Here is a 57,671-nt window from a genome sequence, read left to right as displayed (position 1 = left end):
GTAGTCGCCGAGGAGGTCATGGGTATGAAAGGACACACAAGCCGGTACTACGCACTCAATGAGCCAGAGGTTCGTGATGGCATCGTGCACGGGGCTTGCGAACGTTTCGGGTACCGGCCTGATCAGGTTGAAATGCGTCTATACGTCGGTAAATTCGCTGGCGGTGGCCATGAGGAGCAGATCCGGGATTGGGCGCAGGATGAGCGCCAGTGGGTCGGCGGTCGCCCGATCAGGGTGGTCGGCGCGGACGAGGTGGTGGCTGAGGTGCGTAAGGTCGCCCAGAGCAAGCAGTATCGGGATAATGCAGTATTGGCGACGTTGAAGGTGTTGCAGGCAGCGGGCGCTTTAGCGGAATGAGAAAGCTGCGACCGCACGAAATCCGCGAACGCCTTCGGTGATTGTATAAACGCCAGAACCTCCTTGGAATGACCCCGTTATTAGGTCCACTCGTTACGCGAGTCGGGGGTTCGTTCTCCTTTGTGCCGGCATTGCCGGGCGTAGCCTGCAGGTGGCAGATAGCCCAGGGCTGAGTGCCTGCGGATTTCATTGTATTGCTGCTTCCAATCACCGATGATCACTTGCGCGTGCAGCAGCGAGTAGAAACTGTTGATATTCAGGCATTCATCTCGGATCCGGCTATTGAAGGACTCCACGTACCCGTTGCGCCACGGGGCACCTGGTGGGATGTAGTAGATCCCGGCTGCCTGCCCCCGTGAACAAGTCCGTCGGGACCTCCAGGACGCGAGGCTGCTGGCCCAGATGTGGGCGATGTTCAGCCGCCTGGACGGCACTGCGATCTTCGACCAGTTTAATGTGCTGGTCGATGAGGCCCGCAGCTCCCGGGGGACTGAACACGCCCATGCGGTGCTGCATACGGTCCGGGGCGCTCTGCTGCGGCAGACCGGTCCCCAGGAGATTGCCTATGAGGACCTTTCCTGGGCAGTGCAGAATCAGGGCTACCTCGATGACGGCGACGCCACCCATGCCCGGGTCCAATTAGCTCTGATCTGTTTCGACGCCGGTCTCTGGGATGAGGCAGCCCAGCTAGCCGAAGCCGCCGCCTCCGAGGTGCTGGCTGAATCCGAAGGGCCACTGTCCATGGTGGCCTATGGTCTGGCCGCACTGATTCCGGCAGCACGCGGCCAGCTCGGAGCCTGGAGCCGAGTCCTCGACGTCGTCGCCAATTCCTCAATCCGACACGGTCAGATGGGACAGCATGGCCGCACCGCAGCCCTGATCTGGGGAGCATTCGCCCGCGTGGACTTCGAGGATGCTGCAGCCCTGCTGCTGAAACCCCGCAGGGAACCGGCATTCTGGCGAGATGCCCTGACCTCAGCGGTACTGACCGCCCGGGCTGAGTACTACTGCGGCCGGGCAGCAGCTGGCAGAGCTCAGCTGGCCGAACTGGAGGGTATTCCCGGCGGGCCACCCAGCCTGCGCAGCTTCGCCGGGGACTATATCCACGGTCTAATCAAATCTGGGTTGGGGGATCCCGAGGGAATCGGCCTGCTCTACTCCGCCCTGGAGACCATCGGGGCTGAGCGGGCGCAGCTGCGGATCCGAGCCCCTGGCCCAACAGGCTCAGGGTGCCCACCGAACTACCCTCTTGGATCAGTGATGAGGCTCAGGCGAAACTGGCTGCCCTGACCAGTCGGGAGCGGGATATCGCGCTGATGGCAGGGGAGGGGCTGTCCAATAACGACATCGCCGAACGGCTTGTCCTCTCCGTGCGGACTGTGGAGTCCCATATGAGCAATATTCTGGCCAAACTGAGGCTCTCCTCGCGCCGGGAGCTGTTCCGGATCCTGCTGCCCTCCACCCTCAATTAGGCCAGGAGCTGGCGCAGTCCCTCAATGGCGGCGTCGGGATCCTCAGCGCCGAAGACCGCAGAACCTGCCACAAAAGTATCCGCCCCGGCCTCGGCGGCCCGCAGAATGGTCTCCCGGTTGATTCCACCGTCGACCTGGACGGCGACCTCACCGCCGAGGTCATCCACCGCTCGCCGAGCTGCAGTGATCTTAGGCAGCATCTCGTCCATGAAGGCCTGACCGCCGAAACCCGGCTCCACGGTCATCACCAGCAGCATGTCCAACTCGCTGAGCAGATCCAGATGCGGCTCCAAAGCCGTCTTGGGTTTGATGGCCATCGCGGCCTTGGCCCCATGGGACTTCAGATCCCGAATCAACTGGCGGGGCCGTTGGGAGGCCTCCACATGGAAGGTCACTGACTCCGCTCCGAGTTCTGCGTAACCAGGAGCCCAGGTATCGGCCTCATCGATCATCAGATGAATATCCAGCGGCAGCGAGGTTGCCTCCCGGATGGCTTTGACCACCGGCAGGCCCATGGTCAGATTTGGCACGAAATGGTTATCCATCACATCCACATGTACTGCGTCACTGGAGGGGATGCGGCCCAGCTCGGCGGCGAGATTGGCGAAATCTGCGCTGAGAATACTCGGGTTGATTGCGGTCATGGTGATGTCCTTCTAGACAGGCGCTTTTCTCAACAGGGCAAAGAACATGGCGTCGGTGCCGTGGATATGCGGCCACAGCTGAACAGTCTTCGCGGCCACCTCACCAGTGGGATTCTGCTGCGGCTGGACCAGCTCCGCCCCGGACGGCAGGGCAACTTCGGCCATGAACTCATGAGCATCCAACAGCTCCAGATCCGCGTGCCTGGACAGGGCATCCTCCACCTGCACCAGGGTCTCCGCCATATGCGGTGAACAGGTCACATAGGCCAGCAGCCCATCAGGGGCCAATACTCCCGCGGCGGCATCGATGAGCTCAGCCTGCAGCACCGTCAGCTCAGCCAGGTCACTGGGTGTGCGTCGCCAGCGGGACTCAGGACGGCGCCGCAGCGCTCCCAGACCCGTGCACGGAGCATCGACGATGATTCGGTCAAAGTCAGTGTCCAGCTCGCCGATGGTCCGACCGTCACCGGTGCGCAGGCTCCAGGCCTGCTGCGGCACCGGGCTCAAGGCCTTCTGCACCAGCTCAGCCCGATGCGGGGTCGGCTCATTGGCCTGCAGATGCACCTCGTACTCAGCGGCCAGGGCAGCCAGCAGCGCAGCCTTACCACCCGGTCCGGCACAGAGATCCAACCAGCGTTCACCGGGACCCACCGTAGGGGAGGTCAGCGCCTGGGCGATCCACTGCGAACCGATGTCCTGAACACGCAGCACACCCTCAGCGACCCCGGGCAGCCGTCCGATATCACCACCGCGGAAGACCGCAGCACCTTCGAGATACTCCGAAAGCTGGGCCCCAGCCTCCACTGCGGAGGTGAGCACCTCATATCCGGTGGGCTCCAGCTCGCCGGGCAGACCCACCAGATGAACCTCCGGGGCAGCATTATCGGCAGCCAGCAGCTCGGCCAGCTCCTCACCTCGACCCTGGGCCTTCAGGGCCTGGCGCAGGGCGCGCACCACCCAGGTGGGGTGGGCATGGCGCAGCGCCAGGGCCTCAACCTCGCCCAGATCTGCGGTCAGCTCATCGACCCACTGTTGATAAGACTTCTCACCGACTTTGCGCAGCACCGCGTTGACTAGTCCCGATGGGCCGGTGCCGATCTGATCGCGTACCAGGCCCACTGTCTCGTTGACTGCGGCATGGGTATCGACTCGCATCTGCAGCAGCTGATGAGCACCCAGTCGCAGGGCATTGAGCACCGGGGGATCCAACTCGGTGAGCTTGCGGTCCACGTTCTGCCCCAGAATCGTGTCATAGGTGCCCTGGGCCCGCAGAGCGCCATAGGTCAGCTCCGTGGCGAAGGCGGCGTCGCGCTTATCCAGTTTGGCCCGGCGGATCTCAGCCGGCAGCACGAGATTGGCATAGGCGTCATCGAGGGCCACGGCACGCAGCACCCGGAAGGCCACCAGGCGGGCCGGATCCGCCCGGCGGCTGCGCTGCGAGGGTGCCGAGCGGCTGAACTGACGCTGCCCTCCGCGGTTGCGCTGACGGCCCTTGTGATTCCGGCGGTCATCACGGCTCATGCCGAACCTCCCAGCCGGACAGCACCCTGCTGGCCGCGCAGCCAGTCGGTGGCGCTCATCATCCGTTTCCCAGCAGGCTGGACCTCACTGAGCACCACACCGCGTCCGTCACCGGCGGTCATCACCACCGCCTCCTCACCACGATTGCGGTCCGAGGTCAGGGTTTTGACCTCACCGGGTTCCCCACCGGCCTCACGGGGGAAGAGCCGAGCCACGCCCAGTTTCATCCGGTCATGGCCGTTGAAGGTCCAGGCACCGGGTTCGGGAATGGTGGCATTGATCCGACCCACCAGCTCCGAGGCAGGCTTGGCCGGATCGATGAAGGCATCCTCACGGGTCAGCTTCGGAGCCAAGCTCGGTGTGCCCTGCTGGGGGACCGACCGGGAAGTACCGGCCAAGAGATCCGGAATTAGCTCCACCAACATCCGGGCACCCAAGGAGGTCAGATCCTCCAGGACATCCCCGGCTGAGGACATATCCGGGACCTCATAAGTCCGGGCGCCGTGGATGGGGCCGGTATCCATCCCCTTCTCCAACTGGAAGACAGTGGCCGCGGTGGTCTTCTCCCGGTTCAGCAGAGTGTGCTGGACCGGAGCCGCCCCGCGGTATTTCGGCAGTGCGGAGTAGTGCAGATTCACCCAGCCACGGTCCGGGACATCCAATGCCGGCTGGGGCAGCAGGGCACCATAGGCGACGACGACGCCGAGACTCGGGTTCAGCTGCTGGAGCTGAGCGGTGACCTCCGCATCGACTTTGACCGCTTTGATCACCGGCAGTCCCGCCTCGGCGGCGATCTGGGCAACAGGGGAGGGGGTGATCTTTCGCCGCCGGCCCACCGGGGCATCGGGGCGGGTCAGCACACCGACGATCTCCCAGTCGGCCTCCGCGCTCGCCTTCAACAGCTCGGTCAGGCACTCCGCGGCAATAGCCGGTGTTCCGGCAAAGATGATCCGGCTCATGCAGCCACACACCCACTGCGCAGAGCACGGTAAGCCTGTTTCTTATGTTCACCGGTCAGCCGGTCCAGGAAGAGCTTGCCGTCGAGATGGTCCAGCTCATGCTGGAAACAGGCAGCCAGAAGACCCTCAGCCTCCACCCGAATGGGTTCACCATCCGGATCAGAACCGGTCAAAACAACCTGGGGGTAGCGGGCCACCGGAGCGTAGATACCACCGCGAACCGAGAGGCAGCCCTCGCGCAGAACGTCATCGTCCTCTTCGCCCTCGCGGGCAACGAAATCAGGCTCCCCGGAGAGCTCCAGCTGGGGGTTGATCACCGCGCCGCGGCTTCCGGCCACATCCCAGGTGAAGATCCGCAGCGAAACGCCTACCTGAGGGGCTGCCAGCCCGATCCCATTGGCCTGATCCATCGTGGCGAACATATCGTCCACCAGCTTAGTGATCCGCGGCTGGGGAGCATCCCCTCCGAGCGGGACCTCCGAGGCTGGGCTGCGCAGGACCGGGTCACCGATCTGCCGGAGTTCAAGGACAGACATTCGTTATTAGCTTCCCATCTCATTGCTCTGCCGCGGGCAGTACCCGCCTCAACACTTCTGCTTATTCTGTCATCTGTGGCGCCGGACCCGGCGGCGGCCCGATCGGCCGCAGCGCCCGGCCCTGCTCGGTCACCGACCGGGAATGCTCCCAGACCTGGCGCAGTGCCCAGAACTTCCGCCAATGCGCCCGCAGACAGGTGGGGTCGGCCTGAACCGGAACCACCTCCGCCTCCGAGATGGCAACAGCCAGCAGGATCGGCTGTTCACCCTCATCGCCGGTATGCGGCCAGGGCTCCCAGGTGCCGGATGCGGCATCGGCCAGTCGCTCCTCGGCGCGCATACCCGCCACCAGCTGCATCACCACTGAATCCTGCAGCGGTTTGGCGCGGCCATCCCGGCCCACACCCTTTGTCTTGAAATCCAGCAGACAGACCCGGCCGCCGATCTCGGCCACCAGATCCAGGGTCCCGGCATAACCGACAGTGTGGTTCCACACTGTGATCTCCGCCGCGAGCGGTTTGACCCCATAGAGATCCCACCACTGGTCGAAACGGTCGGCAAATGCCGTCTCACCGTGCTCATGCAGCAGGTTCCGGGCCGAATCCGGATCCCCGCTGCCGTCCAGAGCGGCCAATGCGACCTGCTCGGCATAACTGTGCACCCGGTCCCCACGGGCAGCGGCAGCATCCCGGAACCGCTCAGCCGCCGATGACGCCTGCCGGGCCAAGGTCCGCAGCTCACCGGGGGAGCCCACCGCGCCGCCGAGACGCGAATCGCTGATCAGTTCAGTGGCAGCCATATGTCCCGCCCAGCCGGTCATGTCCTTGGCCTCCTGGGAGATCACTGTGGTGATCGAAGGGGCCTCCGGGGCCGAAGACAGCGACCGCGAATACATCCGGCCGAACTCCGTGGCATGGGCAAGTTGGGGGTCAGTCATAGGGCTAGAGCCTATGAACCAACCCCCGATTGGACCATCCTGGGATTTCTGGGTTAGAGTGTCATGTCGTCGAAACGCCCCGCGGGGTGATCGAAGATAGTGCGGATGTAGCTCAGCTGGCTAGAGCATCACCTTGCCATGGTGAGGGTCGCGAGTTCGAATCTCGTCATCCGCTCGTAGGGGACACAATTGGACCCACAACAGCCCGGTGGGGTGGCCGAGTGGCGAGGCAGCGGCCTGCAAAGCCGTATACGCGGGTTCGATTCCCGTCCCCACCTCGCAACGGCCACCAGGCCGGCTGCAAATGCGTGATTGGCGCAGCGGTAGCGCGCTTCCCTGACACGGAAGAGGTCACTGGTTCGATCCCAGTATCACGCACGGAACTGAGGCAGGACTCCTGCCCCAGAGCCACGCGGATGTAGCTCAGCTGGCTAGAGCATCACCTTGCCATGGTGAGGGTCGCGAGTTCGAATCTCGTCATCCGCTCTGAGTTGGTCCCGGCGGCGGGCCCCGTCCCGCCGCCTCTCGCTTCGCTCACTCGCAGCTCTTTTGTTCTCTTTGCTGACACCTCCGTATGGCACACTGATGCTTACTGAATACTTCGTGCTCCGGGGTCGGTGAAAGTCCGAACCGGCGGTGATAGTCCGCGAGCCGCTGACCGTCTTCCTCGGCTCCTTCTTCGGGCTCGACGAAAACCCCTCCCTGTTGGGCCAAGCCGGCCGCCAGATCATGTTCCTGGCCGTCTCCATCTACGGCTGGATCCGCTGGAGCCGCAGCAACCGCGGCAGCCATGCCGGAGAATCCGGAGCGATCACCCCCGAATGGGCCAGCTGGCGGGTGCGCATCGCGCTTATCCTCGCAATGATCCTCGGCACCGCAGCCCTGACACGACCGTTAACCGCCATTGCGGCCGGATACCGGTCATCTGCCGATATATGGCACCATAGATTCACGCGCTCACGGGATCGGTGAAAATCCGAACCGGCGGTTACAGTCCGCGACCCCCTCGCCGTCCGAGGGGTCGAGCTGGTGGAATTCCAGCGCCGACAGTCAGAGTCTGGATGGGAGTAGCGCGAGAAGGAGACCGCTAAATTGGGCACTGCCCAGCCGACCGGCCAGGACGCCGCAATGCATGCGGCCCTCCAGGCCGCTTCAGAAGGACCCCGGGGTGCAAACCCCCTGGTCGGAGCCGTGCTCCTTGATGACCACGGCAGCATCATCGCCACCGGATACCACCGCGGAGCCGGCACCTACCACGCCGAACGTGACTGCATCATCCGAGCCGAGGCCGCCGGGATCACCGATTTCAGCTCCACCACCCTCTACACCACCCTGGAACCCTGCACCCACTATGGGCGCCAGCCTGCCTGCACCGACCTCATCACCTCCGCCGGTATCCCACGGGTCAGAGTCGGCGCTACCGACCCCTCACCCAATGGGGGAGGAGCCCAGGTGCTGCGCGGCAGGGGAGCAGAGGTCGTCGTCGGGGTTCTTGCCGATGAATGCCGTCAGCTGAACCACCGGTGGAACCAAGCCGTCACCCAGCAGCGACCCTTCGTCACTGTCCATCTCGCCCAGAGCATCGATGCGCGAATCGCCGCCGCCGACGGCACCAGCCAATGGATCACCTCCGCAGTCTCCCGGCAGCACACCCACGCCATCCGGGAACGCGTCGACGCCATCCTGGTCGGCACCAACACAGTAGAGATCGACAACCCCCGGCTCACCGCCCGTGACGCCGAAGGCAACCTCACCGACTCCCAGCCCCTGCGCACTGTCATGGGACTGCGCGAAACCCCAGCGGAGGCCAAGCTGCGCCAGGGTCAGCCCGAAGGCCAGGGCTGGCTGCAGCTGCGCACCCGCGACCCACTGGAAGCACTCCAGCAGCTGGCCGGAACCACCCATAACGGCTACCCCGTCAAACACGTGCTAGTCGAAGGCGGACAATCGGTGCTCTCAGCATTCTTCGCCGCCGACCTCGTCGACGAAATCTTCTTCTACACCGCACCACTGATCCTCGGCGCCGGGCGCAGCAGCCTCGGTGACATCGGAGTCACCACCCTGGCCGAAGCCCGCCGCTACACCCTCGACGCCACCGATGGTGGCCCCACCCGCATCATGGACGACGACGTCTGCATCCACCTGCAGCCGGAGCCGAAAGGAGCCCCCGAATGTTCACTGGCATCGTCACCGGCACCGGTACAGTCACCGAGCGCATCCCCGATCCCACCAAAGGCGTGGAACGGCTCAGCTTTGAAGCCCCCGGCCACACCGAAAGTCTGGCCCTAGGCGGATCCATCGCCGTCAACGGGGTCTGTGTCTCCGCAGTCGACATCCAAGCCGAGCTCATCACTGTCGAACTGATCCCCGAAACTCTGAAGCGCAGCACCTTCGGCGAACTCGCCCCCGGCCACCGGGTCAACCTCGAACGCTGCCTGCCCAGCGGAGCCCGGCTCGACGGCCATGTGGTCCAGGGACATGTCGACGGAATCGCCACCCTGACCGAACGCGACCTCAACGATGGGCGCCACCGGTTCGAAATCCCCGGCGACCTCGCCGAGTTCATCGCCGAGAAGGGCTCCATCGCCATCGACGGGGTCAGCCTCACCATCACCGATGTCGGCGACCGCTGGTTCGAGGTGGGTCTCATCCCCGCGACCCTGAACGAAACCACTCTCGGGACCAAAGAGATCGGCAGCAACGTCAATATCGAAGTCGATGTGCTGGCCAAATACGTCCGCCGGATGCTCGGCTTCGACAATGGGGCGCTGAAACCCATCGGGGAGACCGAACTGCCCGTGGTGCCCAAACCCGATACCCCCGCACCCCTGCTGGACTCCATCGAAGTCGCCCTGAACCAGCTGGCCGCTGGCCGGCCGGTGATCGTAGTCGACGACGCCGACCGGGAGAACGAAGGCGACCTCGTCTTCCCGGCAGCAGCAGCTACCCCAGAACTGATGGGCTTCACCATCCGGTACAGCTCAGGGGTGATCTGCACCCCGATGACCGCCGAGCGCGCCCAGCATCTGAACCTGCCGCCGATGGTCACCGATAACCAGGACCCCAAAGGCACCGCATACACCATCAGCTGCGATGCCGTGGATGTGCATTCCACCGGAATCAGCGCAGCCGACCGGGCCATCACCGCCCGGGTGCTGGCCGATGCCGATTCCAGCAGCGCATCACTGACCCGGCCCGGGCATATCTTCCCGCTGATCGCCGACAGCCGGGGTGTGCGCGGCCGCGATGGCCACACTGAGGCCGCCGTGGACCTCTGCCGGCTCTCCGGCCACCCGGAGGTCGGAGTCATCGCAGAACTGGTCCACGACGACGGCTCCATGATGCGGCTGCCCGCCCTGCGTGAGTTCGCAGACACCCATGATCTGGCCCTGATCAGCATCGCTGACCTCATCGAGTACCGCGGCGGAACCGCCAACCCCGAGGCAGTGCGCGAGTCCTATCTCGCCTCCTGGGATACCCCCGAGCAGGAGGCGGCCAAACTGGTCACCGGCGGCCCGGTCATCACCCTGCCCACCGATTTCGGAGCCTTCACGGCCCAGGTCTGGGTGGAGAACACCACCTCCGGCCAGCCCGGTCACGAACACCTGCTGGTCTCCGCACAGGGCACCGCTGCCCAGCAATCACCCCTGGTGCGGCTGCATTCAGAATGCCTCACCGGAGATGTCATGCACTCCCACCGCTGCGACTGCGGAACCCAGCTGGTCAGCGCCCTGGAGACCATCCACGAAGCCGGCGGCCACCTCCTCTACCTGCGCGGCCACGAGGGCCGCGGCATCGGTCTGGCCAATAAGCTGCGCGCCTATAAGCTCCAGGAACAGGGCGCAGACACTGTAGAGGCCAATGAGATGCTCGGCCTGGCCGCCGAACTGCGCGACTACACCGGGGCCGCAGCCATCCTGCATTCGGCCGGGATCACCCGGTTGCGGCTGCTGACCAATAACCCTGCCAAAGTCAGGGCACTGGCGGCCACCGGCCTGGAGGTCGAACAGGTGCCCAGCAATGGGATCGTCCACGAGCACAACGCCCGCTACCTGCGCACCAAACGGGACAAGATGGCCCATATGCTCGACCACCTCGCCCTCAACGAGCAGAACGAAACCACCGCACCCACAGGAGAACAGTCATGAGCGGCACCGGAGCACTGACCATCGACCAGGATGAGCTGGCCACCCTGCAGCAGAGCGCCCGGGACTTCAAGGTCGCCGTCGTCGCCTCCCGATGGCATACCCAGGTGATGGACGGACTCACCGCCGGGGCACACCGCTTCCTGAAAGAGATCGGGATCGACGACGACGCGGTGACCACCCTCAGTGCCCCCGGCAGCTTCGAACTGCCGGTGCTGGCCAAACATGCCGCAGCCGGCCATGATGTGGTGATCGCCCTGGGTGTGGTCATCCGCGGCGGGACCCCACATTTCGACTACGTCTGCTCGGCAGCCACCGAGGGGCTGACCGATGTCTCGGTGAGCACCGGAACCCCAGTGGGCTTCGGCCTGCTCACCTGCGATACTGAGGACCAGGCCCTGGACCGCGCCGGACTGGAGGGATCCTCGGAGGACAAGGGCTATGAGGCCGCTCACGCCGCCGTCGCCGCTGCCGCCGAAATCGCGAAACTCCAGGGGTAGCACCAGCAGCGGAGCTGTAAGCTGGGCACGATGAAAAGTTTTGATGATCTCTACGCCGAACTGGTTCAGAAGGCCGCCGACCGTCCCGAGGGCTCAGGCACAGTTGCCGCCCTGGACGCCGGGGTCCATCAGATCGGCAAGAAGATCGTAGAGGAGGCCGCCGAGGTCTGGATGGCCGCGGAGTACCAGAGCGAGGCCGAAACGGCCGAGGAAATCTCCCAGCTGCTCTACCATCTGCAGGTCATGATGCTCGCCCGCGGGCTGAAGCCAGAAGACATCTACCGCTATCTCTGAACCTCCCCCATAAAGACCTGAGGAAAGACCACCAATGCCAGAATCCACTGCCATGCTGCGGGTGGCGGTCCCCAATAAGGGGGCGCTCTCCGAGGCCGCAATGTCCATGCTCTCCGAGGCCGGCTATCTGCAGCGCCGCGACCGCAAGGAACTCGTCCTGGTCGATGAGGAGAACGGAATCGAGTTCTTCTATCTGCGCCCCCGGGACGTGGCCGTCTACGTCGGCTCCGGAATCCTGCATCTGGGACTCACCGGCCGGGACCTCTTCCAGGACGCCCGGGTCGAAACCGGGGCCAAAGAGGTTATGGGACTGGGCTTCGGCCGCTCCACCTTCCGCCTGGCCGGACCCCGGGGAACCTTCAGCTCCGCTGAGGACCTCGCCGGCAAACGAGTAGCCACCTCCTATGACGCACTGCTGGATCACTGGTTCACCCAGCAGGGCATCCCCGATGTGGAGGTCGTCCACCTCGACGGTGCAGTGGAATCCGCTGTGCGACTGGGGGTCGCCGATGCCATCGCCGATGTGGTCGAAACCGGCAACACCATCAAAGCCGCCGGCATGGAGACCTTCGGGGAGCCGGTGATGAAATCCGAGGCGATCCTGATCTCCGGCAATGGAACAGCTAATGAGGACGACGCCGCCATCGAACGCGCAACCCAGCGGCTGATCCGCCGCCTGCAGGGCGTTCTGGTGGCCCGGCAGTACGTGATGATGGACTACGACATCCGGCGCAGTGACCTCGATGCCGCCACCGAGGTCACCCCCGGACTGGAATCCCCGACCATCTCACCACTGGCCGATCCCAACTGGGTGGCCGTGCGCTCCATGGTCCCGGCGAAGAAGACCAACCAGCTGATGGATGAGCTCTACGAGCTCGGCGCCCGGGCTATCCTGGTCTCCTCCATCCACGCCTGCCGAATCTAGCCGAACACCGAAAGAGGGGTCCTCCAAGTGTCGTTGGCCGTACGTGTCATCCCGTGCCTCGACGTCGATGCCGGCCGCGTGGTCAAAGGCGTGAACTTCCAAGAGCTGCGCGATGCCGGTGACCCAGTGGAACTGGCCGAACGCTATAACCAGGCCGGGGCCGATGAGCTGACCTTCCTGGATGTCACCGCCTCCACCGCCGAACGGGAGACCACCTACGAGGTTGTCACCCGCACCGCCGAGGAGGTCTTCATCCCCCTGACCGTCGGCGGCGGGGTCCGTTCCGAGGAGGATGTGGATCGGCTGCTGAAGGTCGGGGCTGATAAGGCCTCGATCAACACCGCAGCGGTGGCCCGACCGGCGGTGATTAACGAGATCGTCGCCCGTTTCGGCAACCAGGTGCTGGTGCTCTCAGCGGATGTGCGCCGAAGCGAGGAGACCGGCTCCGGGTTCGAGGTCACCACCCACGGCGGACGCCGCGGCACCGGAATCGATGCCCTGGATTGGTGCGCAGAGGCCGCCGAGCGCGGAGTCGGGGAGGTCCTGCTGAACTCCATCGACGCCGATGGCACCAAAGAGGGCTTCGACCTGGATATGATCTCCGCCATCCGGGCCGTGACCCGGGTCCCGCTGATCGCCTCCGGCGGGGCAGGCAAACCCGAACACTTCCCCGAGGCCATCGACGCCGGGGCCGATGCAGTCCTGGCCGCCAGTGTCTTCCACTTCGGACCGGTGGATATGATCGCTCGGGTCAAAGACGAGATCCGGAAAGCAGGTCACCATGTCCGCTAGCCTCCAGGACGTCAACTACAACGATGACGGCCTCGTCCCGGCCATCGCCCAGGAAGTCACCACAGGCCAGGTGCTCATGATGGCCTGGATGAACGCCGAGGCCCTGACCGCCACCCTGGAAACCGGCCGCGGCACCTACTGGTCGCGCTCCCGCGGCCAGCTCTGGGTCAAAGGCGAGACCTCCGGACATACCCAGCAGGTGCAGTCAGTGTCCCTGGACTGCGATGGTGACACGGTGCTGCTGAAAGTCGAGCAGACCGGACCTGCCTGCCACACCGGGGCCCAGACCTGCTTCACCGGAAGGGAGCTGAGCTGATGCATTCCCTGGGAACAGTGACCCCCAGCCGCGAGGAGTTCCTCCAGCTGGCCGCCGAACACCGGGTGATCCCGGTGAGTATGAAAGTCCTGGCCGACTCCCACACCCCGCTGAGCATCTACCGGGCCCTGGCCTGTGATGACAACCAGCAGGGCGTACCGGGAACCTACCTGATGGAATCGGCTGCCCCGGGTGCCGCCTGGGACCGGCACAGTTTCATCGGCGTGAACTCTATGGCCACCCTCTCCGAGAAGGACGGGGAGGCCCATTGGATCGGCACCCCACCGGCGGGGGCTCCCCAGGAGGGAACCACCGCGGAGATTCTCCGCCAAACCCTGGAGTTCCTAGGCCAGCGGGCCTTCGCTGAGCAGCTGCCGCATCTGGCCTCCGGGCTGGTGGGCTATATCGGCTGGGATGTGGTCCGGCACTGGGAGAAACTGCCCAACCCCCCGCAGGACGATCTCGGTCTGCCCGAGATGGCCATGAACCTCATCTCAGACCTCGCCGTCCACGATAACCGCGACGGCACCGTGACCCTGATCGCCAATGCGATCAATAAGGATGGTCAGCCCACCGGTGCAGAACGGGCCTACGACGACGCCCTGGCCCGTCTGGCGGCCATGCAGCATGCCCTGGCCCGCCCGGTCTCCGCCGAGGTGGCCACCGCCGAAGCCGACTGGGGAACGCAGGTGGAACTGGATCTGGCCGATAAGGTCACCAACAGCTGGGACCAGAATGAATACCTCGCCACCCTCGGCAAGGCCAAAGAGGCCATCGTCGACGGCGAAGTCTTCCAGATCGTGGTCTCCCGCCGTTTCGAAGTCGAAACCGGGGCCGACGCCCTGACCGTCTACCGGATGCTGCGGCTGCTGAACCCCAGCCCCTATATGTATCTGATGCACTTCCAGACCCCCGAGGGGGAGCCCTACCAGGTGGTCGGCGCCTCCCCGGAGGCCCTGGTGACTATGGATGCCGAGCGCACCGTGGTCTCCCATCCCATCGCCGGCACCCGGCCCCGGGGCAAAACACCGGCGGCCGACCAGGAGCTGGCCGAGGACCTCCTGGCCGATCAGAAGGAACGGGCCGAGCACCTCATGCTGGTTGACCTGGCCCGCAATGACCTCGCAAAGGTCTGCGAACCCGGCTCAGTGGAGGTCACCCGGTTCATGGCCGTGGAACACTTCAGCCACGTCATGCATCTGACCAGCCATGTCCAGGGGCAGGTGGCGGAGACATCCTCGCCCTATGACGTCCTGGCTGCGACCTTCCCGGCAGGCACCCTCTCCGGGGCGCCGAAACCCCGAGCCCTGCAGCTGCTCGACGAATGGGAACCCACCCGTCGTGGGGTCTATGGGGGAGTGGTCGGCTATTTCGATCTCTCCGGACGGATGGATGTCGCCATCGCCATCCGCACTGCCGTGTTGTCCGGAGGTAGGGCCTATGTGCAGTCCGGCGGCGGAATTGTGGCCGACTCCATCGATGAGGACGAGCGCCAGGAGACGGTCAATAAGGCCGCGGCCCCACTGCGAGCCGTGCTGGCCGCTGATAGGTTGAAGGTTTCATGATCGGACATCTGGCCTACTTCTTCCAGCGCAAGGTCACCGTTGTGGTGATCCAGACCGGCTCCATCCTGCTGCTGCTGTCCACTGTGATGGCCTGGGTCCACCTCGAGCCCGGTCCCGAGGCGCTCAATGGCAATGAAGTCTCCACCCTGGTGCGGCTGATCGGCCTGCTCGGTGTGGTCTCCGGTCTGCTGGTCTCGATCTTCCAGGGCTGGCTGCGCGGGATCCTCGCCGCAGTTCTGCTCGGCGGGGGCTTCTTAGCGATCATCACAGCAGCTCTGACCATCTCCAATCCGGTGGCCGCCTCAGTCACCGGCATGCAGCAGCTGGGCCTGACCGCCGAGACCGCCCGGCTGGCATTCGGGGCCTGGTTCGGGCTCGCCGGAGCCATCCTGCTGTCCATCGGGGCCCTGGCTGCCCTGCTGTTCTCCTCCACCTGGGACGATGAACCCGAGACGAAGAAGACACGTTGATGAAAGCCCGAATCTTTTCCCGCCGCAACACTGTCCTGGTGGCCCTGCTGGGGGCCGCGATCCTCTTCGGCGCCTCGACCCAAACCTGGGTCACCGCCATCGGGCTGACCGATATGGCCCAGACCCAAAGCGCTGAGATCCCCGGCTCGGATATCTCTGAGGCGGTGCCAGCGGTGGCACTGGTGGCCCTGGCCGCGGCAGTGGCCACCTCGGTGGCCCGCAGGGTAGGGCGCTGGATCATCTCCGTGGTGCTCTTCGCCGCCGGAGTCTTCGGGCTGGCCAGTGCGGGTTCGGTGACCCTGACCCCACGGACCTCGAGTCTGCGGGCTCTGAGCGATATCACCGGAACGACCGAATTCGCCGCCGAATACACCCTGAACTGGGGGGTCTACGCCGCCATGGCAGGTGGTCTGCTCATCGCCGCAGCGGGCCTGGTGGCCTTCATCTTCGGCCGCAGTTGGCCGGTGCGCACTGCCTCCAAGAAGTACAGCCGCAGTGCTGCTGCAGGAGCCGAAACAGACGCCGAGGTTGATGAGTATGACCTCTGGGACGGGCTCAGCGAGGACGACGATCCCACGGAGTCCCGTTAGCGTGGCAGAATGGTTCTAAGCACATTTCGACATCGTGTAGAGGAGTAGGCGCATGGCCACCAGCCCGGCAGGAGTTCGCGACGTAGAGCAGCAGCCGAAGACTGATGACGAGTACATTCACTACGACCACATCGGTCACGGCTCCACCCCCGCAGCCTGGGCGCTCTCCGGGACAGTCGTTGCCGGCTCCACAATCGCCGGTGTAGGCGCCATCGGTCTCTACTGGTCCGATGCCTGGTGGACTGCCATCTGGATCGGCGCTGCCCTGATGCCAGTGGCGATCATCCTGGGCATCGTGCTGAAGAAGGCCGGCTACGGCGTGGAGATGGACTCCAAGGCAGTGCTGAACGAGGGCGATGACCCCCGTGAGCACGCCGGCCCGGCCAGCCCGGACAACACCGGCGGCGGCGCTGAGAAGCGTGAACCCGCTTCGGGCACCAACTAGGCCGGCACCTGACCTGAATGGCGACAGTTCTCGACCAGATCATCGAAGGGGTCCGCGAAGACCTCCAGGACCGACGAGCAGCCACCCCGCTGAAGGAGATCCAGGCCCAGGCTGCTGATGCTGCCCCCGCCCTGGACGCCTACGCGGCACTGAAAGACGGCCGCAGCGACAGCACCGGGGTGCGCATCATCGCCGAGGTCAAGCGCAAGTCCCCCTCCAAGGGTGACCTCGCCCAGATCCCGGACCCAGCCGCCCTGGCCCATGCCTACCAGCAGGGCGGAGCCAGCGTGATCTCCGTCCTCACCGAGGCGCGCCGATTCAACGGCTCCCTGGCTGATCTCGCCGCGGTGCGGGCCGCAGTGGATATCCCGGTGCTGCGCAAAGACTTCATGGTCGATGAGTACCAGTTCCACGAGGCCCGGGCCTACGGTGCCGACCTCGTGCTGCTGATCGTCGCCGCGCTGGATGACGTCCAGCTGCGTGACTACCTCGCCCTGACCCACGAGCTGGGCATGAACGCCCTGGTCGAGGCCCACACCGAGGAAGAGATCGAACGCGCGGTGGCCGTGGGCGCAAAGATCGTCGGAGTCAACGTTCGAAACCTCAAGACCCTCGAGGTCGACGTCGCCCACTACTCCGCAATGGCCCGGCATCTGCCGGAGGACCTCGTGCGGATCGCCGAATCAGGTGTGGACGGACCCCATGTGGTCCTCGACTACGCCCGCCAGGGAGCCGATGCCGTATTGGTCGGCGAGGCCCTGGTCAAACACGGCGACCCCAGCACAGCCGTCAAAGACTTCCGGCAGGCAAGCCTGGCGAAGGAGACACCATGACCGACCAACCAGCCAGTCCGCATTTCCAGGACACCCCCGGGCCCTATTTCGGCGACTACGGCGGCCGCTGGATGCCCGAATCACTGGTGGCCGCACTGGATGAGGTGGCCGATACCTTCGAGAAGGCCAAGGCCGACCCCGAGTTCACCGATGAGTTCCAGCGGCTCTGCCGCGACTACACCGGACGGCCCTCCCTGCTGACCGAGGTGCCCCGCTTCGCCGCCGAGGCCGCCGGCTCCGAGGACTCGGCGAGGATCTTCCTCAAGCGCGAGGACCTCAACCACACCGGCAGCCATAAGATCAACAATGTGCTCGGTCAGGCCCTGCTGGCCAAACGGCTGGGCAAAACCAGGCTGATCGCCGAAACCGGCGCCGGCCAGCACGGTGTGGCAACAGCCACCGCCGCAGCCCTGATGGGTATGGAATGCGTGGTCTACATGGGCGGAGAGGACACCCGACGCCAAGCCCTCAACGTCGCCCGTATGCAGCTGCTGGGAGCCGAGGTGGTCCCGGTCGAACACGGCTCGGCCACCCTGAAGGACGCCATCAATGAGGCCCTGCGGGACTGGGTGGCCACCGTGGAGAACACCCATTATGTCCTCGGCACGGTAGCCGGACCCCATCCCTTCCCAGAGATGGTCCGCTGGTTCCACCAGGTCATCGGTGATGAGGCCCGCGAGCAGATCCTGGCCGCCACCGGCCGGCTGCCCGATGCAGTGGCCGCATGCATCGGCGGCGGCTCCAATGCCATGGGCATCTTCCACGGCTTCCTCGACGACCCCGAGGTCGAGCTCTACGGCTTCGAAGCCGGCGGCGAGGGCCTGGAGACTGGCAAACACGCCTCGGCCATCACCCTGGGCCGCTCCGGGGTGCTGCACGGGGCCCGGTCCTACCTCATGCAGGATGAGGATGGGCAGACCATCGACTCCCATTCCATCTCAGCGGGCCTGGACTACCCCTCCGTGGGACCCGAGCACGCCTATCTCAACGACGCCGGCCGGGTGAACTACCAGCCGGTCACCGATGCCGAGTGCATGCAGGCCTTTGAACAGCTCTGCCGCACCGAAGGGATCATCCCCGCCATCGAATCCGCCCACGCCCTGGCCGGGGCAGCCCGGCTCTCCCGGGAATGGGGCAGCGCCGGAAGCCAGAAGGTCATCATCGTCAACCTCTCCGGCCGTGGGGATAAGGATGTGGCCACCGCGGCCAAATGGTTCGACCTCCTGCCGGCCGAGGACGAAAGCGACGCACCGGATACGGGGGTAGAAGCGTGAGCAAGACAGCAGCGGCCATCGACGCCGCCAAGGCCCAGGGCCGCACTGCCTTCATCGGCTACCTGCCCGGCGGCTACCCCGATAAGCAGACCAGTATCGATGCCGCCATCGCCCTGGTGAACAACGGGGCCGATGTCATCGAAATCGGTGTGCCCTACTCCGACCCGGTCATGGACGGTCCTGTCATCCAGCAGGCCACCACTGAGGTATTGGCCCGCGGCTTCCGGGTCGACGAGGTCTTCGAGATCGTCAAGGCGGTCACTGAGGCCACCGATGCCGCCGTGTTGGTGATGACCTACTACAACATCATCGACCGGATGGGTGCAGCCACCTTCGCCCGCCGGCTGGCCGAGGCCGGGGGAGCGGGAGCAATCACCCCCGATCTGATCCCCGATGAGGCCGCCGACTGGATCGCAGCCACCGAGGAATACGGTCTGGACCGGGTCTTCCTCTCTGCACCCACCTCCAGCCCGGAACGGGCAGCGATGATCGCCTCAGCCTCCCGCGGCTTCGTCTACGGAGTCTCCCTGATGGGGGTCACCGGGGCTCGAGCCGAGGTCTCCCAGGCCGCTGCCGAGGTGGTCGCCGCTGCGAAGTCCGCCGGAGCCGAACGCGTATGCGTCGGCCTCGGGGTCTCCACCCGCGCCCATGTCGAAGAGATCGGCAGCTACGCCGATGGCGCAATCGTCGGAACCGCCCTGGTGGCCGCCCTTCGGGACGGCGGACCAGAGGCCGTTGCCACCCTGGCAGCCGAACTCTCCGGCAAGAACTTAAATCCTAGAAACGACTGATACGGTGCCCACTATGAGTCTGACCCCTGTCTTCGAAGCCACCAGCCTGCTGGCCTCCGGCTTCCCCCCACCGCCGGCCCGCGGTATCGACCTCCCCGGGCCGTTCTTCCTCGCCTTCTACACCCTGGCGATCATGCTGGGAATCGTGGCGGCCGTCATCGTGGCCAGCAAACTGTGGAAGTCCCGCGGGGGCAACAGCGACGACGTGTTCTCCGCAATGCTCTGGGCGGTGCTTATCGGCATCATCGGAGCCCGGGCCTACCACGTGATCAGCTCCCCGGATGCCTACTTCGGGGAGGGTGGGGACATCCTGCGGGCCTTCCAGCTCTGGCACGGCGGACTCTCCATCATCGGAGCCGTGGCAGCCGGTGCCCTGGCTGTCTGGATCTTCTGCCGGCGCTCCGGGATCAAATTCCCGGCCTTCGCCGATGCTGTGGTGCCCGGCATCCTGCTTGCCCAGGCTATAGGCCGTTGGGGCAACTACTTCAACCAGGAGCTCTACGGTGACCGCACCTTCCTGCCCTGGGGCCTGCGGCTGGACACCGAACAGCAGTACCAGGCACCGGAGATCGCCTCCACCACGCCGGTGGAAGAGATGCTCTTCCACCCCACATTCCTCTACGAGTCCCTGTGGAACCTCCTGGGCTTCTTCGCACTGCTGCTGCTGTTCAAGCGGTTCCAGTTCCGCCAGGGCCTGCTGGCCTGGACCTATGTGGCCTACTACGCCCTGGGCCGGTTCTGGATCGAATCCCTGCGAATCGACGAACTCGACAAATCCACCCAGTATCCGCTGGACAATCTCGGCCTGGACTGGCGGCTGAACCAGATCATCGCTTTCGTGGTGTTCGTCGTCGCCATCGCGGCCCTGATATGGCTGTTTGTGAAGCGCCCACAGAGCACAGAAGAGATCATCGAGCACAAAGAGATCTATACTGTTGAGGCTCGCAAACAGGCTGCCGACACATCTGAAAAAGACCTGACTGATGCCTCCGCGGAGACCCCGGAAGAGGCTGAGACCGGTGAATCACAACTTGCACCGGCAGAGACTGAAGCGGAAGATAGGACTTCGAGCTAGCACCTAGCCGCAGGCCTAGCCGCACCTGAAGCAGCATGATGTGCACCAATCCATGCTGCCGTCATCACGTACGTCCTGCCCAAGGAAGGAACACCGAAGATGTCAGTGCCGAAGGTGATCAGCCCCTATGAGCGCTATGCGGCGTTCCCTGAAAAGGCAGGGCTCTACGATCCGGCCAATGAGCATGAGAACTGCGGTATGGCCGCTATCGCGACCCTGCGCGGAACCCCCGGTCACGACATCATCGACCACGCCCTCTACGCCCTGCGCTGTGTGGAGCACCGCGGTGCAGTAGGCGGAGATGTCGGAACCGGCGACGGCGCCGGAATCCTCACCCAGCTGCCCGATGAGCTCTTCCGTGCCGTGCTGGACTTCGAGCTGCCCGCGGCAGGCGAATACGCCGCCGGCACCGCCTACCTCCCGCAGGATGAGACCGAGCGCGCCGATATGATGGCCACCTTCGAGCAGATGGCCGCCGATCAGGGCCTGACCCTGCTGGGCTGGCGCGATGTTCCGGTCGATGCCTCGATGATCGGCAGCCTGGCCCGGGAGGCCATGCCCTTCTTCAAACAGGTCTTCCTCTCCATGGCACCTGAGGATTCCATGGAGTACCAGGAATCTGCCGAGGGCACCCTGGACCAGCGGGCCTGGCGGCTGCGCAAACGTGCCCAGGTCCGCCTGGGCATCTACTTCGCCTCGCTGTCTTCGAAGACCATCACCTATAAGGGCATGCTGACCACCGCTCAGCTGGAGCCCTTCTATCCGGACCTCTCCGATGAGCGGTACAAATCCACTCTGGGGATTGTCCACTCCCGGTTCTCCACCAATACCTTCCCCTCCTGGCCGCTGGCCCAGCCTCTGCGGCATATCGCCCACAACGGTGAGATCAACACCGTCAAGGGCAACCGGAACTGGATGCGCGCCCGGCAGGCCACCATGGCCGGACCCGTTCTGGGTGATGATCCGGAGTACCTCTTCCCAATCTGCACCCCCGGCGCCAGTGACTCCACCAGCTTCGATGAGGCCGCCGAACTGCTGATGCTCTCCGGTCGGCCAATGTCCCAGGCGATGCGGATGATGATCCCCGAAGCCTGGGAGAACCACGAGTCGATGGACCCCGATCTGCGGGCCTTCTACGAGTACCACTCGACCATGATGGAAGCCTGGGACGGCCCAGCTGCCATCGCCTTCACCGACGGCGACCAGCTCGGTGCTGTCCTGGACCGCAACGGTCTGCGCCCGGCCCGCTGGTGGGTCACCGATGACGGACTCGTGGTGCTCTCCTCCGAGGTCGGCGTCATCGATCTCGAACCCTCCACTGTGGTGCGTAAGGGCCGGGTGGCCCCGGGCATGATGTTCCTGGCCGATACCAAAGAGGGCCGGATCATCGAGGATGAGGAGATCAAGGCAGACTTCGCCTCCAAGGCGCCCTGGCAGAAGTGGGTGGAGGAGAACCGCCTCACCCTGGATGACCTCCCCGAACGCCTGCATGTCAAGCACCCCTCCGGTTCGGTGCGGCTGCGCCAGCAGACCTTCGGCTATACCCATGAAGAGCTGAAGATCCTGGTCGGCCCCATGGCCGCAACCGGTGCAGAGCCGCTGGGCGCAATGGGCACCGATACCCCCATCGCTGTTCTGGCCGAACGGCCCCGGCTGCTCTTCGACTACTTCGTCCAGACCTTCGCCCAGGTGACCAACCCGCCCCTGGATGCCATCCGAGAGGAACTGGTCACCTCCCTGGGCCGGCATATCGGACCAGAGGGCAACCTCCTGGCCACCGGACAGGTCAAGGCCAAGCAGATCCAGCTGGACTTCCCGGTGCTGACCAATGACCAGCTGGCCCGGATCGCCAACCAGCGCAATGAGGACGGCACCAAGAGCGCCCTAAAGATCCGTGGACTCTTCAGGGTCGGCTCCACTGAGGAGGAGTTCCGCCAGCGGATCCGCACCCTCTGTGAGCAGGTCTCGGCCGCGGTGCACCGCGGTGTCGGCTACATCGTGATCTCTGACCGGGACTCCAATGCCCAGTGGGCTCCGATTCCCTCCCTGCTGCTGGTCTCGGCCATCCACCACCACCTGCTGAAATCAGCCACCCGCACCAGGGTCTCGCTGCTGGTGGAAGCCGGTGACGTCCGCGAGGTCCACCATGTGGCCTGCCTCATCGGCTACGGCGCCTCGGCGGTCAACCCCTATCTGGCCATCGAATCCGCAGAGGATATGGTCCGCCGCGGTGAGATCACCAATGTCACCGAAGAGCAGGCCGTGGAGAACCTCATCAAGGCCCTGGGCAAGGGTCTGCTGAAGATCATGTCCAAGATGGGCATCTCCACTGCCGGCTCCTACTGCGGTGCGCAGACCTTCGAAGCGGTCGGACTGGCCCAGAACGTGGTGGACCAGTACTTCTCCGGCACTCACTCGCCGATGGGCGGGGTCGGCGTCGACGTCATCGCCGCCGAGGCCTCAGCCCGGCACGCCAAGGCATATCCGCCCGATGGCAACGACCTCGGCCGCGGAGACGAACTCGAAGTCGGCGGTGAGTACCAGTGGCGCCGCGAAGGTCCGCCGCATCTGTTCAACCCCGAGACCGTGTTCAGGCTCCAGCACGCCTCCCGGACCCGCCGGTACGACATCTTCAAGCAGTACACGAAGTCGGTGGATGATCAGTCCAAGGAACTGATGACCCTGCGCGGGCTGTTCAACCTCAAGGCCACCCGCAGCCCGGTTCCGATCAGCGAGGTCGAACCGGTCAGCGAGATCGTCAAACGCTTCAACACCGGTGCGATGAGCTACGGCTCCATCTCACAGGAGGCCCACGAGACTCTGGCGATCGCCATGAATCGCCTCGGCGGGCGCTCCAACACCGGTGAGGGTGGTGAGCATCCGCAGCGGCTGATCGACCCCGAACGCCGCAGCGCGATCAAACAGATCGCCTCCGGTCGTTTCGGCGTGACCAGCCAGTACCTCACCCATGCCGATGATCTGCAGATCAAGATGGCCCAGGGCGCAAAGCCCGGTGAGGGCGGTCAGCTCATGGGCAAGAAGGTCTACCCCTGGGTGGCCGAGACCCGGCACTCCACACCCGGTGTCTCCCTGGTCTCCCCACCTCCGCACCACGACATCTACTCCATCGAGGATCTCAAACAGCTCATCTACGACCTCAAGCGCGCCAATACCGGTGCCCGGGTCCACGTGAAGCTGGTCTCCCTGCATGGAGTGGGCACGGTCGCAGCAGGTGTGGCCAAGGCGGCAGCCGACGTCGTGCTCATCTCCGGGCACGACGGCGGAACCGGCGCCTCCCCGCTGAACTCGCTCAAACACGCAGGCACCCCCTGGGAGCTCGGACTGGCCGAAGCCCAGCAGACCCTGATGCTCAACGGGCTGCGCGAACGGGTGACCGTACAGGTCGACGGTCAGCTCAAAACCGGCCGTGATGTGGTCATCGCCGCGCTGCTGGGTGCTGAGGAATACGGCTTCGCCACCTCCGCGCTGGTGGTCTCCGGCTGCATCATGATGCGGGTCTGCCACCTCGACACCTGCCCGGTGGGTGTGGCCACCCAGAACCCGACCCTGCGTGATCGATACACCGGTAAGGCCGACCACGTGGTGAACTTCTTCGAGTTCATCGCCCAGGAAGTCCGCGAATACCTCGCCGAACTGGGCTTCCGCAGCCTCGATGAGGCCATCGGACATATCGACGCACTCGATTTGGACCAGGCCAAACGGCACTGGAAGACCGAAGGACTGGACCTCACCAAGGTGCTCACCGGCTGGGACCCCGAGGCTCCGGAGGCGAAACTGCGCCGGACCTCCGAGCAGGACCACGAGCTGGAGAAGCACTTCGACGTCAAGCTCATCGAAGCCGCCCAGGAGGCCATCCACAACGGCACAGCGGTCACCATCGAATCCCCGGTGGTCAACACCGACCGTGCAGTGGGCACCATGCTCGGCCATGAGGTCACCAAGGCCCTGGGGCTGAAGACCCTGGAGAACAACACCATCGAAGTCAACCTCACCGGTCAGGCCGGTCAGTCCCTGGGCGCATTCCTGCCCCAGGGTGTGACCATTCGCCTGGCAGGCGATGCCAATGACTACGTGGGCAAGGGGCTCTCCGGAGGGCGGATCATCATCGCCCCCGAAGAGGAGGCATCCTTCGAAGCCGCTAAGAACGTGGTGGCCGGCAATGTGATCGGTTACGGCGCCACTGGCGGTGAACTGTTCCTCTGCGGACAGGTCGGCGAACGTTTCCTGGTCCGCAACTCCGGGACCACCGCAGTGGTCGAAGGAGTCGGCGACCACGGCTGCGAATACATGACCGGCGGCCAGACCCTGATCCTGGGGCCGGTGGGCCGGAACTTCGGCGCCGGAATGTCCGGCGGCACCGCCTATCTCCTGGACTTCGAGGAGGGCAAGCTCAACACCCAGGCCGCCGCCGGGGGAGAGCTGCTGCTGCTTCAGCCCGATGAGGAGGATCAGCAGATCATTCGCGACCTGCTGCGCCGGCACCATGAGGAGACCAACTCCGTAGTGGCCGCCGAACTGCTCGAAGACCCCGAAGCGACCCTCGGGAGGATCACCAAGGTGCTCCCACGTGACTACGACCGTGTGCTCGCAGCCCGCAGCGCCGCCCTCGACGAGGGGCTGGACCCGGACGGTGACGCCGCATGGCAGAAGATTCTGGAGGTGACCAGTGGCTGATCCACGCGGATTCCTGAAACACCGGGAGCGGCAGTCCCGCCCCTCGCGCCCGGTCCCGGTGCGCATCATGGACTTCAAAGAGGTCTACGAACGGCAGGAGAAAGGGGTCACCCAGACTCAGGCCGGCCGCTGCATGGACTGCGGCATCCCCTTCTGCCACACCGGCTGCCCCCTGGGGAATCTGATCCCCGAGTGGAATGACCTCATCTGGCGCGACCAGTGGGAAGAGGCCTCCAACCGGCTGCATATGACCAATAACTTCCCGGAGTTCACCGGGCGGGTCTGCCCCGCACCCTGTGAGACCTCCTGTGTTCTGGGCATCAACCAGCCGGCAGTGACCATCAAACAGTCCGAGGCCGAGATCGCCGATGAGGCACTGGAACGCGGCTATGTGGAACCCATTCCGCCCCAGCGGCTGACCGGCAAAACCGTGGCTGTGGTCGGCTCCGGACCCGCCGGTCTGGCTGCCGCCCAGCAGCTGACCCGCGCCGGGCACACTGTCGCCGTCTACGAACGTGACGACCGGCTCGGCGGCCTGCTGCGCTACGGCATCCCCGACTTCAAGATGGAGAAGGGGCTGGTGGACAACCGGATCCAGCAGATGGAGACCGAGGGCACCCGCTTCTACACCTCCACCGAGATCGGCTCCGATATCACCTGGGACGCCCTGCGGGAGTCCTACGACGCCGTCGTCGTGGCCACCGGTGCCATGGTCCCGCGTGACCTGCCCGTGCCCGGCCGCGGCCTGGGCGGGATCCACTTCGCCATGGAATACCTCGTCCAGTCCAACCGGGCTGTCGCCGGCGATGAGGTGCCCGAGCAGATCCACGCCAAGGACAAGCATGTGGTCATCCTCGGCGGCGGTGACACCGGAGCCGACTGCATCGGCACCGCCCACCGGCACCAGGCGAAATCGGTGACCACCCTGGCCATCGGTAAAGAACTGCCCACTGAGCGTCCCGATCACGAGCCCTGGCCCATGGACCCCCGGGTCTTCGAGGTCTCCAGCGCCCATGAAGAGGGCGGAGAGGTCAAATGGCTGGCCTCCACAGTGGAGTTCCTCGGTGACGAGAACGGCAATGTCCGTGCCCTGCGGGTGGCTGAGACCCACTACAACGAGGACGGAAGCCGCACCCCCAAGCCGGGCACCGAGCGCGAGATCCCCGCTGATCTCGTGTTCCTGGCCCTGGGCTTCACCGGTGCAGAGCCGGAGTTGCTGACCGGCCAGCTCAATGTCGACTTCTCCTCCCGCGGGACCGTGGACCGGGCTGAGGACTACCAGACCAATGTGGATGGGGTCTTCACAGTCGGCGATGCCGGCCGTGGCGCCTCCCTGGTGGTCTGGGCGATCGCCGAGGGCCGTGCAGTGGCCGCGAAGGTCGATGAATACCTCGAGGGCAGCACCCGTCTGCCGGCTCCGGTGGCACCCAGCGATAGGGCTATCTCGCTGCACTGACCCGTGCCTCATAAGGTAGGCTCGTATAGTTAGTTGGCTCAGCGTCGCGCCGCGTTCCGTACTGCTCGACAACCCCGTGAGGTGAGGCATGAGACACGCCAAGATCGTTGCCACATTCGGCCCGGCCACAGCCGGCTACGAACGTACCCGTGAACTCATCGAGGCAGGTGTGGACGTGGTCCGGGTCAATATGAGCCATGGTGACTACACCGTCCATGAGGACACCTACAACACCGTGCGCGAGGTCTCCGGTGACCTTCGCCGGGCGGTGGCCATCTTCGCCGACCTCCAGGGCCCGAAGATCCGCCTGGGCCGCTTCAGCGACGGCCCCCACCAGCTCGATGAGGGCGACCGGTTCACCATCACCACCCGGGATATCGAGGGCACTAAGGAGATCTGCTCCACGACCCTGAAGACCCTGCCCCAGGATGTGGAACCCGGCGACACCCTGCTGATCGACGACGGCAAAGTCTCCCTGCGTGCCCTAGAGGTCACCGAGACCGATGTGGTCACCGAGGTCGTCGTCGCCGGTCCGGTCTCCAATAACAAGGGCATCAACCTCCCTGGGGTCGCAGTCTCAGTACCCGCCCTGAGCGAGAAGGACGAGGAAGACCTCCGCTGGGCCCTGCGCACCGGCTTCGACATGATCGCCCTGTCCTTCGTCCGCGATGCCGCCGATATCGAGGCCGTCCACCAGATCATGGAGGAAGAGGGCCGCTACGTCCCGGTCATCGCGAAACTGGAGAAACCCCAGGCCGTGGACGCACTGCAGGATGTCATCGACGCATTCGACGCCATTATGGTCGCCCGCGGTGACCTCGGTGTGGAACTGCCGCTGGAAGAAGTGCCGGTGGTGCAGAAACGCGCCATCGAACTGGCCCGCCGCTGGGCCAAGCCGGTCATCGTGGCCACCCAGGTCCTGGAGTCCATGATCGACAACCCCCGACCCACCCGCGCAGAGGCCTCCGACTGCGCCAATGCGGTGCTCGACGGCGCCGATGCCGTGATGCTCTCCGGTGAGACCTCAGTGGGCAAATACCCGGTCAAGACCGTGGAGACAATGTCTTCGATCATTCAGGCCACCGAGGCCCGCGGCCTCGAACGCATCCCGCAGCTCGGCACTAAGCCCAAAACCCGAGGCGGAGCCATCACCCGGGCTGCCAATGAGATCGCCGAACGGCTCGAGGTGCCCTATCTGGCCACCTTCACCCGTTCCGGTGACTCCGCCCGGAGGCTCTCCCGCCTGCGGCCCAAACAGTCCATCTTCGCCTTCACCCATGTGGAGCACACCCACAACATCCTGTGCCTCTCCTGGGGTGTGCAGCCCCGCTGGGTGGAATTCGCCCCGCATACCGACAAGATGACCGGACAGGTGGACAAACTGCTGCTGGAGGAAGGCATCGCCAAGGACGGTGACCTCGTGGTCATCGCCGCCGGTTCACCTCCAGGCCAGGCCGGAACCACCAATATGGTCAAGGTCCACCGCATCGGAGACCTCCCCGACGGAGGCATCGACGTCGAGGCCCTGCGCCGCGGAGAAGGCCTGCCCACCAAGGAACCCATCGGCCCCTGGCCCTCACGAAGTGCCGCCAGTGCGGCCAGTGCGCAATCTGCGCATTCGGCCCTGTAAACTGGACCGGCCCCCGAATGGCGGAATTGGTAGACGCGCTCGACTCAAAATCGAGTACCTCACGGTGTGTGGGTTCGAGTCCCACTTCGGGGACAGTGTTTGTCCCGGCGGCGGGTTCACGCCCCGCCGCCTCTCGCTCGGCAAAGCCTTGCCGAGCTTCGCGCCTTAAAGTCGGCGCTCGCTTCGCTTGCGCCTCACGCAACAGGGGTATACTTCCCCTCTTCCTTGCTCCTACCTCCATCTCAGCGCAGGCCTATGTCCAGTGATCTGGCTGAGGCTGCCTTTATTGTCAGCCGGGAATCCTCAGGGACGGCCGAACGGATAGAGGCCGTTGTGGCCTCCGAACGGGCCGGGACCTGGTATGAACGCGTTGTGGTGACCCACACCGGAACCGCCGACGACGCCGCCATCACCTGCAGCTGCCCCGATTCCCCAGAGGCCGAAGGTGCAGACTGCTCCCACGCCCATGCGGTCCTGGTCACCGCAGGTCGTCTGCCCCCGGATCTGGGCCCTGAGTACCGGCGGATCACCGAAACCCCCACTGTGGAACTGGCACCCGCTCCGACCCCAGAGGGCACTGCCGAGGAAGGAGACTGGTTCGACCTCAACCTGCGAGTCACCGTCGAGGACCGGGAGATCAGCTTCTCAGAGCTCTTCACCGCCTTAGCCCGCGGCGAATCGGTGCTCATCCTCGAGGACAACACCTACCTCCCGCTGAACACCCCCGAACTGGAACACCTGCGTCTGGTCATCGAAGAGGCCCGCACCCTCAACGACACCGAGCCCAACTCTCTGCGACTGAGCCGCTACCAGGTCAGCCTCTGGGAGGAACTGACCGAACTCGACATTGTCGAAGCCGACCAGAACAGCTGGTGGCGCAGCATCTCCGAACTCACCGGGGGAGTCGAAGACCAAGAACCACCCGAGGGACTCAACGCCGAGCTGCGCGACTACCAGAAGCACGGCTACTCCTGGCTGAGCTTCCTACGCCGACACCAGCTCGGCGGAATCCTCGCCGATGACATGGGCCTGGGCAAAACCCTCCAAGCCCTGGCGATGATCCAACAGACGGTCAACAACCAGAACAGCGACACAGAGCAGGACTCAGCCCCCTTCCTGATCATCGCCCCCACCTCAGTGGTCAGCAACTGGGAACGCGAAGCAGCCCGGTTCACCCCCGGACTCACCGTGGCAGTACTGGACGAGACCCTGCAGCGCAGCGGGGTGACCCTGAATACCCGGATCGCCGAGGCAGATCTGGTGATCACCAGCTACGCCCTGTTCCGGATGGAGGCTGAGAAATACCAGCAGGCTGAATGGGCCGGTCTCATCCTGGATGAGGCGCAGATGATCAAAAACCCCGCCTCCCAGGGCTACCGGGCCGCCAGGGATCTCAAAGTCCCCTTCACGGTGGCCATCACCGGCACCCCGATGGAGAACAACCTCCTAGAACTCTGGTCAGTGGTCTCCCTGTGCTGCCCCGGGCTGCTGGGCACCCGGGAACAGTTCACCGAGGGCTACCGCAAACCCATCGAGAAACAGCAGGACAGGCAGGCGCTTCAACGCCTCCAACAGCGGCTGAGCCCCTTCCTGCTGCGCCGGACCAAAGAGACCGTGGCCGCCGAGCTGCCGCCGAAACAGGAACAGATCCTGGAACTGGAGCTCACCGAGGAACACCGCCGGATCTACGACCGGCGGCTGCAGCGGGAACGGGCCCGGATCCTGGGACTTATGGACGACCTCGGCTCCAACCGGTTCAAAATCCTGCAGTCCCTGACCCTGCTGCGCCAACTGGCCCTGGACGCCTCCCTGGTGGAGAACTCCCAAGCACCCTCGGCCAAACTCGAAGCCCTGGGCGAACTGCTCAGCGAAGCAGTGGGGGAGGGGCACCGCGTCCTCGTGCTCAGCCAATTCACCCGGTTTTTGACCAAGGCCCGGGCCACCGCCACCGACCAGGGGCTCTACAGCGCCTACCTCGATGGGTCCACCACCAACCGGGGTGCGGTCATCGACTCCTTCCGATCCGGGGAGGCCTCAGTCTTCTTCGTCTCCCTGAAAGCCGGCGGTTTCGGACTCAACCTCACCGAGGCCGATTACGTCATCCTCCTTGACCCCTGGTGGAACCCAGCGGTGGAGGAACAGGCCATCGACCGGGCACACCGGATCGGTCAACGCCGCAATGTGATGGTCTACCGGCTGGTCGCCAAGGACACCATCGAATCCAAGGTGATGGCACTGAAGGAGTCCAAATCCCAACTGTTCAGCCAGGTGCTGGACTCCAGTGAAGCCATGGGCAGGGCCCAGTTCAGCGCAGAGGATATTCATCAGCTGCTCAGCTAGTGCCTCCGATAGGCTTGAGACATGACTGAAACCGAAGAACCCGCTGGCCAGAACTCCACTGCTGAGTACAAGCAGCGCAGGGTCCTGGTAGCCGAGGACGAGACACTGATCCGGCTCGACATCGTCGAAATCCTCACCGGTGCCGGTTACGAGGTAGTCGGTGAGGCCGAGAACGGTGAGCGTGCCGTGGAACTGGCCCGCGAACACAAACCAGACCTCGTGGTCATGGACGTGAAGATGCCGGTGATGGACGGAATTACCGCGGCCAAGACCATCGCCGAGGAGAAGATCGCCCCAGTGGTGATGCTCACCGCCTTCTCCCAGCGTGACCTCGTGGAATCCGCCCGGGAAGCCGGAGCCATGGCCTATGTGGTCAAACCCTTCGGGGAGAACGATCTGGTCCCGGCCATCGAGGTCGCGGCCGCCCGGTTCGAGGAACTGCGCGCACTGGAGCAGGAAGTCTCCTCCCTGACTGAGAAGTTCGAGACCCGCAAACTGGTCGACCGGGCCAAATCCCTGCTGATCTCCACCATGGGACTCTCCGAGCCCGAGGCCTTCCGCTGGATCCAGAAGACCTCCATGGACCGCCGGCTGACCATGCGCGAAGTCGCCGAAACAGTCGTCGACCAGATGGGCTGAGAAAACCCCCGTGGTCAGCACCGGTGCGAAACCAGTGCCGACCACGGGGGTTGTTCTATCTAAGGACCCTCAGCAGGAGCCGCCGGACTCCCAGGGACCATAGGGGTCACCGGGTTCCTGATTGCGGCTGTACCACTTCGCGGTGAACAGTTCGCCCTCATGGACGACAGTCTCACCACCTTCGAAACGGGTGCTCTCAGCCCAGGTGGGAACCGACTCGGAGCCGCATTCGACTTCCTCACCGAGCTCCGACCAGGCGCTGTAGGGATCAGCGCCGGGAACCTGATTCTGGCTGTACCAGAGCGCCTCAAAGGTGGCATCCTCATAGGTCACCACATCACCTTCGGTGTAGACCTCATCGGAGGACCACTCCGCGGGGGCGTCGTCGTCATCGTCGTCGTCATCCTCTTCGCGAGGCTCCAAGGCGTCGACGATCTCCCAACGGTTCTCCGCCCCGGCGTTATGCGGGTGCAGAAGCAGCAGCTCGGCGACCTCAGTGAAGTCACCCTCCTCCTCGTCACCGCCGAGGCCGATGAGACCCTCAGGACGGGTCACCGGAATCTCAGTGGAACCTTCAGCGGTGGAGAAGATCCCGTCATCGGCATCGCCGAAGAGCAGATGCTGAGCCTGGGAGAAGGTGATGCCCTCCAGAGAGGAGATCTCACTGCCGCCGGAGTGACCGAAGACGGAGAACTCGAAGGCGGCCTCACCGGAATCCAGCTCCTCCTCGCTCAGACCGAACCACTCCAGTGGGAAGGCCACCAGCATGACATTGCCGTCATAGGGGCGGGTGTCCACATCGCCGCCGCGCAGATACGGCAGGGTCCGGCCCTGCAGCTGACAGTCCAGACCATCAGTGTCGCAGGCGTCCACCGTGACCATAGTGCTGTCTGCGATGACATCATCGATGCTGCTCAGGCCTACATAGGCCTCGTAGACAGTGTCCTCGGTCTCTCGTTCCACCGTGAAGTAGTCCCAGGCGCCGAAGCGGCCCCAGTCGTGATGGGTGGCGATACCGATGCCGATCATCGGAGTGCCCTCCACCTCGAAGTACTGGGTGCCCACCGCGGCGAGGTCCACGGCAGCCTCAGAGGCTGCGCCGAACTCCTCGGGATCGGTGGCATCGCGAGTTGCGCCCAGCTGCAGAGGAGCGGTCAGGGACTCATACCGAGCCTGGCCCTCACCCTGGGCCAGACCGCGGCCGGTGAGGTTCAGTACTGAGTCCTCAGCACCCTCCTCAAAGAGCACATCATCACCGGTGGTGGCAGAGGCCGGACGCACATTGGCGTTGACCGGCACATTGAGCTGATCAGCAGCCGGGGCGCCGGTCAGCTGGATCCATCCGGACTCACTGGCCAGGAACTCGCGGACCAGACCGGGGAAGATGCCCTGCAGTGCGGGATCGGCCGGATTCATGGTGGGATCCATGACCTTAGCCAGTGCCGAGACATCGTAGACGCTCAGGGTCACATTAACTTCAGTGCTGCCGGAGGCCGGAACGGTCACTGACTCAGGGACCTGGTAGGTCACACCGGGGATATCCTGCTGCGCCTGGTAGTCCAGACCCAGGGTGACATCCTCATCGTGGTAGTTCTCCACCACCAGCTGACGGGTCACCGAGAGCTCCTCGGTGGCCTCCACCGGATCGAAGGCCATGGAGACCAGACCGGGGTTCTCCGCGTCATAGGCGATCACACGGTTCTCCACCGCGGCGGCACCATCGATCCGACCGGCGCCGATCCGCTGGGGACCAGCCGGGGTATCACCGATAGTGACCTCATGGGCGGAGGTGTTCATCAACAGTGCCTTATGGCGCTGGGCATTGAGCCAGCCACCATCCTCGGACCAGCCGTGGGACTCCACAGCCAGGGCGGCAACACCTGCAGCAAACGGCGAGGCCATCGAGGTGCCGGAGCTGGTGGAGGCACCAGTGCCGGTGCCGGAGTCCGCCGAGGTCACCGAGGTGCCCGGAGCGGCCAGATCAGGCTTGAGCAGATCGAAGGAACCGGGGTTACCGCGAGAGGTGAAGTCGGAAACAGTATCGGCGACCTCATCCACACTCACCGGAACGGAGCCGTTGTACTCGGCGGGATCCAGACGCAGCTGCACCTCACGGGTGAGCTCCACTGCACCGGTGGCCGGATCGTACTCGGCGAAGCCGGCCAGATCGGAGGCCGGCAGCTGGATACCGGGGGTCTCGGCGTTGCCGCCGATGCCGGTGCCGAAGGCCTCCAGGGTGGAGGTCAGCAGCACACCCTCGGCCCCGGCCTCTTCAGCCACATCGAAGCGAGGAGTCGAACCACAGGGCAGGGCGGCGTCGTCGTCCCATGCCAGGACCAGGACATTGCCCTCGACCAGTTCTGCGTCCTCCTCGGTCAGTGGCTCACAGCCGGAGAGATACTCCAGGGAGTTATCCGGATCCAGGGTCACCAGCTCTGCGGGTTCGCTCATCCCCTCACCGGAGTAGTTGACCGAGGCCTGGCCGGCCAGGATCTCGGGCTCCTCCTCACCGTCGAAGTAGAACTCGGCGCCGTCGTAGAAGAACTGTCCGGAGACAGAGCTGGCCACCGAGATCGCATCCGGGGCGGCAGCGGGAAAACCGCTGACCCCGGGGATATCGCCGGAGTTACCCGCGGAGGAGACCACCGTGACACCCATATCGGCCAGGGCCTCCACATACTGGGCCTCCGGCAGATCCGGGGCCGGGAAGGTCCCGCCCAGGGAGAGATTCACGACGTCGATGAAGTCATCAGGCTCACCGCCATAGGCCTCGGGGTCGAGGTTATGGGCATAGACCCAGTCCAGGGCCGTGGTGGTCATCTGGGTGCTGCCATCGCGGCCGAAGACCTTCAGCGCAACCAGCTCAGCAGCCGGTGCGGCACCGGGGCCGACCTGGAAATCCTGCAGGGCATAGTTGTCCAGATCGGAGTAGTCGCCGGTGTAGGTATTGCCGTCGGCGTCGACACCGCGGCCGGCGGCAGTGGCTGCGACATGGGTTCCGTGACCACTGGCCAGTCCTGTGGTGGTGTCAATGGGATTGGGATCCGGCTCCGTGGTTCCGGCCTCCCCGATGTAGTCGTCACCGACGAAGTCCCAGCCGTTGATCACATTGCCCTGCGGCCAGTCCACCTCGCCGTCGTGCCGGGCAGCCTCATAGGCCTCGACAGTTCCGGCGTCCTCGGCGTCATTGAAGGTCGCATGGGTGTAGTCGATACCGGAGTCGATGACCGCAATCGTGACATCCTCACCGAGAACCCCGGTTTCCCACCAGGCCTCATTGGTGGCGGTATGGATGATGTTGCCGGAGTTCGAGCTGATCTCATCCTCGAACTCCAGGGCCAGGTCAGGCTCGCTCAGCGCCTCCATCTCGGGGATGAGCTTCACCGAGGCGATATCCTCGCGCTCGCGCAGCAGCCGAAGATCGGCGGCATCGGCGGCCACGGCGAAGCCGGTCAGATGAGCGCCGGTCTCGTAGAGCCACTGCCCCTCGGGGAGATCAGCCAGAACCTCCTCGGTCTTCTGCGTGACCAGGGCCTCGGCATCGGAGAGTGCCGAACTCTTCTGGCTGCGGGTGGCGGAATCGGCGAAATCCTCACCGTGGCTCTGCCGCAGCGTCTCCGTGGCGGAGTCCAGATCGGCGAACTCCACATAGGCGGCAACCCGCCCGCTGGCATGGTCGAGGGAATCGGTGGCCGGCTGTGAGGTTTCTCCCTCACCACCGGGACTGGGGGCGATGGGATCAGTCTCCGTCGCAGTGGCGGGGACGAATCCCAGACCTGCCAGGGACACTGTCAGTGTCCCCACAGTTGTGGCCCAGCCCAGGCGGGAGAGCCCATTGGTTTCTCGTCTCAAAGTTGTTCCTTCATCAGGGTGCACTCGGACAGATCAGATCCAGGTGATGTACTTCACATAGACCTGACACCCTTGACATTATCTGAAAGTAACTCCCCGATTTAGGAAAAATGTTTACGCAGTTGGAGCAGGACCTTTACATTGCCTTAACAAGCCCAGGTCACTCGCATAGTGAGACAGTCCACTGAAACGCTGGGGCAGTTTGAATATGAAGACGTAGAATCAGTCACATGTCCGCACCCACAGAGGAAACCGCACCGCACACTCCACCCAAGGCTGTGACCGGCCCGTCCTCGGCAGAGAAGCCGCGGTCCTGGCAGGTCACCGACGGTTACACCCGGGCCCCGGCCCGCGGCATGCTCCGTGCAGTAGGGATGGGCGACGACGACTGGTCCAAGGCCCAGATCGGCATTGCCAGTTCCTGGAATGAGATCACCCCCTGCAACCTCTCCCTGGATCGGCTGGCCAAGGCCTCCAAAGAAGGCGTACACGCCGGCGGCGGATACCCCCTGGAGTTCGGCACCATCTCCGTCTCCGACGGAATCTCCATGGGACACGAGGGAATGCACTACTCCCTGGTCTCCCGCGAGGTGATCGCCGACTCCGTGGAGACTGTGATGCAGGCCGAGCGCCTGGACGGCTCCATCCTGCTGGCCGGCTGCGATAAATCCCTGCCCGGGATGCTGATGGCCGCCGCCCGCCTGGACCTCTCCAGCATCTTCCTCTACGCCGGGTCCATCATGCCCGGCACTGCCCGCTTCAAGGACGGCACCGAAAAAGAGGTCACCCTCATCGACGCCTTCGAAGGCGTGGGTGCCTGCGCCCGCGGAACGATGAGCGAGGAGGACCTCGACATCATCGAACGTGCCATCTGCCCCGGCGAAGGCGCCTGCGGCGGTATGTACACCGCCAACACTATGGCCTGCATCGGTGAGGCCCTCGGTCTCTCCCTGCCCGGCTCTGCGGCACCGCCCAGTGCCGACCGCCGCCGCGACTACTACGCCCATAAATCCGGCGAGGCCGTCATCGAACTGCTGCGCCGGGGCATCACCACCCGCGATATCCTCACCAAAAAGGCCTTCGAGAACGCTATTGCGGTGACCATGGCCTTCGGCGGCTCCACCAATGCGGTCCTGCACCTGCTGGCCATCGCCCGCGAGGCCGAGGTGGACCTCGAGCTGGAGGACTTCAACCGGATCGGCGATAAGGTCCCGCATCTGGGTGACCTCAAGCCCTTCGGCCAGCATGTGATGACCGATGTGGACAAGGTCGGCGGTGTGCCCGTTGTGATGCGAGCACTGCTGGATGCCGGACTCATCCACGGCGATGTCCTCACTGTCACCGGTAAGACGGTGGCCGAGAACCTCGAGGCCATCAACCCGCCGGATATCGACGGCAAGATCATCCGCACCCTGGATAACCCCATGCACCACAACGGCGGAATCTCCGTACTGCGCGGCAGCCTCGCCCCCGAGGGTGCAGTGGTGAAATCCGCCGGCTTCGACGCCGAGATCTTCGAAGGAACCGCCCGGGTCTTCGAACGCGAACAGGCTGCACTCAAAGCCCTCGAGGAGGGTGTGATCCAGGCCGGCGACGTCGTCGTCATCCGTTATGAGGGCCCCAAGGGAGGCCCCGGTATGCGCGAGATGCTGGCCATCACCGGTGCCATCAAGGGCGCCGGACTGGGCAAAGATGTCCTGCTGATCACCGATGGCCGCTTCTCCGGCGGCACCACCGGACTGTGCATCGGCCATATCGCGCCTGAGGCAGTCGACGGTGGGCCAATCGCCTATATCGCCGACGGCGACACCATCCGGGTGGACATCCCCAACCGGACCATCGACCTCGTAGTTGAGGAACAGGAACTGGAGACCCGGCGCAACAGCCCCGACTGGGAGCCGCTGCCGCCGTATGTCACCACCGGTGTGCTGGGCAAATACGCCAAACTGGTGCGCTCGGCAGCCGAAGGTGCCTACTGCGGATAGTCCACAGTTTGAGACACTGGTAGCAGAATTGACTTCCGTCACAGGGCGGTGTTCGATAGGGATATGCGCCAAATGCTATCCGTAGTAGTACCCGTCATTACCCCCGCCGGGGAATGAGCGGTCGACTGCGATGCATTGACGCGAACCGAATCGATCACCCCGGCACGAGGGCCCCGCACAGGGACTCCAAGGCCGGGGTTTCGTCTGTGCAGGGGCAGATAGGGATTGAGTATGTTGACGACGACCACCGCTGATGAGCGGATATACGGACCAGCGCGCAACGTTGCGCCCGAAACTGTCACAGGCAGCCAGGCCATCATCCGAAGCCTGGAGGAACTAGGCGTCACCGACGTCTTCGGGATCCCCGGTGGAGCCATCCTGCCCACCTACGACCCCCTGATGGACTCCGAGAAGGTCAACCACATCCTGGTCCGCCACGAACAGGGTGGAGGCCACGCCGCCCAGGGCTACGCGATGGCCACCGGCAAGGTCGGAGTCTGCTTCGCGACCTCCGGCCCCGGTGCCACCAACCTGGTGACCCCACTGGCCGATGCCCATATGGACTCCGTGCCCATGGTGGCCATCACCGGACAGGTCAACGCCTCGGTCATCGGCACCGACGCCTTCCAAGAGGCCGATATCGTCGGGATCGCCACCCCGGTCACCAAGCACACCTTCCTGGTCACCGATGCTGACGAGATCCCGCGGGTGATGGCAGAGGCCTTCCATATCGCCTCCACTGGCCGGCCCGGACCCGTGCTGGTCGATGTCACCAAATCCGCCCAGACCGCCCAGACCACCTTCTCCTGGCCGCCGAAGCTGGGCCTCACCGGCTATAAGCCGGTGACCCGCGGACACGCCAAACAGGTCCGCGAGGCCGCCAAACTCATCGCCGCCTCCCACCGTCCGGTCTTCTACCTCGGCGGCGGAATCATCAAGGCCGAGGCCAGCGAGGAATTCAAGGCCCTGGCCGAGGCCGTCGGCGCCCCGGTGGTCAACACCCTGATGGCCCGCGGCGCCTTCCCCGACTCCCATCCGCTGAATGTGGGCATGCCGGGTATGCACGGTTCAGTCTCCGCCGTGGCGGCCCTGCAGCAGTCCGATCTGCTGATCACTCTGGGCGCCCGCTTCGACGACCGGGTCACCGGCCAGCTGGAGAGCTTCGCCCCAGAGGCCAAGGTCATCCACGCCGATATTGACCCGGCCGAGATCTCCAAGAACCGCTACGCCGATGTGCCGATCGTGGGCTCGTTGAAGGAGATCATCCCCGAACTGGCCACCGCGGTGGAGGATGTCTTCAGCAACCAGGAACGCCCGGATCTCGGCCCCTGGTGGACCCGCCTGAACCGCCTGGTCGAGACCTACCCTCTGGGCTGGACAGAGCCGGAGGACGGGGCCATCGCCCCACAGAAGGTCATCCAGAAGATCGGCCAGGCCTCCGGCCCCGAAGGGGTCTATGTGGCAGGAGTCGGCCAGCACCAGATGTGGGCCGCCCAGTTCGTCGGCTATGAACGCCCCCGCCAGTGGCTGAACTCCGGTGGCCTCGGCACGATGGGCTACTCCGTGCCCGCCGCCATGGGCGCGGCAGTCGGCAACCCCGACCGCACCGTCTGGGCCATCGACGGCGACGGCTGCTTCCAGATGACCAACCAGGAGCTGGCCACCTGTGCGATCAACGGCATCCCGATCAAGGTCGCGGTGATCAACAACTCCTCACTGGGCATGGTCCGGCAGTGGCAGACCCTCTTCTATGAGTCCCGCTACTCCAATACCGACCTCAACACTGCCCTGAACCCCTCAGGCGAACAGGTGGTGCGCATCCCGGACTTCGTGACCCTCGCCGAAGCCTATGGCTGCGCGGGCCTGCGCTGTGAACGCGATGAGGATATCGACAGCGTCATCGCCCAGGCCCTGGAGATCAACGACCGCCCAGTGGTCATCGACTTTGTGGTCTCCCGCGACTCCATGGTCTGGCCCATGGTCCCGGCCGGGGTCTCCAACAGCGATATCCAGGTTGCCCGCAACCTCACCCCCGACTTCGACGGAGAGGACGACTGAAGCGATGGCACCCACAAACGCTGACGGCGTTGCACGACGCACACTCTCCGTTCTGGTTGAAGACGTCCCCGGAGTGCTCTCCCGGGTCTCCGGGCTCTTCGCCCGCCGAGCCTTCAACATTCATTCCCTGGCTGTCGGACCCTCTGAGATCGAGGGCCTCAGCCGCATAACCGTGGTGGTTGATGCCGACGCTCACCTGCTGGAGCAGATCACCAAACAGCTCAATAAGCTGATCAACGTCATCAAGATCATTGAGCTGGAACCGGCCCAATCGGTGCAGCGGGAACACCTGCTCATCAAGGTCAAGGCCGATGCCGCAACCCGGCTGCAGGTCACCCAGGCCGTGGAGCTCTTCCGCGCCAAAATCGTGGATGTCTCCACTGACTCACTCACTGTTGAAGCCACCGGAGCTGCCGATAAGCTCGATGCGTTGCTTTCGGTCCTGGAGCCCTTCGGGGTTCGGGAGATCGTCCGCTCCGGAACACTGGCCATCTCCCGAGGCGCGAAGTCCATGACGGACAAAGCCCTCAAACAGTAAAGACCTCATCACCACTGACACTAGGAGTAACACCGTGACCGACCTCTACTACGACGACGACGCCGATCTCTCTGTGCTGTCCGATAAGACCGTGGCCATCATCGGCTATGGGTCCCAGGGCCACGCCCACGCCCTGTCCCTGCGCGACTCCGGTGTCGACGTCGTCGTCGGCCTCAAGGAGGGCTCCTCCTCCCGCGCCAAGGCCGAGGAGCAGGGCCTGAAGGTCGCCACCCCGGCAGAGGCAGCCAAGGCCGCCGATATCGTGATGATGCTGGTTCCCGACCAGCACCAGGCAGATGTCTACGCGGAGTCGGTGGCCCCGAACCTGCAGGACGGCAATGCCCTGTTCTTCTCCCACGGCTTTAATATCCGCTTCGACTACATCCAGCCCCCGGCGACTGTGGATGTGGCCATGGTTGCTCCCAAGGGCCCTGGTCACGTGGTCCGCCGCGAATACGAAGCAGGCCGTGGTGTGCCCGCGCTGATCGCCGTGGAGCAGAACCCCACCGGCAAGGCCAAGGATCTGGCCCTGGCCTATGCCAAGGGCATCGGCGGCACCCGCGCCGGCGTCATCGAGACCACCTTCACCGAGGAGACCGAGACTGACCTCTTCGGCGAGCAGGCTGTGCTCTGCGGCGGTGCCTCCCAGCTGGTGCAGTACGGCTTCGAGGTGCTGACCGAGGCCGGATACAAGCCCGAGATCGCCTACTTCGAGGTCCTGCACGAGCTGAAGCTGATCGTCGACCTCATGGTTGAAGGCGGTCTGACCAAGCAGCGCTGGTCCATCTCTGACACTGCAGAGTTCGGCGACTACGTCTCCGGCCCCCGGGTGATCAGCCCCGAGGTGAAGGAGAACATGAAGGCCGTGCTGGCTGATGTGCAGTCCGGTGCCTTCGCCCAGCGGTTCATGGACGACCAGCGCAACGGCGCCAAGGAGTTCGCTGAGCTGCGGAAGAAGAACGAGTCCCACCCGATCGAGCCCACCGGCCGCGAGCTGCGTAAGCTCTTCAGCTGGATCCCCACTGATGATGACTACCAGGAAGGAACTGCAGCGCGGTGAGCAATCGTCCTGTTGTTGTCCTCGCCGAGGAGCTCTCCCCGGCAACTGTTGAGGCCCTGGGCCCCGACTTTGAAATCCGCCAGTCCGACGGCACTGACCGGCCCAAGCTGTTTGCCGATATCGCCGACGCCGATGCGCTGATGGTGCGCTCTGCCACCACAGTCGACGCCGAGGTGTTCAGCCACGCCAAACGGCTCAAAGTCGTGGCCCGTGCCGGGGTCGGCCTGGACAATGTGGACATCCCCGCTGCAACGGAGGCCGGGGTGATGGTGGTCAACGCCCCGACCTCCAATATCGTCTCCGCCGCCGAGCTGACCTGCGCTCATATCCTGGGACTGGCCCGGAACATCTCCCCGGCCCACCAGGCGCTGAAAGCAGGGGAGTGGAAGCGCTCGAAGTACACCGGTGTCGAGCTGCAGGAGAAGACCCTCGGGGTCATCGGCCTGGGCCGCATCGGTGGACTGGTGGCCGAACGGATGAAGTCCTTCGGTATGGAGATCATCGCCTATGACCCCTATGTGACCTCGGCCCGTGCCCACCAGCTCGGCGCCCAGCTGGTCACCCTGGAGGAGCTCTACGCCAAGGCCGATGTGATCACCATCCATATGCCCAAGACTCCCGAGACGGTGGGGATGCTGGGCACCGAGCAGTTCAAGGCGATGAAGCCCAGCGCCTTTGTGGTCAATGTGGCCCGCGGCGGACTCATCGACGAGGAGGCACTTGAGACCGCCCTGGCAGCAGGGGAGATCGCCGGTGTCGCCGTGGATGTCTTCGCCACTGAGCCCTCCACCGACCTGCCCTTCTTCACCCGGGAGAATGTGGTGGTCACACCGCATCTGGGTGCCTCGACCTCCGAGGCCCAGGAGAAGGCCGGTGTGTCCGTGGCGAAGTCAGTGCGGCTGGCCCTGGACGGTGAACTGGTCCCGGATGCGGTCAACGTTGCAGGTGGGGCCATTGACGCTCTGGTCCGCCCCGGTATCCCGCTGATGGAGAAGCTGGGTCGGGTGCTGACCGCACTGAGCTCCGAGGCCTTCACCGATATCGAGACCGAGGCTGCAGGCGAAATCGCCGAGTTCAACGTCTCGGCCCTGCAGCTGGCAGCGCTGAAGGGCGTGTTCACCGATGTGGTCAACGATCCCGTCAGCTATGTCAACGCTCCGGTGCTTGCCGAGCAGCGTGGCATCTCCACCCGGCTGACCACCACCTCCGAGGTGGAGGACTACCGCAACGCCCTGACCATCCGCGCGGCGACTTCCTCGGGTACGAACCTGGAGGTGCGCGGAACCCTCACCGGTCCCAAGCAGATCCAGAAGATCGTGGGCATCAACGGCTATGACCTGGAGATCGCCCTGACCGATCACCTGGTGGTCTTCGAATACGCCGACCGGCCCGGTGTGGTCGGTGCCCTCGGTGAGATCCTGGGTGCCCACCAGGTCAATATCGCGGGCATGCAGGTCTCCCAGAACACCCGCGAGGGACGGGCCCTGGCCGTACTGGCTGTGGACTCCGCCCTGCCGGCCGGTGTGCTGGACACTATGAGCGCAGAGGTCGACGCTGCGCTTGCCGCTGAAGTGGACCTCGAGGAGAACTAGGGAAAGCAATGGCAGAGCAGCCAACGTATTACATCACCACGGCGATCTCATACCCCAATGGGGAGCCGCATATCGGCCACGCCTACGAGTACATCGCCTCCGATGCGATGGCTCGGTTCAAGCGGCTCGACGGCTATGAGACGTATTTTCTGACCGGCACCGATGAGCACGGCCAGAAGATGCAGCAGTCCGCGGAGAAAGAGGGGATCACCCCCTATGAGTTGGCCACACGCAATGCCGCTGCCTTCAAAAAGGTCGACGACGAGGTCCTGGGAATCTCCTACGACCGGTTCATCCGCACCACCGATGAGGACCACTACGAGGCCTCTAAGGCGATCTGGCGGAAGATGGTCGAGGCAGGAGATATCTACCTCGACAAATACGCCGGCTGGTACTCCATCCGCGATGAGCGGTTCTACAACGAGGATGAGACCGAGGTCCGTGAGGACGGGGAGCGCTACAGCATCGAGACCGGCACTCCGGTGACCTGGACCGAGGAGGAGTCCTACTTCTTCCGGCTCTCGGCCTACCAGGAGAAGCTGCTGAGCTTCTACCGGGATAACCCCAGCTTCGGCGGCCCCACCAGCCGCTTCAACGAGGTGATCCGCTTCGTGGAGAACGGTCTGGAAGACCTCTCCATCTCCCGGACCACCTTCGACTGGGGTGTCCCGGTGCCCAAGGACCTCACGGAGTCCGAGACATCCCTGGACCATGTGATGTACGTCTGGGTCGACGCCCTGACCAACTACCTCACCGGTGTCGGCTTCCCCGACACCGAATCCGAGTCCTTCAAGAAGTTCTGGCCCGCAGATGTCCACGTCATCGGTAAGGACATCTCCCGGTTCCACTGCATCTTCTGGCCCGCCTTCCTAATGAGCGCGGGCCTGCCGCTGCCCAAACGGGTGATGATCCACGGCTTCCTGCACAATGCGGGGGAGAAGATGTCCAAATCAGTGGGCAATGTCGTCGCCCCCGAGGCCTGGGTGCAGACCTACGGCCTGGATGTGGTGCGGTTCTTCCTGCTGCGTGAGTTCCCCTTCGGCCAGGACGGCTCCTATACCCACGACGCCGTCGTCGGGCGTAAGAACTCCGATCTGGCCAATAACCTCGGTAACCTCGCCCAGCGCAGCCTGAGCATGATTGTGAAGAACTGCGATGGCGCCATCCCGGAGCCCGGTGAGCTCACCGAGGCTGATCAGGCGATCCTGGCCCAGGCGGAGAAACTGCTGGAGATCAGCCGTGAGGCCTACCAGATCCAGGACTTCCACCACGCCCTGGAGCGGACCTGGTACGTCCTCGGTGAGGCCAATGCCTACTTCGCCGACCAGGCTCCCTGGCAGCTGAAGAAGACCGATGAGGCCAGGATGCGCACGGTCCTCTACGTCACCGCCGAGGTGGTGCGTAAGGTCGCACTGCTCTCCCAGCCGGTGATGCCCGAATCGGCCGGCAAACTGCTCGACGCACTGGGTGTGGAAGCATCCGGGGATGCCGGTGCCACCAATGCCTCCAACACCGGAGCGCGGTCCTTCGCCGCCTTCGGTCAGCAGCTGACCCCCGGCACACCGCTGGAGAAGCCGCAGCCGATCTTCCCCCGCCACGAGGACTGAACAGGAGTACGTATGAACACCTTCAGCATCGCCGTCATCGGCGGCGACGGGATCGGCCCGGAGGTCACCGCCGAGGCCCGTAAGGTCCTCGACGCCGCCCTGGCCGGTGAAGAGGCCACCTTCGAGTACACCGAGTATTCACTGGGCACCCAGCACTGGCTGGCCACCGGTGAGACCCTCCACGATGAGACTCTGGAGAAGCTGCGCGGACATGACGCGATCCTCTTCGGAGCCATCGGTGCGGACCCGCAGGATAAGCGGATTCCCTCCGGTGTGGTCGAGCGGGACCTCCTGCTGAAGATGCGATTCTCCCTGGACCATGCGGTCAACCTGCGGCCCTCCCGCACCTACCCCGGGGTGAGCACCCCGCTGGCTGAGGGCACCGAATTCGACTTCGTCGTCGTGCGTGAGGGCACTGAAGGCCCCTATGTGGGCAATGGCGGCAGCCTCCGCAAAGGCACCGACCAGGAGATCGCCACCGAGGTCTCGGTCAACACCGCCCACGGCGTCAAGCGGGTCGTGGCCGATGCCTTCGCCCGGGCCGAGAACCGGCGCGGGAAGCTGACCCTGGTCCATAAGCACAATGTGCTCACCAACGCCGGTGACCTCTGGCGCCGCTGCGTGGAGGCAGAAGCTGCCAAGCACCCCGAGGTCACCTGGGACTATATGCATATCGACGCCGCCACTATCCATATGGTGGCCAACCCCGAGCGTTTCGATGTCATCGTCACCGATAACCTCTTCGGCGATATCCTCACCGATCTCGCCGGTGCAGTCTCCGGAGGCATCGGCCTGGCGCCCTCGGCATCGATCAACGTCGACGGCACCGCACCCTCAATGTTCGAACCGGTGCACGGCACCGCCCCGGATATTGCCGGTAAGGGCATCGCCGACCCCACCGCGGCAGTGCTCTCCACCGCCCTGCTGCTGCAGAACCTGGGGCTGGACCAGGCTGCCAAACGCATAGAAACTGCGGTGCATCAGCAGCTGACCGAATGGGCCGCCGCAGGCACCGGAGAGCAGCTGAGCACCGCCGAAAAGGGCGACGCCTACGCCGCTCGTGTGCAGTAGCGTATAAAGTGAGCCACACGACATCCTGACCGTCCCGGACTGAAGAGAAGAGGTCCTCGCCATGACCGAGTTCACTGCCATCGAACACCCCAATCCCACTCCACAGGAGAAGATCACCGAGGCTCTGGCTAACCCCGGCTTCGGCACCCAGTTCACCGACCACATGGTCACTGTGGAGTGGACCGAGGACGGCGGCTGGCAGAACGCCAAGGTGGAGCCCTATGGCCCCATCAGTCTGGACCCGGCAGCCTCCGTGCTGCACTATGCCTCGGAGATCTTCGAGGGTATGAAGGCCTACCGGCACAGCGACGGCAGCATCTACACTTTCCGGCCCGAGCAGAACGCCGCCCGGTTCAACCGCTCCGCCAAGCGGATGGCACTGCCGGAGATCCCCGAGGACCTCTTTGTGCAGTCTCTGGAGCAGCTGCTGGCCAAGGACAAGGCTTGGGTCCCCGGCGGTGAGGGGGAGTCCCTCTACTTGCGCCCCTACTCCTTCGCCACCGAGGCATTCCTGGGGGTTCGGCCCTCCAAGGAGGTCCGCTATATGGTCATCGCCTCACCGGCCGGGAACTTCTTTGGCGGCGAGCTCAAGCCGGTGAAGATCTGGGTCTCGCGCGACTATGTGCGCGCAGCTCCCGGCGGCACTGGAGCAGCCAAGACCGGCGGCAACTACGCCGGCTCCTTGGTCGCCCAGGAACAGGCCGCGGCCAACGGCTGCCAGCAGGTGCTCTTCCTGGATCCCCTGCACGAGAACTCCGTGGAGGAGCTCGGCGGGATGAACGTCTTCCTGGTCACCAATGACGGCCGGGTGCTCACTCCGGAGCTGACTGGCACCATCCTGGAGGGTGTGACCCGCTCGGCCCTGATCCAGCTGGCAAAGGACCGCGGGCTGACCGTCGAGGAGCGGCGCATCACCCTGGACGAATGGGCAGCCGGTGCAGCCGATGGCACCATCACCGAGGCTTTCGCCTGCGGCACCGCCGCAGCAGTGACCCCCATCGGGGAACTGCTCGACGGCGATAAGACCATCAGCCACACCGGCGATTACTCCACCACACTGGCTCTGCGTGAGGAGCTGCTGGGCATCCAGACCGGCAAGGTCGAGGACCGGCACGGCTGGCTGCATAAGCTGGCCTAGAGCTTCGCGAGGGTCTCCTCGAGATCATCCAGCCCCAGGGCACCGATGCTCAGGGCCTGCATATGCCAGGCCTTGAGGTCGAAGCTCTCCCCACGGGATTCAGTTGCCTTGCGGGCGGCCTCGCGTCCGTTGAGCCAGGCACGCTCACCGAGCTTGTAGCTGATCGCCTGTCCGGGCCAGCCCAGGTAGCGGATGATCTCGGAGGTCACGAACTCCGCCGGGCTGCCGGTGTGAGCGTTGAGGAACTCCTCGGCCAGCTCCCGGGTCCAGGTCTGCCCGGCGCCGATCGGGGAGTCCTCCGGCACGGTCAGCTCCAGGTGCATACCGAGGTCGATGACCACCCGGATGGCCCGCAGGATCTGGGCATCGAGGTAGCCCATACGCTCCTCGGGGTCGAAGTAACCCAGCTCATCCATCAGCCGCTCGGAATACAGCGCCCAGCCCTCGGTCATCCCGGATGAGGAGCCCAGAGTGGTCTGGTACACCGAGAGGTCCTTGGACTTATAGGCCCACTGGGCGAACTGCAGGTGATGGCCGGGCACACCCTCGTGGTACCAGGTGGAGACGAGGTCGTAGATCGGGAACTCCGTGCGGCCCAGGGTCGGCAGCCAGGTCCTGCCCGGGCGGGAGAAATCCACTGCCGGCCGGGTGTAGTACGGGGCGGCTGCAGAGCCCGAGGGCGCGATCATCGCCTCCACAGTCTTGATCGGTTCGGCGATATCGAAGTGGGTACCGTCCAGCTCCTCAATGGCGGTATCCATCATCTGCTGCAGCCAGCTGCGGACCTCCTCAACACCTTCGACCCGGCGGCCGTTCTTATCCAGCCAGGCCATGGCCTCCACCGGAGTTGAACCGGGTTTGATCTGCTCGGCCAGCTCACACATTTCGGCGTAGATCCGCTTGTACTCGGCCCAACCCCAGGCATAGACCTCCTCGGGGTCAATACTGGCGCCCATGAATCGGCGGGTGTTCAGCAGGTACCGTTCCCGGCCCACAGCATTTGGAGTGCCCTCTGCGGCCGGCAGATAGGTCTGCTGGAGGTAGTCGCGCATCTCGGCGACTGCTGCCGCGGCGTCGTCGGCGGCTTCCTGCAGCTGCCGGGACAGGGCCTCCGGGCCCTTGGCAGCGAACTGGTGGAACCAGGTCTCATCACCCTCCAGCCACTCCTGGAGCTGACCGATCACGGTCTCGACCTGCAGGGGTGCGGAGGTGATCCCGCGGCGTCGTCCCTCCTCCAGGGTTTCGCGCAGGGAGGCGTAGCTGGCGCTGAACTGCCCCAGCCGCCGGGCGATCACAGCCCAGTTCTGGTCGGTCTCCTGGGGCATCAGCAGGAACAGGGAGCGGGCGGTGTGGATGGGGGAGGCGATATTGCGCACCACCCGCAGGTTCTCCCCGGATTCGTGGACTTCGAGCTCCACGCCGATCCGGTCACGCAGCAGATCCGCGCAGCGCTGCTCCAGCTCGTTGAAACCCTGTTCACCGGCGGCAGCCTCCAGCTCATCGAGCTGGTTCAGGATCCGCTGGCCCAGCTCGGCACGGGCGTTGAGCGCAGTGGGGGAGTAGTCGGGCATCCGGTCCTCATCAGGACGCATACCCAGCATGGTGCCCACTGTGGGGTCGAGGTCGCAGAGCGCCTCAACAAAGTGGTCAGCCAGCTGCCGGGGTGTCTCAGGGTTTTGGGAAAATTCGTTGCTCATGGCAACAATCCTGCCAGAGCCGCGCTGAGCTGCAACCGGCGATAGAGTGTGACTATGCGCATTGCACGATTCGTTACTGACTCTGATCCCGCCTACGGTGTTGTGACCGGTGAGCCCGGTGAGGAGACCATCTCCCAGCTGGCCGGGGATCCCTTCTACCAGGGCATCCAGGAGACCGGGCAGACCCATAAGCTCGAGGACGTGCGGCTGGTGGCCCCGATCATCCCGCGCTCCAAACTCATCGGTGTGGGGCGTAACTATGTGGACCACGCCAAGGAGCTGGGCAACGAGGTGCCGACCACCCCGCTGCTGTTCCTGATGCCGAACACTGCTGTGGTGGGCCCGAATGAGCCGGTGACCCTGCCCAGCTTCGGCCAGGAATTCAGCTATGAGGTCGAACTGGCCGTGGTGATCGGCCGGATCTGCAAGGATGTGCCCGCCGACCGGGTCAATGAGGTCATCTTCGGCTACACCGTGGCCAATGACGTCACCGTCCGCGATGTCCAGCGCACCGACGGCCAGTGGGCCAGGGCCAAGGGCTTCGACGGCTCCGCGCCGCTGGGTCCCTGGATCGAGACCGAGCTGGAGCCTGATGACCTGCGGATCGCCGGCACGCTCAACGGCAAGACCGTCCAGGACGGCCGCACCAAGGACATGGTCTTCGATGTCACCTACCTCGTCTCTTACATCTCCCAGGCAATGACCCTGTTGCCCGGTGATGTCATCCTCACCGGTACCCCCGCCGGTGTGGGCCCACTGCGTGAAGGCGATACCTTCACCGGTGAGATCGAGGGCATCGGCTCCCTGACCAACACTTTCCGCGCCTGACCGAGGAGAAAACCACCCCACCATGAGCACTGCAGCTCCGAATACGATCCCCGCTGTGGACGCCAACACCCCCGTCCGCGTGCGGTTCTGCCCCTCGCCGACCGGCACCCCGCATGTCGGTCTGATCCGCACGGCCCTGTTCAACTGGGCATATGCCCGGCACACCGGTGGGAAGCTGATCTTCCGCATCGAGGACACCGATGCCGCCCGCGATTCCGAGGAGTCCTACCAGCAGCTGCTGGAGGCGCTGCGCTGGTTGGGCATTGATTGGGACGAGGGCGTGGAGGCCGGAGGGCCGAATGAGCCCTACCGCCAGTCCCAGCGTGGCGAGATCTACCAGGACGTCCTGGCGAAGTTGACCGAGGCCGGCTACGTCTATGAGTCCTTCTCCAGCCCCGAGGAGGTCGAGGAGCGGCACCGGGCTGCTGGGCGTGACCCCAAGCTCGGCTACGACAACTACGACCGCGACCTCACCGATGAGCAAAAGGAGGCCTTCCGCGCCGAGGGTCGCCAGCCGGTGCTGCGCCTGCGGATGCCCGATGAGGACATCACCTTCACTGACCTCGTCCGCGGGGAGATCACCTTCGGTGCCGGTTCCACCCCGGACTTCGTGGTGGCTCGGGCCAATGGTCAGCCGCTGTACCCGTTTGTGAACCCGGTGGACGATGCACTGATGGGGATCACCCATGTTCTGCGCGGGGAGGACCTGCTGTCCTCCACACCGCGTCAGATCGCCCTGTACCGGGCTCTGCACGCTGTGGGGGTCGCCGAGTACCTGCCGGCCTTCGGACACCTGCCCTATGTGATGGGGGAGGGCAATAAGAAGCTCTCCAAGCGCGACCCCGAGTCGAACCTCTTCCACCACCGCGACCGTGGCTTCACCCGTGAGGGTCTGCTGAACTACCTGGCTCTGCTGGGCTGGTCGCTCAGCGCTGATGAGGACATCTTCACCGTCGATGAGCTGGTGGAGAACTTCGATGTCGCAGATGTGCTGGGCAATCCGGCGCGTTTCGATGTGAAGAAGGCTGAGGCCATCAACGGCACCCATATTCGCAAACTGGAGGCTCAGGATTTCCGGGACCGCCTGGTGCCGTATCTGCAGGCACAGGGACTGGTCGGAGACCAGCTCAATGAGCGGGAGGCGTTCCTGCTCGACGGGGCGGCACCACTGGTCCAGGAACGGATTGCCCTGCTGGGCGAGGGGGCAGACATGATGGCCTTCCTCTTTGTCGCAGATGACCAGCTGCAGATCGAGGATAAGGCGTTCAGCGGTCTGGGGGATCAGGTTTTGGAAACCCTCGACGCCGCCACCTCGGCTCTTGAGGGCATTGAGGCCTCTGCCTGGACTACAGAGTCCATTGAGACTGCTCTGCGGGAGGCTCTGATCGAGGGGCTTGAGCTGAAGCCTCGGAAGGCCTTCGGTGCGGTGCGTTCGGCAATTTCGGGACGGAAGGTTTCCCCGCCGCTGTTCGAGTCCATGGAGCTTCTGGGCAAGGATTCTTCCCTTGCTCGGATGGCACGTTTCCGCTCTCTGGTGGAGCAGCAAGGCTGACTCAGAGGGCGGATTTGCTGAGCCAGATAAAAGTGGTGTAAAGTATCTAGGCGTTGCCCAGCCAGTCTGGCGAAGCAATGGGCTATGGTGTAATTGGCAACACGACGGTTTCTGGTACCGTTATTCTAGGTTCGAGTCCTAGTAGCCCAGCGGTCCGATTTGAGGATCAAAGAGATAGTCTGCTAGACTATTAAAGCCCTCGGCGACGGGGGCATTGTTATGAGACAATTTCTGTTTCATAACAACAACAATCGCATATGGCCCCATCGTATAGCGGCCTAGTACGCCGCCCTCTCACGGCGGTAACGCGGGTTCGAATCCCGCTGGGGTCACTTCTGCACCCTCGCACGCCCAAAAACCCCGGAAACACGGGGAAGACAGGCGGCGGGGGTGCTTTTGTATGTCCAGAAATGACTGCTTTTTTGGCTGCACATAATTCCGCGCTTCTCAGCAGCCGCCTCAATGGGCTTATCTCCTCGAATCCACGATCAAGCAGTTCTGCTTTCAGTGCTCACCACTGCCAGCATCAAGATACAGTCTCATACGAAGTTAAGAGGCTCTTCGGATCTGGGGGTGGGGCTGGCGACTCGCGGAGGAACTTGAGTAGAGCATGAAGGTGGGGTCGGGGCCTCGATGATGTGTAGCGACCAAGCAAACACATTGCAGAAAGACCCCGACCCCGATGTTCGAGAATACGCGCCCTGTCCCTGCCTGCCCAACAGTCAAGCTCAGCTACTGCCACAACTGTGATCTCTTCGCCGATCTTGATGGCCTCCATGTGACCGCTGTTGACCGCCCGGCAATGAAGTCGGCGCTGATCGTGTGGGTCGAGTCAGCCAAAACAATCACCGGCTGCCCCGACTGTGGAGTCGTCGCGGTCAGTGCTGGGCGCCGGGAAGTAGAGCTGATTGATGCTCCGGTCTATGCAGGCCCAGCCCGGCTGATCTGGCGTAAGCGACGCTGGCGCTGCGAAGACCGGGACTGTTCCCGCGGGGTGTTCACTGAGCAGAACCCCACAGTCGCAGCGCCCCGGGCGCTGCTGACTCGGCGCTGTATCGCCTGGGGCATCAGGCAGATGCGGCGAGAGAACCTATCGATCCACGGCTTGGCCCGTCAGCATGGAGCCTAGTTCGAAAGCTGATGCGATCCGGGTCATCGAAGAAGCCGGGGTTGTTGCGGCCCCGTCGCTGCGGACCCTGTGGCGACACCTTGGCCGGCATAAGGATCAGCAGTGGCGTGATGCCGCCTGCCAAGCTGGGGTCCATGCTCCGGCACAGACTCTGTTGGCGATGGACATCGACCCTGAACTGGCACTGGGCGCACTGAGACTGTCCTTGGGCCGTGGCACTGTTGAAGCGGATATTCACGCCGCCGTCTCAGCGTTGGCTGAAGCAGCGCAGAGCTAGAGTGTTCCAGCTGCACTCAATCCTTCAACCGGCCTGGGTTCACTGGCGATGGAGTCACGTGGCAACCAGGCGAATAATGGCTCACCGCAGCGTGGCACAGAAGAGAAGTATCAGTCCCCCAGATTATCGGTCGGGATCGGCACGGTCATCGCGATGCCTGTTGGGTGGGGAGCAGCTGGTGCTCAGCGGCTGAGCAGGTCCTCGGTCTTGGTGCCCGGCAGACCGACTGACACGTGGGTTCCCCACGGGTCAGAGGCCGTCACGCGGTTGCCGTGATCTTGGAACTTGGCACCCTTCAGCCTCAGGCGCTCTATCAGAGCATCGAGGTCCTCCCGGCCGGGGACGGTGACTGAGACATCACCAAGTCCAAGGCGGGCAGCACGGGGGCCGGCCCCAGGACTGTTCCAGGTGTTCATCGCGACGTGGTGATGGTACCCACCGGCGGCTGCGAAGAGCGCGCCTGGATAGCCGGTCACCGTGGCTTCGAATCCGAGGGTGTCAATATAGAAGTCCTTAGCGACTGCTATGTCACCGACCTGCAGGTGCACGTGGCCCACGATTCCTGCACGGTCCGGTCCGGCGTCAAGAACCTGTTGGTCTAGGTGGGACTTCAGGAAGGCGTGAGGGTCCAAATACAGTGTTTCCATTCGCAGCTCGCCATTCTTCTGCTCCCACTGGTCTCGCGGGCGATCCCGATAGAGCTCGATCCCGTTGCCCTCAGGGTCTGTGAAGTAGAAGGCTTCACTCACATGGTGATCGCTGGAGCCGACGAATTTTGACCGAGAGTCCTGGGAGGCACGGTATGCCGTGGCGGCGAGGCTGGCCTGGTCCTCGAAGAGGAACGCGGTGTGGAACAGTCCGGCCTCGCGGGGGTCGACGCCTGGCAAGCCGGGAGTGTGTACTAAACGGACCAGTGGAGTAGTGCCACGGCCCAGCACGCGGTGAACCTCTGCCCCGCGGCTGCGTTCCTCCAGGGCTACCATCGCCAGCGCGTTCTCATAGTAGGAGGACATATTCTCCAGATTGCCCACGTGCAAGGTCACAGCGTCCATCGACGTTGCCGGGTTCAGATAGCGTTCGTTGGCTGCACCGGCTTCGTCACCAGTCAGCTTTGCTCGAGCCTCAGATTTCGACTGAGAATCAAACATTGAGTTCCACCTTCATTTCATCGTGTTGGGCGGGAGCGGTCATAACGACTCCCCAGTAGGTCTTGAGTTATATGGCTGACGACGCCGTACTTCACAGAGTTACCCGGGGACATCGCCCGAGCCGCTTCCACTGGCCGGAACCGTGAACATTCGGCCCTCGGGGTCAAGTTCTCCGAGCAAGGACTCAGCGATTGAGGACAGTTGTGCCGTCTGTTCTGGTGTGAGCCTGTCAAACACCAGGCGGCGCACATTCTCAACATGTCTCGGAGCCGCTTGGACCACTGCAGACCAGCCCTTCTCGGTCAAGGTGACGTTCCTCGCCCGTCGGTCGTTGTCGCAGAGGCTGCGAGTGATCAACCCGGCCTTCTCCAGTCCTGTGAGCACCCGAGAGATCCTGGGAAGCGTGGCGTTGGTCATGTCAGCAAGTGCCTTGATTCGCAACGTTCGCTCAGGTGCCTCCGAAAGGGACGCCAGGGTGAAGTACTCGAAGTGCGTGAGATCATCATCGCGAAGCAGTTGGGCGTCGAGCGCGCCAGGGAGCAGTTCGAGCACCGATGCAAGGTTCAACCATGCACTCCGCTCATCGTCGGTAAGCCAGCGAGGGTCAGCCATGGGTCCATATTAACTGATAGTTGTAGGTACAAGCAATACCTTCTATGACTAGTTGTGCCTACAACCTAACTATCTGGAGTTTCATCATGACGTCATTCACCATTTTCGGCACCAGCACTATGGCCACCGCACTCGCGAGCGTTCTCACCAAGGGGTGGTTTCTCTGTTGAGCACGTCAGGTGCGCAAGAGATCTCCGTAGCGGTCAGTGGCGAGATCGTGATTCTTGCCGTGCCGCAGCCGTCGCGCTGATCGGACCAGGGCGGACATCTCTGGACCGCGTGATATTCGGTCCCCGGAAGTCTGGGCTCCAATCGCTGGCCTGAGTGAGTGTAGGATCCCGTGGTTCATGTCATGCGCGTCAGCCGCTGACATGGGAAGTGACATTTCGTTAAGACACGGGTCTGTCTCACTAACTTGTCGTATTCCTCAGGTCTGTTCTTGAGGACGCCTCGGTGGACCCAAGGCTGAGGGGTAGGAAGTTCGAGATTACTTAGACCGGCATGCTCGAACTTGCTCGTGGCGGAGCCGCTTCTCTGTGATGGCGATTTCTGGTTCGATCCCTAATTGCTTGGCGTAGACCAAGCGCATTCCGAGGACGTCCCCAAGTTCGTCGGCCACCACTTGCCGCTCCTTCTACACGGGGCCACAGGGGGATTATTCGGGGGACTTTGACCTGTCGAGTGTCTGAGAAGCCCGGGGCAGTTCAACCTAGCTAGTCTCATCCTGGATGGACTGCGCCTTACGCTTATTCCTGATCCGCTGGCCCTAGGCCAGGATGTCGCTGCTGTAGCCCGGGAGCTCGGGGTGACTGAGGCGACCTATTACAGGTGGAAGAATCAGTACGGCCGGTTGAAGGCCGAGGACGCCAAGCGCCTCAAGGAGCTGGAGAAGCAGAACGACCGCCTGAAGCGTTTGCTGGCTGATGCTGAGCTGGAGAAGGCTGCGTTGAAGGAGCTGGCGGAGGGAAACTTCTAAGCCCTTCACCGGCGTGGTGCGGGGGTCCATCACCTGATGAAGAAGATGGGTCTCTTTCGAGCCCAAGGCGACGGTGCTGGCCGGGCTGTCTCGTTCTGCATTCCGCCGACCGCTCAAGGGGGGACCGCCGCTGACGCTGATTCCGGGTTCAGAGCCTGGCTGCGTGTCTATGCGAAGGCTCACCCGCGGTGGGGCTATCGGAGGGCCTACCATGACGCCCGGGGTGAGGGGTGGGTGGTCAACCATAAGAAGGTCCAACGCCTCTGGAAAGCAGAGGGACTCCGTGTCCCGGTGAAGCGTCGAGGTAAACGGGTGGGTGCCTCCACTGCTGAGGCCCCGGCAGCTACTGCGCTGAACGTGGTGTGGGTGAGTGGATTTCTAGTTCGACGCCGACGAGCACGGCCGAGCCATCAAGATTGCCACGGTGGTTGATGAGCACACCCGTGAATGCCTCGGGGGCCTCGTTGAACGCAGTATCACTGGTGAGGCTCTGAAGGCCCATCTCGACACGGTCGCCGCCCAGCGTGGGTTCCCTCAGGTACTGCGTTGTGACAATGGACCGGAGATGATCTCTTAGGCCATGGCCGACTGGGCTGGTGAGCAGACCGGGATCTACTACATCCCACCAGGTGCCCCGTGGCGCAACGGGTACGTGGAGTCCTTCAATAGCCGGATCAGGGACGAGTGTCTGAATATCAACAGTTTCTACTCACTGCTGCACGCGCAGGTCATCATCGGTGATTGGAAGCAGCAATACAATGAAATCCGCAGGCACTTAGCCCTGGGCTATCTGCCACCTGCAGGCTACGCCCGGCAATGCCGGCACAAAGGAGAACGAACCCCGCGACTCGCGTAACGAGTGGACCTAATAACGGGGTCATTCCACGATCAATGGACTCATTGAACTCGCCCGGAGAATCGCCCGCGGGTTCCGCAATCGCGAGAACTACCGGCTACGGATGCTGCTCATCGGGGGAGGCCTCGACGGCCACCTCCCCACCTAAAATCCGAAGAGCCATATTAGGTCTCACCAGTACTCCAGTCTGCCCCAAGGGCCCCTCATTGCTTTTCGATGCCGATCTCCTTGAGGTTCTGAGCCTTCTGGCTCTCAGGGTCGAAAGGCCGAGCAGCGGTCATCGTCACGCTCAGATTCTCTGGTGTCACGACGTCGACCTCTGCAGAATTCCACGGTTTCACTGTCGGCTCAGATGCACTCCCGGGCAGCAGGCGCTGGCAGGAGGCCGCCATCTCCTCAAGCTGGTTCTCCACACAGGCGAAGCTGACAGCTGCGGTCGAAGTCTGAGCGGGAGGCTGACCAGGGACTAACAGTACGTCCTGAAAGGCCCACCGACGCAGATGCACAAACTGGCCCTCGGCTGAGAAGAAGTCAAAGAAGCCGAGCCCCTCCGACCAGAACCGAGTGGATGCCTCCAGGTCCGCGGTGGGAACCGTGACGAACGCAGGCATACCGTACATACCGTGGAACAGTTCGGGAACGGGTGTATCCGAGCTGGGCTGGGGGACTGGGCTGATGCTGAAAGCGGGATATATCTCTGTCATGCAGCACAGCCTCCACCCTCACGTCACGTCAGGGTCAAGACCTCCAGCAGCAACTACTGCCACAGCCGCAGTTTCTCCGGGTTGCGCATGATCCAGACCTGCTCAATCGCCCCTTCGACGACGCCGCAGGCCAGCAGCCCACCAACCTCCTCACCCAGACGGAACAGCGCTCCCTGTTCGCCTCCTGCCAGGGTGACAAGTTCAACCCCGGCCTCGGGAAACTTCTGCCGCAGACCCACCAGCATCTTGGCGACGTTCTCGGCGGTGATGACCGGGCGGCGCGCAGCCGAGACGATCCCGCCGCCATCGGACCTCAGCTCCACGCTGGGATCCAGCAGCCGAGTCAGTTCCGCGATGTCACCGGTGGCGCAGGCCTGTGCGAAGGCTCGCACCAGGTCAGTATGCCCGTCCTCCTCGGAGCCACGGGTGGCCTTGCCCGCCTGGATCTTCTTCCGGGCCTCGGATGCCAACTGTCGGCAGGCCCCGGGACTGCGCAGTACTACCTCTGATATCTCGGAGAACCCAAGACCGAATGACTCCCGCAGCACGAACACCGCCCGCTCGGCGGGACTCAGCCGTTCCAGCACCACCATGAGCCCATAGGAGACCTCGGTCTGCAGAACTGCATACGACTCAGGAGAGGCGTCGTCGAGTTCCTCGCCACGACCGGGAATGGGCTCCGGAAGCCATTCGCCCACATAGAGTTCGCGCTTGCGGTGGGCAGGCTTCAGCACATCCAGAGCAACCCGACCAGTGGTGCGCATCAGCCAGGCCCCGGGCCGGTGAACTGTTGCCCGCTCCTGCTCCGGCAGCGCGTAGAACCTGCTGACCGCCTCCTGCACCGCATCCTCGGCATCGGCCACAGTGCCCAACATCTGATAGGCCAGACCCAGCAGCCGAGGGCGCTCGCTGTCGATGTCGAGAAGCTCGGCAGTCATGCTCCCCATGATCTCACCTGACATTCTGGCCGGCTGCCTCGTCGTCTCTATAGGCGCAGATTCCTGCGCAGCACGAACGATATGGAGAGGAACACCGAAATGAAGATCACCGTCGTCGGCGGAACAGGAACAGTCGGCTCGCTTGCAGTCGCGGCAGCCCGGGCCCGAGGCCACGAGGTCACATCCGCATCCCGCAGGACCGGCGTCAATGTTGCCACCGGCGAGGGGCTCAACGAGGCATTGAGCGGCACCGACGCTGTAGTCGATGTCTCCAGTATGCCCACACTTTCTGCCTCACCCGCTGTGAAGTTCTTCAGCGCGGCGGCCAATAATGTCCTGACCGCAGCTGAAACTGAGAAGGTGCCACATGTGGTGCGGCTGTCCATCATCGGGGTGGACCGGAATCCTCATGGTTTCTACGCGGGCCAGTTGGCAATGGAGAAGATCTACGACGACGCCGCCGTCCCCACCACCGTTCTGCGTGCGGCACAGTTCCATGAGTTCGCGGCGCAGACCCTGCAGCGTTCCACCGTGGGGCCGGTTGTGCTGGCCCCACGTGCACGGGTGCAGCCTGTGGCCGGCAGGGAGGTCGCTGAGAAGCTGGTCAGCTTGGCCGAGGGGCAGCCACTGGGCAGGGCTGGGGACCTCGCTGGTCCGCGGGAAGAAGACTTAGCCGAGATGGTCCGCGCCTACGCACGCAGTCAGGGGAGTAGGCGGCTGATTCTTCCTGTGCGCCTGCCCATGCCGATGATGCGGGGAATGGCAGCCGGTCTACAGCTGCCCAATGGGTCAAGTCCGGTGGTGTGGTGTATGAGGGGTGATCCTTCAAGCGTGTAATTCTGGGTTATGCGG

At 64.1% G+C, this 57,671-nt stretch carries 48 protein-coding genes, 7 tRNA genes, 2 pseudogenes and 1 riboswitch (1 of these 58 running past the window's edge); of the genes and pseudogenes, 45 read left to right on the top strand and 12 right to left on the bottom strand.

The window, feature by feature from the left end; genetic code table 11:
* On the top strand, window positions 1-357 hold the 3' portion of the coding sequence (locus HGQ17_RS09555; protein WP_168887718.1) for a hypothetical protein. 207 nt of this gene lie to the left of the window's left edge; only the last 357 of its 564 coding nucleotides appear in the window; the start codon falls outside the window, past its left edge; its stop codon occupies window positions 355-357.
* Window positions 358-437: 80 nt separating this feature from the next.
* Here the strand turns inward: HGQ17_RS09555 and HGQ17_RS09550 are convergent.
* Window positions 438-752 (bottom strand): annotated as a pseudogene (locus HGQ17_RS09550) (integrase core domain-containing protein); the annotation flags it as partial.
* Window positions 753-768: 16 nt separating this feature from the next.
* Between HGQ17_RS09550 and HGQ17_RS09545 the strand changes: the two are divergent.
* Window positions 769-1,647, top strand: coding sequence for a hypothetical protein (locus tag HGQ17_RS09545; RefSeq protein WP_168887717.1), 879 nt, complete (start codon window positions 769-771; stop codon window positions 1,645-1,647).
* Window positions 1,587-1,829: a response regulator transcription factor gene (locus HGQ17_RS15725; protein ID WP_168887716.1), complete on the top strand. Its 243-nt coding sequence runs from the start codon at window positions 1,587-1,589 to the stop codon at window positions 1,827-1,829. Before HGQ17_RS09545 ends, HGQ17_RS15725 begins: the two co-directional genes overlap by 61 nt.
* On the opposite strand, the gene rpe is transcribed toward HGQ17_RS15725, so the two are convergent.
* From rpe to HGQ17_RS09515, 5 genes are all read right to left on the bottom strand, one after another.
* The gene (gene rpe / locus HGQ17_RS09535) at window positions 1,826-2,473 is read right to left on the bottom strand and encodes a ribulose-phosphate 3-epimerase (protein ID WP_168887715.1); all 648 of its coding nucleotides are present in this window, start codon (window positions 2,471-2,473) and stop codon (window positions 1,826-1,828) included. The two genes, HGQ17_RS15725 and rpe, sit on opposite strands and share 4 nt — an antisense overlap.
* Before the next feature lie 12 nt (window positions 2,474-2,485).
* The gene (locus HGQ17_RS09530) at window positions 2,486-3,994 is read right to left on the bottom strand and encodes an RsmB/NOP family class I SAM-dependent RNA methyltransferase (protein ID WP_168887714.1); all 1,509 of its coding nucleotides are present in this window, start codon (window positions 3,992-3,994) and stop codon (window positions 2,486-2,488) included.
* The gene (fmt, locus tag HGQ17_RS09525; protein WP_168887713.1) at window positions 3,991-4,953 is read right to left on the bottom strand and encodes a methionyl-tRNA formyltransferase; all 963 of its coding nucleotides are present in this window, start codon (window positions 4,951-4,953) and stop codon (window positions 3,991-3,993) included. The genes HGQ17_RS09530 and fmt overlap by 4 nt, the downstream gene beginning before the upstream one ends.
* Window positions 4,950-5,489, bottom strand: a complete 540-nt coding sequence (gene def / locus HGQ17_RS09520; protein WP_168887712.1) for a peptide deformylase — start codon at window positions 5,487-5,489, stop codon at window positions 4,950-4,952. Before def ends, fmt begins: the two co-directional genes overlap by 4 nt.
* Before the next feature lie 61 nt (window positions 5,490-5,550).
* Entirely contained in the window at window positions 5,551-6,426 is an 876-nt protein-coding gene (locus HGQ17_RS09515) for a cytochrome (RefSeq protein WP_168887711.1), read from the bottom strand.
* Window positions 6,427-6,527: 101 nt separating this feature from the next.
* Between HGQ17_RS09515 and HGQ17_RS09510 the strand changes: the two genes are divergently transcribed.
* From HGQ17_RS09510 to HGQ17_RS09385, 26 genes are all read left to right on the top strand, one after another.
* Window positions 6,528-6,601, top strand: a tRNA-Gly gene (locus HGQ17_RS09510).
* 32 nt (window positions 6,602-6,633) lie between these two features.
* Window positions 6,634-6,704, top strand: a tRNA-Cys gene (locus HGQ17_RS09505).
* A gap of 28 nt (window positions 6,705-6,732) precedes the next feature.
* Window positions 6,733-6,804: transfer RNA gene (locus tag HGQ17_RS09500), tRNA-Val, on the top strand.
* A 34-nt stretch (window positions 6,805-6,838) separates the two neighbouring features.
* A tRNA-Gly gene (locus HGQ17_RS09495) sits at window positions 6,839-6,912 on the top strand.
* A 150-nt stretch (window positions 6,913-7,062) separates the two neighbouring features.
* Entirely contained in the window at window positions 7,063-7,398 is a 336-nt protein-coding gene (locus HGQ17_RS09490) for a nicotinamide mononucleotide transporter (protein WP_324615245.1), read from the top strand.
* A riboswitch (FMN riboswitch) is annotated at window positions 7,377-7,503 on the top strand. It overlaps the preceding gene by 22 nt.
* Window positions 7,504-7,518: 15 nt before the next feature.
* On the top strand, window positions 7,519-8,715 hold the full coding sequence (gene ribD, locus HGQ17_RS09485) for a bifunctional diaminohydroxyphosphoribosylaminopyrimidine deaminase/5-amino-6-(5-phosphoribosylamino)uracil reductase RibD (RefSeq protein WP_229503454.1): 1,197 nt from the start codon (window positions 7,519-7,521) through the stop codon (window positions 8,713-8,715).
* Window positions 8,598-10,574, top strand: coding sequence for a 3,4-dihydroxy-2-butanone-4-phosphate synthase (gene ribB / locus HGQ17_RS09480; protein ID WP_168887710.1), 1,977 nt, complete (start codon window positions 8,598-8,600; stop codon window positions 10,572-10,574). The genes ribD and ribB overlap by 118 nt, the downstream gene beginning before the upstream one ends.
* Window positions 10,571-11,071: a 6,7-dimethyl-8-ribityllumazine synthase gene (ribH, locus tag HGQ17_RS09475; protein WP_168887709.1), complete on the top strand. Its 501-nt coding sequence runs from the start codon at window positions 10,571-10,573 to the stop codon at window positions 11,069-11,071. Before ribB ends, ribH begins: the two co-directional genes overlap by 4 nt.
* A 30-nt stretch (window positions 11,072-11,101) precedes the next feature.
* The gene (locus HGQ17_RS09470) at window positions 11,102-11,365 is read left to right on the top strand and encodes a phosphoribosyl-ATP diphosphatase (protein ID WP_168887708.1); all 264 of its coding nucleotides are present in this window, start codon (window positions 11,102-11,104) and stop codon (window positions 11,363-11,365) included.
* Window positions 11,366-11,417: 52 nt separating this feature from the next.
* Window positions 11,418-12,290 (top strand): ATP phosphoribosyltransferase, encoded by an 873-nt coding sequence (gene hisG, locus HGQ17_RS09465; RefSeq protein WP_168887791.1) that lies wholly within the window; start codon window positions 11,418-11,420, stop codon window positions 12,288-12,290.
* 27 nt (window positions 12,291-12,317) lie between these two features.
* Window positions 12,318-13,082, top strand: coding sequence for an imidazole glycerol phosphate synthase subunit HisF (gene hisF, locus HGQ17_RS09460; protein ID WP_168887707.1), 765 nt, complete (start codon window positions 12,318-12,320; stop codon window positions 13,080-13,082).
* The gene (gene hisI, locus HGQ17_RS09455) at window positions 13,072-13,398 is read left to right on the top strand and encodes a phosphoribosyl-AMP cyclohydrolase (protein ID WP_168887706.1); all 327 of its coding nucleotides are present in this window, start codon (window positions 13,072-13,074) and stop codon (window positions 13,396-13,398) included. The genes hisF and hisI overlap by 11 nt, the downstream gene beginning before the upstream one ends.
* Window positions 13,398-14,963, top strand: a complete 1,566-nt coding sequence (locus HGQ17_RS09450) for an anthranilate synthase component I (protein ID WP_168887705.1) — start codon at window positions 13,398-13,400, stop codon at window positions 14,961-14,963. Before hisI ends, HGQ17_RS09450 begins: the two co-directional genes overlap by 1 nt.
* A complete protein-coding gene (locus HGQ17_RS09445) occupies window positions 14,960-15,433 on the top strand; it encodes a Trp biosynthesis-associated membrane protein (RefSeq protein ID WP_168887704.1) in 474 nt (157 codons plus the stop codon). Before HGQ17_RS09450 ends, HGQ17_RS09445 begins: the two co-directional genes overlap by 4 nt.
* Entirely contained in the window at window positions 15,433-16,023 is a 591-nt protein-coding gene (locus HGQ17_RS09440) for a Trp biosynthesis-associated membrane protein (protein WP_168887703.1), read from the top strand. Before HGQ17_RS09445 ends, HGQ17_RS09440 begins: the two co-directional genes overlap by 1 nt.
* Window positions 16,024-16,075: 52 nt before the next feature.
* Complete coding sequence (locus HGQ17_RS09435) at window positions 16,076-16,468, top strand: HGxxPAAW family protein (RefSeq protein ID WP_168887702.1); 393 nt, start codon at window positions 16,076-16,078, stop codon at window positions 16,466-16,468.
* Window positions 16,469-16,485: 17 nt separating this feature from the next.
* A complete protein-coding gene (trpC, locus tag HGQ17_RS09430; RefSeq protein ID WP_168887701.1) occupies window positions 16,486-17,301 on the top strand; it encodes an indole-3-glycerol phosphate synthase TrpC in 816 nt (271 codons plus the stop codon).
* On the top strand, window positions 17,298-18,575 hold the full coding sequence (gene trpB / locus HGQ17_RS09425) for a tryptophan synthase subunit beta (protein ID WP_168887700.1): 1,278 nt from the start codon (window positions 17,298-17,300) through the stop codon (window positions 18,573-18,575). Before trpC ends, trpB begins: the two co-directional genes overlap by 4 nt.
* Window positions 18,572-19,366 (top strand): tryptophan synthase subunit alpha, encoded by a 795-nt coding sequence (trpA, locus tag HGQ17_RS09420; protein WP_324615244.1) that lies wholly within the window; start codon window positions 18,572-18,574, stop codon window positions 19,364-19,366. Before trpB ends, trpA begins: the two co-directional genes overlap by 4 nt.
* 13 nt (window positions 19,367-19,379) lie before the next feature.
* Complete coding sequence (lgt, locus tag HGQ17_RS09415) at window positions 19,380-20,441, top strand: prolipoprotein diacylglyceryl transferase (RefSeq protein ID WP_168887698.1); 1,062 nt, start codon at window positions 19,380-19,382, stop codon at window positions 20,439-20,441.
* 99 nt (window positions 20,442-20,540) lie between these two features.
* The gene (gene gltB / locus HGQ17_RS09410) at window positions 20,541-25,136 is read left to right on the top strand and encodes a glutamate synthase large subunit (protein WP_168887697.1); all 4,596 of its coding nucleotides are present in this window, start codon (window positions 20,541-20,543) and stop codon (window positions 25,134-25,136) included.
* Complete coding sequence (locus HGQ17_RS09405; protein WP_168887696.1) at window positions 25,129-26,592, top strand: glutamate synthase subunit beta; 1,464 nt, start codon at window positions 25,129-25,131, stop codon at window positions 26,590-26,592. The genes gltB and HGQ17_RS09405 overlap by 8 nt, the downstream gene beginning before the upstream one ends.
* Window positions 26,593-26,680: 88 nt before the next feature.
* Complete coding sequence (gene pyk, locus HGQ17_RS09400) at window positions 26,681-28,222, top strand: pyruvate kinase (RefSeq protein WP_168887695.1); 1,542 nt, start codon at window positions 26,681-26,683, stop codon at window positions 28,220-28,222.
* Between the two features lie 11 nt (window positions 28,223-28,233).
* Window positions 28,234-28,315: transfer RNA gene (locus tag HGQ17_RS09395), tRNA-Leu, on the top strand.
* A gap of 162 nt (window positions 28,316-28,477) precedes the next feature.
* Window positions 28,478-30,562 (top strand): DEAD/DEAH box helicase, encoded by a 2,085-nt coding sequence (locus HGQ17_RS09390; protein WP_168887694.1) that lies wholly within the window; start codon window positions 28,478-28,480, stop codon window positions 30,560-30,562.
* A 21-nt stretch (window positions 30,563-30,583) separates the two neighbouring features.
* Window positions 30,584-31,201, top strand: coding sequence for an ANTAR domain-containing response regulator (locus HGQ17_RS09385; protein ID WP_168887693.1), 618 nt, complete (start codon window positions 30,584-30,586; stop codon window positions 31,199-31,201).
* A gap of 69 nt (window positions 31,202-31,270) precedes the next feature.
* Here HGQ17_RS09385 and HGQ17_RS09380 read toward each other — a convergent pair whose 3' ends face one another.
* Complete coding sequence (locus HGQ17_RS09380) at window positions 31,271-35,053, bottom strand: S8 family serine peptidase (RefSeq protein ID WP_168887692.1); 3,783 nt, start codon at window positions 35,051-35,053, stop codon at window positions 31,271-31,273.
* Between the two features lie 230 nt (window positions 35,054-35,283).
* Here HGQ17_RS09380 and ilvD point away from each other — a divergent pair, with 230 nt between their 5' ends.
* The 8 genes from ilvD (at window position 35,284) to HGQ17_RS09340 (ending at window position 46,102) form a co-directional block, all read left to right on the top strand.
* Window positions 35,284-37,038 carry a dihydroxy-acid dehydratase gene (gene ilvD / locus HGQ17_RS09375; protein ID WP_168887691.1) on the top strand — a complete coding sequence of 585 codons (1,755 nt, stop codon included), beginning with the start codon at window positions 35,284-35,286 and terminating at the stop codon, window positions 37,036-37,038.
* Window positions 37,039-37,269: 231 nt separating this feature from the next.
* Window positions 37,270-39,096, top strand: coding sequence for an acetolactate synthase large subunit (locus HGQ17_RS09370; protein ID WP_168887690.1), 1,827 nt, complete (start codon window positions 37,270-37,272; stop codon window positions 39,094-39,096).
* 4 nt (window positions 39,097-39,100) lie between these two features.
* Entirely contained in the window at window positions 39,101-39,634 is a 534-nt protein-coding gene (ilvN, locus tag HGQ17_RS09365) for an acetolactate synthase small subunit (protein ID WP_168887689.1), read from the top strand.
* 34 nt (window positions 39,635-39,668) lie between these two features.
* Entirely contained in the window at window positions 39,669-40,694 is a 1,026-nt protein-coding gene (gene ilvC, locus HGQ17_RS09360) for a ketol-acid reductoisomerase (protein ID WP_168887688.1), read from the top strand.
* Window positions 40,691-42,286, top strand: a complete 1,596-nt coding sequence (serA, locus tag HGQ17_RS09355; RefSeq protein ID WP_168887687.1) for a phosphoglycerate dehydrogenase — start codon at window positions 40,691-40,693, stop codon at window positions 42,284-42,286. The genes ilvC and serA overlap by 4 nt, the downstream gene beginning before the upstream one ends.
* 8 nt (window positions 42,287-42,294) lie before the next feature.
* Window positions 42,295-43,893: a methionine--tRNA ligase gene (metG, locus tag HGQ17_RS09350; RefSeq protein WP_168887686.1), complete on the top strand. Its 1,599-nt coding sequence runs from the start codon at window positions 42,295-42,297 to the stop codon at window positions 43,891-43,893.
* Window positions 43,894-43,905: 12 nt separating this feature from the next.
* Window positions 43,906-44,964 carry a 3-isopropylmalate dehydrogenase gene (locus HGQ17_RS09345; protein WP_168887685.1) on the top strand — a complete coding sequence of 353 codons (1,059 nt, stop codon included), beginning with the start codon at window positions 43,906-43,908 and terminating at the stop codon, window positions 44,962-44,964.
* A 61-nt stretch (window positions 44,965-45,025) separates the two neighbouring features.
* Window positions 45,026-46,102 carry a branched-chain amino acid aminotransferase gene (locus HGQ17_RS09340; RefSeq protein ID WP_168887684.1) on the top strand — a complete coding sequence of 359 codons (1,077 nt, stop codon included), beginning with the start codon at window positions 45,026-45,028 and terminating at the stop codon, window positions 46,100-46,102.
* Here the strand turns inward: HGQ17_RS09340 and HGQ17_RS09335 are convergent.
* Complete coding sequence (locus HGQ17_RS09335; RefSeq protein ID WP_168887683.1) at window positions 46,099-47,799, bottom strand: DUF885 domain-containing protein; 1,701 nt, start codon at window positions 47,797-47,799, stop codon at window positions 46,099-46,101. The two genes, HGQ17_RS09340 and HGQ17_RS09335, sit on opposite strands and share 4 nt — an antisense overlap.
* 54 nt (window positions 47,800-47,853) lie before the next feature.
* Between HGQ17_RS09335 and HGQ17_RS09330 the strand changes: the two genes are divergently transcribed.
* The 6 genes from HGQ17_RS09330 (at window position 47,854) to HGQ17_RS09305 (ending at window position 51,585) form a co-directional block, all read left to right on the top strand.
* Window positions 47,854-48,627, top strand: a complete 774-nt coding sequence (locus HGQ17_RS09330) for a fumarylacetoacetate hydrolase family protein (RefSeq protein ID WP_168887682.1) — start codon at window positions 47,854-47,856, stop codon at window positions 48,625-48,627.
* A gap of 22 nt (window positions 48,628-48,649) precedes the next feature.
* A complete protein-coding gene (gltX, locus tag HGQ17_RS09325; RefSeq protein ID WP_168887681.1) occupies window positions 48,650-50,179 on the top strand; it encodes a glutamate--tRNA ligase in 1,530 nt (509 codons plus the stop codon).
* Between the two features lie 78 nt (window positions 50,180-50,257).
* A tRNA-Gln gene (locus tag HGQ17_RS09320) sits at window positions 50,258-50,329 on the top strand.
* 109 nt (window positions 50,330-50,438) lie between these two features.
* Window positions 50,439-50,511 (top strand) — tRNA-Glu (locus tag HGQ17_RS09315).
* Between the two features lie 350 nt (window positions 50,512-50,861).
* On the top strand, window positions 50,862-51,308 hold the full coding sequence (locus tag HGQ17_RS09310) for a transposase family protein (protein ID WP_168887680.1): 447 nt from the start codon (window positions 50,862-50,864) through the stop codon (window positions 51,306-51,308).
* A complete protein-coding gene (locus HGQ17_RS09305; RefSeq protein WP_168887679.1) occupies window positions 51,298-51,585 on the top strand; it encodes a hypothetical protein in 288 nt (95 codons plus the stop codon). Before HGQ17_RS09310 ends, HGQ17_RS09305 begins: the two co-directional genes overlap by 11 nt.
* 182 nt (window positions 51,586-51,767) lie before the next feature.
* On the opposite strand, the gene HGQ17_RS09300 is transcribed toward HGQ17_RS09305, so the two are convergent.
* Window positions 51,768-52,733: a VOC family protein gene (locus HGQ17_RS09300; protein WP_168887678.1), complete on the bottom strand. Its 966-nt coding sequence runs from the start codon at window positions 52,731-52,733 to the stop codon at window positions 51,768-51,770.
* Window positions 52,734-52,832: 99 nt separating this feature from the next.
* On the bottom strand, window positions 52,833-53,345 hold the full coding sequence (locus tag HGQ17_RS09295; RefSeq protein WP_168887677.1) for a MarR family winged helix-turn-helix transcriptional regulator: 513 nt from the start codon (window positions 53,343-53,345) through the stop codon (window positions 52,833-52,835).
* A gap of 760 nt (window positions 53,346-54,105) precedes the next feature.
* Between HGQ17_RS09295 and HGQ17_RS09290 the strand changes: the two are divergent.
* Window positions 54,106-55,177 (top strand): annotated as a pseudogene (locus tag HGQ17_RS09290) (IS3 family transposase); the annotation flags it as partial.
* A 203-nt stretch (window positions 55,178-55,380) separates the two neighbouring features.
* Here the strand turns inward: HGQ17_RS09290 and HGQ17_RS09280 are convergent.
* Together HGQ17_RS09280 and sigJ are read right to left on the bottom strand one after the other, a co-directional pair.
* Complete coding sequence (locus tag HGQ17_RS09280; protein ID WP_168887676.1) at window positions 55,381-55,881, bottom strand: VOC family protein; 501 nt, start codon at window positions 55,879-55,881, stop codon at window positions 55,381-55,383.
* 53 nt (window positions 55,882-55,934) lie between these two features.
* Complete coding sequence (sigJ, locus tag HGQ17_RS09275; RefSeq protein WP_168887675.1) at window positions 55,935-56,819, bottom strand: RNA polymerase sigma factor SigJ; 885 nt, start codon at window positions 56,817-56,819, stop codon at window positions 55,935-55,937.
* 99 nt (window positions 56,820-56,918) lie between these two features.
* On the opposite strand from sigJ, the gene HGQ17_RS09270 reads away from it, so the two are divergent.
* Complete coding sequence (locus HGQ17_RS09270) at window positions 56,919-57,656, top strand: SDR family oxidoreductase (RefSeq protein ID WP_168887674.1); 738 nt, start codon at window positions 56,919-56,921, stop codon at window positions 57,654-57,656.
* The last annotated feature ends 15 nt before the right edge of the window (window positions 57,657-57,671 follow it).

Origin of the sequence: Nesterenkonia sedimenti (assembly GCF_012641515.1) — a bacterium.
Lineage (GTDB): Bacteria > Actinomycetota > Actinomycetes > Actinomycetales > Micrococcaceae > Nesterenkonia > Nesterenkonia sedimenti.
Note: the sequence above shows the minus strand (reverse complement) of the source record. Positions and strands in the feature narration are given on the sequence as shown.

Coding starts and splice junctions, on each gene's coding strand:
- HGQ17_RS09545 (WP_168887717.1), top strand. CDS start 769: ATGTTCAGCCGCCTGGACGGCACTGCGATCTTCGACCAGTTTAATGTG.
- rpe (WP_168887715.1), bottom strand. CDS start 2,473: ATGACCGCAATCAACCCGAGTATTCTCAGCGCAGATTTCGCCAATCTC.
- HGQ17_RS09530 (WP_168887714.1), bottom strand. CDS start 3,994: ATGAGCCGTGATGACCGCCGGAATCACAAGGGCCGTCAGCGCAACCGC.
- fmt (WP_168887713.1), bottom strand. CDS start 4,953: ATGAGCCGGATCATCTTTGCCGGAACACCGGCTATTGCCGCGGAGTGC.
- def (WP_168887712.1), bottom strand. CDS start 5,489: ATGTCTGTCCTTGAACTCCGGCAGATCGGTGACCCGGTCCTGCGCAGC.
- HGQ17_RS09515 (WP_168887711.1), bottom strand. CDS start 6,426: ATGACTGACCCCCAACTTGCCCATGCCACGGAGTTCGGCCGGATGTAT.
- ribB (WP_168887710.1), top strand. CDS start 8,598: ATGTTCACTGGCATCGTCACCGGCACCGGTACAGTCACCGAGCGCATC.
- ribH (WP_168887709.1), top strand. CDS start 10,571: ATGAGCGGCACCGGAGCACTGACCATCGACCAGGATGAGCTGGCCACC.
- HGQ17_RS09470 (WP_168887708.1), top strand. CDS start 11,102: ATGAAAAGTTTTGATGATCTCTACGCCGAACTGGTTCAGAAGGCCGCC.
- hisG (WP_168887791.1), top strand. CDS start 11,418: ATGCTGCGGGTGGCGGTCCCCAATAAGGGGGCGCTCTCCGAGGCCGCA.
- hisI (WP_168887706.1), top strand. CDS start 13,072: ATGTCCGCTAGCCTCCAGGACGTCAACTACAACGATGACGGCCTCGTC.
- HGQ17_RS09450 (WP_168887705.1), top strand. CDS start 13,398: ATGCATTCCCTGGGAACAGTGACCCCCAGCCGCGAGGAGTTCCTCCAG.
- HGQ17_RS09445 (WP_168887704.1), top strand. CDS start 14,960: ATGATCGGACATCTGGCCTACTTCTTCCAGCGCAAGGTCACCGTTGTG.
- HGQ17_RS09440 (WP_168887703.1), top strand. CDS start 15,433: ATGAAAGCCCGAATCTTTTCCCGCCGCAACACTGTCCTGGTGGCCCTG.
- HGQ17_RS09435 (WP_168887702.1), top strand. CDS start 16,076: ATGGCCACCAGCCCGGCAGGAGTTCGCGACGTAGAGCAGCAGCCGAAG.
- trpC (WP_168887701.1), top strand. CDS start 16,486: ATGGCGACAGTTCTCGACCAGATCATCGAAGGGGTCCGCGAAGACCTC.
- trpB (WP_168887700.1), top strand. CDS start 17,298: ATGACCGACCAACCAGCCAGTCCGCATTTCCAGGACACCCCCGGGCCC.
- lgt (WP_168887698.1), top strand. CDS start 19,380: ATGAGTCTGACCCCTGTCTTCGAAGCCACCAGCCTGCTGGCCTCCGGC.
- gltB (WP_168887697.1), top strand. CDS start 20,541: ATGTCAGTGCCGAAGGTGATCAGCCCCTATGAGCGCTATGCGGCGTTC.
- pyk (WP_168887695.1), top strand. CDS start 26,681: ATGAGACACGCCAAGATCGTTGCCACATTCGGCCCGGCCACAGCCGGC.
- HGQ17_RS09390 (WP_168887694.1), top strand. CDS start 28,478: ATGTCCAGTGATCTGGCTGAGGCTGCCTTTATTGTCAGCCGGGAATCC.
- HGQ17_RS09385 (WP_168887693.1), top strand. CDS start 30,584: ATGACTGAAACCGAAGAACCCGCTGGCCAGAACTCCACTGCTGAGTAC.
- ilvD (WP_168887691.1), top strand. CDS start 35,284: ATGTCCGCACCCACAGAGGAAACCGCACCGCACACTCCACCCAAGGCT.
- HGQ17_RS09370 (WP_168887690.1), top strand. CDS start 37,270: ATGTTGACGACGACCACCGCTGATGAGCGGATATACGGACCAGCGCGC.
- ilvN (WP_168887689.1), top strand. CDS start 39,101: ATGGCACCCACAAACGCTGACGGCGTTGCACGACGCACACTCTCCGTT.
- metG (WP_168887686.1), top strand. CDS start 42,295: ATGGCAGAGCAGCCAACGTATTACATCACCACGGCGATCTCATACCCC.
- HGQ17_RS09345 (WP_168887685.1), top strand. CDS start 43,906: ATGAACACCTTCAGCATCGCCGTCATCGGCGGCGACGGGATCGGCCCG.
- HGQ17_RS09340 (WP_168887684.1), top strand. CDS start 45,026: ATGACCGAGTTCACTGCCATCGAACACCCCAATCCCACTCCACAGGAG.
- HGQ17_RS09335 (WP_168887683.1), bottom strand. CDS start 47,799: ATGAGCAACGAATTTTCCCAAAACCCTGAGACACCCCGGCAGCTGGCT.
- HGQ17_RS09330 (WP_168887682.1), top strand. CDS start 47,854: ATGCGCATTGCACGATTCGTTACTGACTCTGATCCCGCCTACGGTGTT.
- gltX (WP_168887681.1), top strand. CDS start 48,650: ATGAGCACTGCAGCTCCGAATACGATCCCCGCTGTGGACGCCAACACC.
- HGQ17_RS09310 (WP_168887680.1), top strand. CDS start 50,862: ATGTTCGAGAATACGCGCCCTGTCCCTGCCTGCCCAACAGTCAAGCTC.
- HGQ17_RS09305 (WP_168887679.1), top strand. CDS start 51,298: ATGGAGCCTAGTTCGAAAGCTGATGCGATCCGGGTCATCGAAGAAGCC.
- HGQ17_RS09300 (WP_168887678.1), bottom strand. CDS start 52,733: ATGTTTGATTCTCAGTCGAAATCTGAGGCTCGAGCAAAGCTGACTGGT.
- HGQ17_RS09295 (WP_168887677.1), bottom strand. CDS start 53,345: ATGGCTGACCCTCGCTGGCTTACCGACGATGAGCGGAGTGCATGGTTG.
- HGQ17_RS09280 (WP_168887676.1), bottom strand. CDS start 55,881: ATGACAGAGATATATCCCGCTTTCAGCATCAGCCCAGTCCCCCAGCCC.
- sigJ (WP_168887675.1), bottom strand. CDS start 56,819: ATGACTGCCGAGCTTCTCGACATCGACAGCGAGCGCCCTCGGCTGCTG.
- HGQ17_RS09270 (WP_168887674.1), top strand. CDS start 56,919: ATGAAGATCACCGTCGTCGGCGGAACAGGAACAGTCGGCTCGCTTGCA.